The 54196-nt window shown below is 66.1% G+C and carries 61 protein-coding genes and 1 tRNA gene (1 of these 62 running past the window's edge); 33 read left to right on the top strand and 29 right to left on the bottom strand.

What is annotated here, in order from left to right:
• Nucleotides 1-349 precede the first annotated feature (349 nt).
• Both AB0I14_RS18855 and AB0I14_RS18850 read left to right on the top strand, forming a co-directional pair.
• Nucleotides 350-865 (top strand): sensor domain-containing protein, encoded by a 516-nt coding sequence (locus AB0I14_RS18855; RefSeq protein WP_358024673.1) that lies wholly within the window; start codon nt 350-352, stop codon nt 863-865.
• A 14-nt stretch (nt 866-879) separates the two neighbouring features.
• A complete protein-coding gene (locus AB0I14_RS18850) occupies nt 880-1425 on the top strand; it encodes a hypothetical protein (RefSeq protein ID WP_358024670.1) in 546 nt (181 codons plus the stop codon).
• Here AB0I14_RS18850 and AB0I14_RS18845 read toward each other — a convergent pair.
• Genes AB0I14_RS18845 through AB0I14_RS18825 form a run of 5 tightly spaced genes read right to left on the bottom strand, consistent with a single transcriptional unit; the run spans nt 1364 to nt 6134 of the window.
• Complete coding sequence (locus AB0I14_RS18845) at nt 1364-2590, bottom strand: hypothetical protein (RefSeq protein ID WP_358024668.1); 1227 nt, start codon at nt 2588-2590, stop codon at nt 1364-1366. The two genes, AB0I14_RS18850 and AB0I14_RS18845, sit on opposite strands and share 62 nt — an antisense overlap.
• The gene (locus AB0I14_RS18840; protein ID WP_358024665.1) at nt 2580-3023 is read right to left on the bottom strand and encodes a carboxymuconolactone decarboxylase family protein; all 444 of its coding nucleotides are present in this window, start codon (nt 3021-3023) and stop codon (nt 2580-2582) included. The genes AB0I14_RS18845 and AB0I14_RS18840 overlap by 11 nt, the downstream gene beginning before the upstream one ends.
• 10 nt (nt 3024-3033) lie before the next feature.
• Nucleotides 3034-3882 carry an NAD(P)-dependent oxidoreductase gene (locus tag AB0I14_RS18835; RefSeq protein WP_358024661.1) on the bottom strand — a complete coding sequence of 283 codons (849 nt, stop codon included), beginning with the start codon at nt 3880-3882 and terminating at the stop codon, nt 3034-3036.
• Nucleotides 3879-4643 (bottom strand): SDR family oxidoreductase, encoded by a 765-nt coding sequence (locus tag AB0I14_RS18830; protein WP_358024658.1) that lies wholly within the window; start codon nt 4641-4643, stop codon nt 3879-3881. Before AB0I14_RS18830 ends, AB0I14_RS18835 begins: the two co-directional genes overlap by 4 nt.
• A 21-nt stretch (nt 4644-4664) precedes the next feature.
• Nucleotides 4665-6134 carry an aldehyde dehydrogenase gene (locus tag AB0I14_RS18825; RefSeq protein WP_358024655.1) on the bottom strand — a complete coding sequence of 490 codons (1470 nt, stop codon included), beginning with the start codon at nt 6132-6134 and terminating at the stop codon, nt 4665-4667.
• Between the two features lie 188 nt (nt 6135-6322).
• Between AB0I14_RS18825 and AB0I14_RS18820 the strand changes: the two genes are divergently transcribed.
• The 9 genes from AB0I14_RS18820 to AB0I14_RS18780 all read left to right on the top strand — a co-directional run bounded on the left by AB0I14_RS18820 (nt 6323) and on the right by AB0I14_RS18780 (nt 13748).
• Nucleotides 6323-6934, top strand: coding sequence for a TetR family transcriptional regulator (locus tag AB0I14_RS18820; RefSeq protein ID WP_358024652.1), 612 nt, complete (start codon nt 6323-6325; stop codon nt 6932-6934).
• Entirely contained in the window at nt 6931-8133 is a 1203-nt protein-coding gene (locus tag AB0I14_RS18815; protein WP_358024649.1) for a cytochrome P450, read from the top strand. Before AB0I14_RS18820 ends, AB0I14_RS18815 begins: the two co-directional genes overlap by 4 nt.
• 26 nt (nt 8134-8159) lie before the next feature.
• The gene (locus AB0I14_RS18810) at nt 8160-9026 is read left to right on the top strand and encodes an SDR family oxidoreductase (protein WP_358024646.1); all 867 of its coding nucleotides are present in this window, start codon (nt 8160-8162) and stop codon (nt 9024-9026) included.
• Nucleotides 9023-10378 (top strand): cytochrome P450, encoded by a 1356-nt coding sequence (locus AB0I14_RS18805; protein WP_358024643.1) that lies wholly within the window; start codon nt 9023-9025, stop codon nt 10376-10378. The genes AB0I14_RS18810 and AB0I14_RS18805 overlap by 4 nt, the downstream gene beginning before the upstream one ends.
• Nucleotides 10379-10388: 10 nt before the next feature.
• Complete coding sequence (locus tag AB0I14_RS18800; RefSeq protein WP_311606315.1) at nt 10389-10595, top strand: ferredoxin; 207 nt, start codon at nt 10389-10391, stop codon at nt 10593-10595.
• Between the two features lie 2 nt (nt 10596-10597).
• A complete protein-coding gene (locus tag AB0I14_RS18795; RefSeq protein ID WP_358024640.1) occupies nt 10598-11146 on the top strand; it encodes a nuclear transport factor 2 family protein in 549 nt (182 codons plus the stop codon).
• Nucleotides 11147-11238: 92 nt separating this feature from the next.
• Nucleotides 11239-12372 (top strand): NDMA-dependent alcohol dehydrogenase, encoded by a 1134-nt coding sequence (locus tag AB0I14_RS18790; protein WP_358024637.1) that lies wholly within the window; start codon nt 11239-11241, stop codon nt 12370-12372.
• Nucleotides 12373-12462: 90 nt separating this feature from the next.
• Nucleotides 12463-12891 carry a nuclear transport factor 2 family protein gene (locus tag AB0I14_RS18785; protein ID WP_358024634.1) on the top strand — a complete coding sequence of 143 codons (429 nt, stop codon included), beginning with the start codon at nt 12463-12465 and terminating at the stop codon, nt 12889-12891.
• 29 nt (nt 12892-12920) lie between these two features.
• A complete protein-coding gene (locus tag AB0I14_RS18780) occupies nt 12921-13748 on the top strand; it encodes an SDR family oxidoreductase (protein ID WP_358025464.1) in 828 nt (275 codons plus the stop codon).
• Nucleotides 13749-13769: 21 nt separating this feature from the next.
• Here the strand turns inward: AB0I14_RS18780 and AB0I14_RS18775 are convergent, their stop codons facing one another.
• Nucleotides 13770-14738 (bottom strand): acyl-ACP desaturase, encoded by a 969-nt coding sequence (locus AB0I14_RS18775; RefSeq protein WP_358024631.1) that lies wholly within the window; start codon nt 14736-14738, stop codon nt 13770-13772.
• A 153-nt stretch (nt 14739-14891) separates the two neighbouring features.
• On the opposite strand from AB0I14_RS18775, the gene AB0I14_RS18770 reads away from it, so the two are divergent.
• Nucleotides 14892-15308 (top strand): HIT family protein, encoded by a 417-nt coding sequence (locus AB0I14_RS18770; RefSeq protein WP_358024628.1) that lies wholly within the window; start codon nt 14892-14894, stop codon nt 15306-15308.
• Here AB0I14_RS18770 and AB0I14_RS18765 read toward each other — a convergent pair.
• Together AB0I14_RS18765 and AB0I14_RS18760 are read right to left on the bottom strand one after the other, a co-directional pair.
• A complete protein-coding gene (locus tag AB0I14_RS18765; protein WP_358024625.1) occupies nt 15268-16701 on the bottom strand; it encodes a HAMP domain-containing sensor histidine kinase in 1434 nt (477 codons plus the stop codon). The genes AB0I14_RS18770 and AB0I14_RS18765 overlap by 41 nt on opposite strands.
• A 30-nt stretch (nt 16702-16731) precedes the next feature.
• On the bottom strand, nt 16732-17451 hold the full coding sequence (locus tag AB0I14_RS18760; RefSeq protein ID WP_064884923.1) for a response regulator transcription factor: 720 nt from the start codon (nt 17449-17451) through the stop codon (nt 16732-16734).
• A 96-nt stretch (nt 17452-17547) separates the two neighbouring features.
• Here AB0I14_RS18760 and AB0I14_RS18755 point away from each other — a divergent pair, with 96 nt between their 5' ends.
• The 3 genes from AB0I14_RS18755 (at nt 17548) to AB0I14_RS18745 (ending at nt 18906) form a co-directional block, all read left to right on the top strand.
• On the top strand, nt 17548-18363 hold the full coding sequence (locus AB0I14_RS18755) for a hypothetical protein (RefSeq protein ID WP_358024622.1): 816 nt from the start codon (nt 17548-17550) through the stop codon (nt 18361-18363).
• Between the two features lie 27 nt (nt 18364-18390).
• Nucleotides 18391-18465, top strand: a tRNA-Thr gene (locus AB0I14_RS18750).
• 42 nt (nt 18466-18507) lie between these two features.
• Entirely contained in the window at nt 18508-18906 is a 399-nt protein-coding gene (locus AB0I14_RS18745; protein ID WP_358024619.1) for an HNH endonuclease, read from the top strand.
• Nucleotides 18907-18910: 4 nt separating this feature from the next.
• Here AB0I14_RS18745 and AB0I14_RS18740 read toward each other — a convergent pair whose 3' ends face one another.
• The gene (locus tag AB0I14_RS18740; RefSeq protein ID WP_358024616.1) at nt 18911-19273 is read right to left on the bottom strand and encodes a DoxX family protein; all 363 of its coding nucleotides are present in this window, start codon (nt 19271-19273) and stop codon (nt 18911-18913) included.
• Between the two features lie 139 nt (nt 19274-19412).
• On the opposite strand from AB0I14_RS18740, the gene AB0I14_RS18735 reads away from it, so the two are divergent.
• Nucleotides 19413-20321, top strand: a complete 909-nt coding sequence (locus AB0I14_RS18735) for an RNA polymerase sigma-70 factor (RefSeq protein ID WP_358024614.1) — start codon at nt 19413-19415, stop codon at nt 20319-20321.
• Nucleotides 20318-21109, top strand: coding sequence for an enoyl-CoA hydratase/isomerase family protein (locus AB0I14_RS18730; protein WP_358024611.1), 792 nt, complete (start codon nt 20318-20320; stop codon nt 21107-21109). Before AB0I14_RS18735 ends, AB0I14_RS18730 begins: the two co-directional genes overlap by 4 nt.
• On the opposite strand, the gene AB0I14_RS18725 is transcribed toward AB0I14_RS18730, so the two are convergent.
• The 3 genes from AB0I14_RS18725 to AB0I14_RS18715 all read right to left on the bottom strand — a co-directional run bounded on the left by AB0I14_RS18725 (nt 21093) and on the right by AB0I14_RS18715 (nt 23775).
• Nucleotides 21093-22238 (bottom strand): 1,4-beta-xylanase, encoded by a 1146-nt coding sequence (locus AB0I14_RS18725; protein ID WP_358024608.1) that lies wholly within the window; start codon nt 22236-22238, stop codon nt 21093-21095. The genes AB0I14_RS18730 and AB0I14_RS18725 overlap by 17 nt on opposite strands.
• 84 nt (nt 22239-22322) lie before the next feature.
• Nucleotides 22323-23024, bottom strand: a complete 702-nt coding sequence (locus AB0I14_RS18720) for a cutinase family protein (RefSeq protein WP_358024605.1) — start codon at nt 23022-23024, stop codon at nt 22323-22325.
• Between the two features lie 85 nt (nt 23025-23109).
• Nucleotides 23110-23775: a M15 family metallopeptidase gene (locus tag AB0I14_RS18715; RefSeq protein WP_358024602.1), complete on the bottom strand. Its 666-nt coding sequence runs from the start codon at nt 23773-23775 to the stop codon at nt 23110-23112.
• A gap of 117 nt (nt 23776-23892) precedes the next feature.
• Between AB0I14_RS18715 and AB0I14_RS18710 the strand changes: the two genes are divergently transcribed.
• The 4 genes from AB0I14_RS18710 to AB0I14_RS18695 are packed head-to-tail and all read left to right on the top strand — an operon-like array spanning nt 23893 to nt 28382.
• A complete protein-coding gene (locus tag AB0I14_RS18710; RefSeq protein WP_358024598.1) occupies nt 23893-26292 on the top strand; it encodes a xanthine dehydrogenase family protein molybdopterin-binding subunit in 2400 nt (799 codons plus the stop codon).
• Nucleotides 26293-26294: 2 nt separating this feature from the next.
• Nucleotides 26295-26999, top strand: a complete 705-nt coding sequence (locus tag AB0I14_RS18705; protein ID WP_358024595.1) for an SRPBCC family protein — start codon at nt 26295-26297, stop codon at nt 26997-26999.
• A complete protein-coding gene (locus tag AB0I14_RS18700; protein WP_358024592.1) occupies nt 26996-27883 on the top strand; it encodes an FAD binding domain-containing protein in 888 nt (295 codons plus the stop codon). The genes AB0I14_RS18705 and AB0I14_RS18700 overlap by 4 nt, the downstream gene beginning before the upstream one ends.
• A complete protein-coding gene (locus AB0I14_RS18695) occupies nt 27876-28382 on the top strand; it encodes a (2Fe-2S)-binding protein (RefSeq protein ID WP_358024590.1) in 507 nt (168 codons plus the stop codon). Before AB0I14_RS18700 ends, AB0I14_RS18695 begins: the two co-directional genes overlap by 8 nt.
• Here AB0I14_RS18695 and AB0I14_RS18690 read toward each other — a convergent pair.
• Entirely contained in the window at nt 28360-28794 is a 435-nt protein-coding gene (locus AB0I14_RS18690; RefSeq protein ID WP_358024587.1) for a YdeI/OmpD-associated family protein, read from the bottom strand. The two genes, AB0I14_RS18695 and AB0I14_RS18690, sit on opposite strands and share 23 nt — an antisense overlap.
• Nucleotides 28795-28835: 41 nt before the next feature.
• Here AB0I14_RS18690 and AB0I14_RS18685 point away from each other — a divergent pair, with 41 nt between their 5' ends.
• Nucleotides 28836-29723 carry an NAD(P)-dependent oxidoreductase gene (locus tag AB0I14_RS18685; protein WP_358024584.1) on the top strand — a complete coding sequence of 296 codons (888 nt, stop codon included), beginning with the start codon at nt 28836-28838 and terminating at the stop codon, nt 29721-29723.
• A 4-nt stretch (nt 29724-29727) separates the two neighbouring features.
• On the opposite strand, the gene AB0I14_RS18680 is transcribed toward AB0I14_RS18685, so the two are convergent.
• Together AB0I14_RS18680 and AB0I14_RS18675 are read right to left on the bottom strand one after the other, a co-directional pair.
• Entirely contained in the window at nt 29728-30573 is an 846-nt protein-coding gene (locus AB0I14_RS18680) for an SDR family oxidoreductase (RefSeq protein WP_358024581.1), read from the bottom strand.
• 11 nt (nt 30574-30584) lie between these two features.
• Complete coding sequence (locus AB0I14_RS18675; RefSeq protein ID WP_358024578.1) at nt 30585-31493, bottom strand: enoyl-CoA hydratase; 909 nt, start codon at nt 31491-31493, stop codon at nt 30585-30587.
• A 268-nt stretch (nt 31494-31761) separates the two neighbouring features.
• Between AB0I14_RS18675 and AB0I14_RS18670 the strand changes: the two genes are divergently transcribed.
• The 5 genes from AB0I14_RS18670 to AB0I14_RS18650 all read left to right on the top strand — a co-directional run bounded on the left by AB0I14_RS18670 (nt 31762) and on the right by AB0I14_RS18650 (nt 34694).
• Nucleotides 31762-32145 (top strand): intersectin-EH binding protein Ibp1, encoded by a 384-nt coding sequence (locus AB0I14_RS18670; protein ID WP_358024575.1) that lies wholly within the window; start codon nt 31762-31764, stop codon nt 32143-32145.
• A gap of 104 nt (nt 32146-32249) precedes the next feature.
• Nucleotides 32250-32534: a hypothetical protein gene (locus AB0I14_RS18665; protein ID WP_358025462.1), complete on the top strand. Its 285-nt coding sequence runs from the start codon at nt 32250-32252 to the stop codon at nt 32532-32534.
• Between the two features lie 108 nt (nt 32535-32642).
• On the top strand, nt 32643-33032 hold the full coding sequence (locus AB0I14_RS18660) for an intersectin-EH binding protein Ibp1 (protein ID WP_358025460.1): 390 nt from the start codon (nt 32643-32645) through the stop codon (nt 33030-33032).
• A 45-nt stretch (nt 33033-33077) separates the two neighbouring features.
• Nucleotides 33078-33242: a hypothetical protein gene (locus AB0I14_RS18655; protein ID WP_358024572.1), complete on the top strand. Its 165-nt coding sequence runs from the start codon at nt 33078-33080 to the stop codon at nt 33240-33242.
• Nucleotides 33243-34694: a trehalose-6-phosphate synthase gene (locus tag AB0I14_RS18650; protein ID WP_358024570.1), complete on the top strand. Its 1452-nt coding sequence runs from the start codon at nt 33243-33245 to the stop codon at nt 34692-34694.
• A 6-nt stretch (nt 34695-34700) separates the two neighbouring features.
• On the opposite strand, the gene AB0I14_RS18645 is transcribed toward AB0I14_RS18650, so the two are convergent.
• From AB0I14_RS18645 to AB0I14_RS18590, 12 genes are all read right to left on the bottom strand, one after another.
• On the bottom strand, nt 34701-35186 hold the full coding sequence (locus tag AB0I14_RS18645; RefSeq protein WP_358024567.1) for a mammalian cell entry protein: 486 nt from the start codon (nt 35184-35186) through the stop codon (nt 34701-34703).
• Nucleotides 35186-35884: a mammalian cell entry protein gene (locus AB0I14_RS18640; protein WP_358024564.1), complete on the bottom strand. Its 699-nt coding sequence runs from the start codon at nt 35882-35884 to the stop codon at nt 35186-35188. Before AB0I14_RS18640 ends, AB0I14_RS18645 begins: the two co-directional genes overlap by 1 nt.
• Nucleotides 35884-37572, bottom strand: coding sequence for an MCE family protein (locus AB0I14_RS18635; protein ID WP_358024562.1), 1689 nt, complete (start codon nt 37570-37572; stop codon nt 35884-35886). The genes AB0I14_RS18640 and AB0I14_RS18635 overlap by 1 nt, the downstream gene beginning before the upstream one ends.
• Nucleotides 37572-38768 (bottom strand): MCE family protein, encoded by a 1197-nt coding sequence (locus AB0I14_RS18630; RefSeq protein WP_358024559.1) that lies wholly within the window; start codon nt 38766-38768, stop codon nt 37572-37574. The genes AB0I14_RS18635 and AB0I14_RS18630 overlap by 1 nt, the downstream gene beginning before the upstream one ends.
• Nucleotides 38765-40171, bottom strand: a complete 1407-nt coding sequence (locus tag AB0I14_RS18625; RefSeq protein WP_358024556.1) for an MCE family protein — start codon at nt 40169-40171, stop codon at nt 38765-38767. Before AB0I14_RS18625 ends, AB0I14_RS18630 begins: the two co-directional genes overlap by 4 nt.
• Complete coding sequence (locus tag AB0I14_RS18620) at nt 40168-41226, bottom strand: virulence factor Mce family protein (RefSeq protein WP_358024553.1); 1059 nt, start codon at nt 41224-41226, stop codon at nt 40168-40170. Before AB0I14_RS18620 ends, AB0I14_RS18625 begins: the two co-directional genes overlap by 4 nt.
• A complete protein-coding gene (locus AB0I14_RS18615) occupies nt 41219-42265 on the bottom strand; it encodes an MCE family protein (RefSeq protein ID WP_358024550.1) in 1047 nt (348 codons plus the stop codon). Before AB0I14_RS18615 ends, AB0I14_RS18620 begins: the two co-directional genes overlap by 8 nt.
• Complete coding sequence (locus AB0I14_RS18610) at nt 42265-43470, bottom strand: MCE family protein (protein ID WP_358024548.1); 1206 nt, start codon at nt 43468-43470, stop codon at nt 42265-42267. The genes AB0I14_RS18615 and AB0I14_RS18610 overlap by 1 nt, the downstream gene beginning before the upstream one ends.
• 15 nt (nt 43471-43485) lie before the next feature.
• Nucleotides 43486-44328, bottom strand: coding sequence for an ABC transporter permease (locus tag AB0I14_RS18605; RefSeq protein ID WP_358024545.1), 843 nt, complete (start codon nt 44326-44328; stop codon nt 43486-43488).
• Complete coding sequence (locus AB0I14_RS18600; protein WP_358024542.1) at nt 44325-45089, bottom strand: ABC transporter permease; 765 nt, start codon at nt 45087-45089, stop codon at nt 44325-44327. Before AB0I14_RS18600 ends, AB0I14_RS18605 begins: the two co-directional genes overlap by 4 nt.
• Before the next feature lie 271 nt (nt 45090-45360).
• Nucleotides 45361-46278, bottom strand: a complete 918-nt coding sequence (locus AB0I14_RS18595) for a 3-oxoacyl-ACP reductase (protein WP_358024539.1) — start codon at nt 46276-46278, stop codon at nt 45361-45363.
• A 12-nt stretch (nt 46279-46290) separates the two neighbouring features.
• Entirely contained in the window at nt 46291-46482 is a 192-nt protein-coding gene (locus AB0I14_RS18590) for a ferredoxin (protein ID WP_036391771.1), read from the bottom strand.
• A gap of 165 nt (nt 46483-46647) precedes the next feature.
• Here AB0I14_RS18590 and AB0I14_RS18585 point away from each other — a divergent pair, with 165 nt between their 5' ends.
• From AB0I14_RS18585 to AB0I14_RS18570, 4 genes are all read left to right on the top strand, one after another.
• Nucleotides 46648-47829 (top strand): acyl-CoA dehydrogenase family protein, encoded by a 1182-nt coding sequence (locus AB0I14_RS18585; RefSeq protein ID WP_358024536.1) that lies wholly within the window; start codon nt 46648-46650, stop codon nt 47827-47829.
• A gap of 13 nt (nt 47830-47842) precedes the next feature.
• Nucleotides 47843-48940 (top strand): acyl-CoA dehydrogenase family protein, encoded by a 1098-nt coding sequence (locus AB0I14_RS18580; RefSeq protein WP_358024533.1) that lies wholly within the window; start codon nt 47843-47845, stop codon nt 48938-48940.
• Nucleotides 48941-48942: 2 nt separating this feature from the next.
• Nucleotides 48943-50454 (top strand): long-chain-fatty-acid--CoA ligase FadD17, encoded by a 1512-nt coding sequence (gene fadD17, locus AB0I14_RS18575; protein ID WP_358024530.1) that lies wholly within the window; start codon nt 48943-48945, stop codon nt 50452-50454.
• Between the two features lie 69 nt (nt 50455-50523).
• Nucleotides 50524-51498 (top strand): NAD-dependent epimerase/dehydratase family protein, encoded by a 975-nt coding sequence (locus AB0I14_RS18570; RefSeq protein WP_358024527.1) that lies wholly within the window; start codon nt 50524-50526, stop codon nt 51496-51498.
• Here the strand turns inward: AB0I14_RS18570 and AB0I14_RS18565 are convergent.
• Nucleotides 51484-52038, bottom strand: a complete 555-nt coding sequence (locus tag AB0I14_RS18565; RefSeq protein WP_358024524.1) for a TetR family transcriptional regulator — start codon at nt 52036-52038, stop codon at nt 51484-51486. The genes AB0I14_RS18570 and AB0I14_RS18565 overlap by 15 nt on opposite strands.
• A 42-nt stretch (nt 52039-52080) precedes the next feature.
• Here AB0I14_RS18565 and AB0I14_RS18560 point away from each other — a divergent pair, with 42 nt between their 5' ends.
• Nucleotides 52081-52806: a helix-turn-helix domain-containing protein gene (locus tag AB0I14_RS18560; protein ID WP_358024521.1), complete on the top strand. Its 726-nt coding sequence runs from the start codon at nt 52081-52083 to the stop codon at nt 52804-52806.
• On the opposite strand, the gene AB0I14_RS18555 is transcribed toward AB0I14_RS18560, so the two are convergent.
• The gene (locus tag AB0I14_RS18555) at nt 52743-53138 is read right to left on the bottom strand and encodes a VOC family protein (RefSeq protein ID WP_358024519.1); all 396 of its coding nucleotides are present in this window, start codon (nt 53136-53138) and stop codon (nt 52743-52745) included. The genes AB0I14_RS18560 and AB0I14_RS18555 overlap by 64 nt on opposite strands.
• Nucleotides 53139-53268: 130 nt before the next feature.
• Here AB0I14_RS18555 and AB0I14_RS18550 point away from each other — a divergent pair, with 130 nt between their 5' ends.
• Nucleotides 53269-54196, top strand: the 5' portion of a protein-coding gene (locus AB0I14_RS18550; protein WP_358024517.1) for a succinic semialdehyde dehydrogenase. Its footprint extends 626 nt past the window's final position; the window shows 928 of its 1554 coding nt (coding positions 1-928); it begins with the start codon at nt 53269-53271; its stop codon lies beyond the right edge, outside the window.

Here is a 54196-nt window from a genome sequence, read left to right as displayed (position 1 = left end):
TCTCCAGGAGCCGAGTGCGCCGAGAACCGCTACCCCCCTGGGGATATCGATGACCACATGCCAACGAAGCGCTGGTTGGGTGGCGAGTGTAGTTCCACGGTGATTTGGCCTGCGGCACCACAGTTTCGAATGCCCGAATGTCGCCAAAACTGCTGCACTCGCGGACTTCTGTTCACACTTAGACTGAGCCCAGCAGTCCGCGAGCAGAAGGGGCGAGCAGATGTCGGCGACAGATGCCGGGGCCCGCGCCTTGGCGGCAGCCACCTGCTGTTTCGGGTTGGTGGCGTCGTCCTGCGCCACGAACTCACCGACTTCTGCAACGCGGTCCCCGAACCCGAAAACTGCTGAGGTGAATGTGCTTTCCGTCGACGAAGTCCGAAGCATCTCCGGGGTTGCCGGATTCCACGAAGTCCCGGAACTGGACGCCACCACACCTTCGACGGTCCCGGACACACCGGCGGCATGTCGCGCGGTGTTCGACCCGCCCACGGTGTACGGCACCGACTGGACGCAGTTCCGCACCGTCGGTTACAGCGCAGACCTGGACACACCGGTGCTCCCGATCATGGCCGACGTGCGCCAAGCGGTTGCCGCTTACCCCGACTCGGCGGCAGCGCAGGCAGCGTTCGACCGGCTCACCGCGGCGGTGCCCGGCTGCACGTCGACGGGAACCGCCTATTACCGCCGCTCAGCGGAGGCTCCCGACCCAAACACCTTGCTGCTCAACAGCGAAGACGCAGCCGGGGCCCACAACGGATACCGGCTCACGGGTACCAAATTGATCAACTCGAGCGCGCTCGGCCTACCCGACAGCGAGCGGGTCGGGCTGGAGGTACTCGACGCTCTCGAAGATGCGCAGCGGTAGCGGGTGCCGGCGGAATGACCATTGTCAGAGCGGTGCGAGCCGTACTCATCTCGTTGTTTCTGTGCCTCTCCATGACCAGCTGCGACGTCGTCACGCAGGCGATCAGGCCGTCGATGGATATCGACTACAACGATCAACAGCTCAACGATGGCCTGGCAGGTCTATTGCATGAGAAGAGGTCGGCCAGACTCAGCGAGTTCACCAGCTGGGAATGGGACGAGGTGCATCTCTTCCACGAATACACCAGTCGCGAGTCCATCGAAGAGGCCGTGGGCGCTCCGGTCATCAAGAGCAGCTCCTACGACTCGCAAGCCAGCCTGCTGGTTTTCGAGAACAACGGCAAGCCGGTCAAAGCCGCCGGGGTCCCTGGAGACTACCTACGGAGCGACGGGCACCGAGTGAGTTTCCCGGGTGACGTGATTGTCGAGCCTGGGGGCAACGGGTATCTGATGCTGACTGCACCTGCCGGCTCGATACCCGTTGCCGGGCACGTACGCATCACACCACAGTCAGCGGCAAGGACTTCCGTGGCTCGAACACGAACTCTGCCCCGCCGCTGAATTTCACCACCGCGACCTCACCGAATTCCTTTGCCGCGGTCTCGGTTTCGATCACCCGGGCGGTCCACTCCGCATCCGATCCGAGAACCTCGACGGAAAGGTGCGGGTCGACGGCGGCGACGATGGCCTGCAGGGGCCGGGTCTCGGTTGGTGAGACCAGCGCCACCCAGGAGCCGTCCTCGTGCGCCGGTGAGCGACGCACGGACACCGTGTCGGGACCGAACTCGGCGGCGACGTAGGCGGCCGGGTTGAGCAACGGATGCAGTTCCAGCACGCGCACCGCACCTTCGATGCCGCCGGGCAGGCCCAGCGCCCGGTGGATACGTTCGGCGCCGACCCCCGCCACACCGATCAGCTGCTTGGTGCAGATATCGGTGGCGAGCGCGGTATCGGTGCCGGCCCGCTTACCCACCGCGAGAATGAACGACAGGTTCAGCAGGTGCATCTGCAGGCACACCTCGTCGGCCATCCGGACCAGCGCCGAATGCGAGAACGCCGCGAAGTCGAAGTCCGACAGGAGCGGCCCCGAGTAGTCGGACGCTCCCTCACCGGAGGGGTCGATCGGGTCCAAAACCGTCTGAGCGGCCCGGGTCCGGCCGATCACATCGAGTGCCGGGATGTCGTCGACCTCCGGATATGACTCGTCGATGATGACCGTCCAGGCACAGTGCGGCTGCCGGTCCGCCGGCGTACGGGGCGGCCGATGAATCGGACGCACCTGGCACTTGCGGTTGGTGGCGAGTGCGGTGGCGTCGAAGGTCGGGTCCTCGATGTCGTGGCACATGCCGCGCACGTATTCCTCGCCCATCGGCTCGACGTCGAGCAGCGCGCCGCAGTGATCGAGGTGGAACTCACCGTGCCAGCGATCATGAACGGTGTAGCGGAAATCCATGAACTGTGGCGGAGCGCCGATGTCGAGTTGCAACCCCTTGAAGATGGTGATGATGTCGACGCCCTCGTACTTGAGCGCCTTCTGCATCCGCCGGGTGTAGATCGGGCTGGACCCGGCCCACTCCTCGATCGCGATCTGCAGCATCTCTTCGCGGCCGAAATTGCTAATGCACCAGGCCATCCCGGAGCGGTCGATCATCTGCCCCATGAGCAGCAGCTCGGGTACCAGCTTGACCAGCTCATCGTGGGTCAGCGAGCCATATCTACTTGTCATCGAGCTCGCTCCCGGTGTTCATCTTGACGGCGGCGTTCACGTTGGCGCGCCGGTCCTCGTCAAGCCCCTTCTCGGCGGCCTTGCGCCGCTTGGCCACCACCTTGGACACCGCGCCGTTGAGCCCCGACCCGAGCGGGAAGCCGAGGTACTGGGTGAGGAAGATGGCCACGTCCTTGAGCTCTTCCTCGGTGAACTCACCGTTGAGCAGCGCGGCATTGACCTGGATCTCAGCGAGGTCCTGCGAACCAACCGCCGTAACCGCCGACAATGTCATCAACCGCTTCTCGCGCATCGACAGTCCGGGCTTGCTCCAGATGGTGCCGAACAGGTGGTCGACGGTGAGATCGAAGTACGGATCCCCTTCGATGTTCGGCATCTCCCAGCCGTAGACCTCGTTCATCTTGGCCAGGCCCTTGGCCCGCAACTCGTCCATCGAAGTGCTCCTAATCGTTCTTGTGTGGTACGCCGAGGCCGTCTGCCAACCTCTGCAGGGCCACCTGCGCCAACGGAAGATCAACGCCCACAGCCTCACCCAAGCCGAGGGCCAGGCTGAGATCCTTCTCGCCCAACCCGCGGGTGTGGGTGAACGCGTCATAGAGCCAGTGGTCCGGGGCCAGCTCGGACATGTTCTCGCGCACGATGATCGCACCCGGCCCACTGGTCAGCGCATCGGTGTGACGCACCACGCGACCCAGCGCGCCCAGGTCCAGCCCGGCCGCCTCGGCCAGCTTCATCGCCTCACACGCCGCGGCGTAGGAGGTGAAGGTCAGCATGTTGCGGGCCAGCTTCATCCGGGTACCGGCACCGGGCTCGCCGGCATGGATCACCATCGAGCCGAACTGCTTGAGCGCCGGCTTGATCCGCTCGTAGACGGGCCGATCGGCGCCGACCATGATGGCCAGCTCGCCCTTCTCGGCGGCCGCGCCGCCGCCGCTGACCGGGGCGTCCACGATGTGGATGCCTTGAGGCTTGTACTGCTCGGCGAGCTCCGCGGCGGTGGTGTCGCTGATCGTCGAGTGGATGACGATCACCGTCTCCGGCTTGGCCTTTGAGGCCAGCTCGGCAACGACCGACCGCACCTGCTCGTCGTTGAGCACCGTGATGCTGATGATGTCGGCATCAGCGACGTCGGCCACACTGTCTGCCAGCGTCCCTCCGAGTTCCCCGAAAGGCGCCATCGCGTCGGCCCGCACGTCGTACACGATGAAGCCGCCGGGCCACTCGGCCAGCCGCTTGGCCATCGGGGCACCCATGTTGCCCAGGCCGATGTAGCCGTATCGCTGCTGAGTCATGACCGGATGATCTGTCCGCCGTCGACGTTGAAGATCTGGCCGGTGATCCACTTGGCCTGATCACTCAGCAGGAACAGGCACATGCCGACCAGATCCTCGGGCTGTCCCATGCGCGACAACGGGATTCCCTTGACGATGTCGTCCACCATCTCTTTGGGCGTGGTGGTGCGGTTGGCCTCGGTGTCGATCGGGCCGGGCGCGATGGCGTTGATGCGGATGTTCTGCCCGCCGAGCTCACGCGACAGCTGCTGGGTGAGGCCGTTGATGCCGACCTTGGCCAGACCGTAGTAGTTGGCGTACAGCCAGGCCGCGGTCGAGGACTGGTTGACGATCGAGCCGCCGCCACGCTTGGCCATCTTGCGGTACACCGCGCGGGTGCACACCAGGGCGCCGTCGAGGTTCACGCTCATGAACTTCTTGTAGTAGTCCCAGTCGACGGTGAGCAGGAAGTCGAGCTTCATGCCGCCGAAGATCGCGGCGTTGTTGACCAGGTAGTCGATGCCACCGAACTCCGAAAGCGTCTGCGCCGCCATGTCCTTGGCCGAGTCGATGTCGGAGACGTCCACGCGCACCGCCAGGGCGTTGCCGCCCTCACCCTTGATACCGTCGGCGACCTTCTGCGCGCCTTCGGTGTTGATGTCGGCGACCACGACCGCCGCACCCTCACGTGCCAGTGCCTCGGCGTAGGCCTGGCCGATTCCGCCACCGGCGCCGGTGACGATGGCCACCTTTTCCCTGAAATCCGAGTCGAACTTCGTCATAAATCCCTCTCCTCAGTCGTCTTAGTTGGCGAGCGTCGCGACGCACTTGATTTCGGTGTACTCCTCGAAGCCGGCCAGGCCCATCTCGCGGCCGACTCCGGATTGCTTGTAACCGCCGAACGGTGCATCTGCCGAGTACCAGATGCCGCCGTTGACGTTGACGGTGCCGACCCGCATGCGTGCGGCCACGGCCTGGGCGCGTTCGTCGTCACCGGAGAACACCGTGCCGGACAGCCCGTACGGCGAGTCGTTGGCGATGCGCACCGCGTCGTCGTCGCCGTCGTGGGCGATCACGGTCAGTACGGGACCGAAGATCTCCTCACGGGCCACCCGGGCATCGTTGTCCAGGCCGGCGATCACCGTGGGCTCGATGTAGAACCCGGTGTCCAGGCCAGCGGGACGTCCACCGCCGCAGGCGAATCGGCCGCCTTCCTGCAGAGCGAGATCCAGGTAGGACTGCACCCGGTCACGCTGGCGTGCCGAGATCAGCGGCCCGCAGACGGTGCGCTTGCTGTTGGGATCGCCCGGCTTGATCCCGCCCAGGGTCGCCGCGGCGATCTCCACTGCCTCGTCGTAACGGGCCCGCGGCACCACCAGGCGGGTGGTGATCGCGCAACCCTGACCGGCGTGCATGGCCACGGTGAAGGCCGACATCGAGCACGCCCCGGCCAGGTCGGCGTCATCGAGCACCAGGAACGCCGACTTGCCGCCGAGCTCCAGGAACACCTTCTTGATGGTCAGCGCGGCGTCGGTCATCACTGCGCGTCCGGTCGCGGTCGAGCCGGTGAACGAAACCATGTCCACCCGGGGATCTTTGGACAGCAGCGCACCCACCGAGTGATCGCTGGAGGTAACGATGTTGATCACGCCGGCCGGGAAATCGGTCTGCTCAGCGATGATCTGGCCGATGGCCGCAGCCGCCCACGGAGTATCCGGGGCCGGCTTGAGAATCAAGGTGTTACCCGCGGCCAGGGCCGGACCGACCTTGGCCAGGTTGATCTGGTGCGGGAAGTTCCACGGGGTAATAGCCCCAACAACACCGACTCCTTCCCGCGCGATCTTGCGGTTGGTCGGAATGCCCTGAGGCGTGGCGTAGCCGAGATCGGTTGTCCACTCGTAGTTCTCGGCGGCATCGGCCGAAAAGGCCAGATCGTCGATCGGGCCTTCCAGGTGCGCTCCGGCGGTGAGCATGCGCGGGGCACCCACCTCGGCGATGGTCAGTTCCCGCAGTTCCTCGACATTTTCGCGCAACGCGTCGCGCAGCTGACGCAGGCAGCGCACCCGCAGCGCGTGGTTCGTCGACCAATCGGTGTCGTCGAACGCGCGGCGGGCCGCTTCGATGGCATTGCCCATGTCTTCGGCGTTGGCGTCGGCGGCGACACCGAGCACCTCCTCGGTGGCGGGGTTGACGGTCTCGAATGCGCCGCCACCCCCGGCGACGAGCTTGCCGTCGATAAGCAGTTGACTCTGGCGATCGGCCAGTACCGGCATTGGTGAACTCCACTTCACGAATTCTGGACAACTGTCCGGCTGTCTCGTCTCGAACGATAGCCGCAGACATTGTCGAGCCGCAAGGGCGACTCCCGCCCCTGCCCACCCAGTATCAAAATAGCCAGTTCATCGTGGTCTTTCTCGATCCGCACTTGCCCAACCTCGACATCGTCGGATAACTTGGACATGTGTCCAGCGATGCCGTGTCCGCAGTCACAGAACCCACTCCGGAGCCAGAGAAGGAATCGCCGCGCAACCGCCGGCAGGAAGAAACCTTCCGCAAGGTCCTGGCCGCGGGTACCGAGATGTTGCGCGAATCGTCCTATGCCGATCTGACGGTGCGCGCGGTCGCCGCACGCGCCGGGGTCGCACCGGCCACGGCCTACACATACTTCTCGTCGAAGAATCACCTGATCGCCGAGATGTACCTGGACCTGGTCAGCCAGGTTCCGTTCTTCACCGACGTGAACGACTCGATGACCACCCGCGTCGATGCGGCGCTGCGTGCGTTGACCCTGGTCGTCGCCGACGAGCCCGAGGTCGCGGCCGCCTGCACCACCGCCCTGCTGGGTGGTGGCAGCGACCCCGCCGTGCGCACCGTCCGCGACCGCATCGGCGCCGCGATCCACAAGCGCATCCGTTCCGCGGTCGGACCGGACGCCGATTCCCGTGTTGTCTCCGCCCTGGAGATGACGTTTTTCGGAGCGCTTGTCAACGCGGGCTCCGGCGCGTTCACGTACCACCAAATTGCCGACAGACTCACCTACTCGGTGGGTCTCATCCTCGGAGAGAGCCGATGAGCTTGCACACCGCAGCGCCGATACTCGACCCCTACGACTACGACTTCCACGAGGACCCATATCCGTATTACAAGCGGCTGCGCGACGAAGCCCCGCTCTACCGCAACGACGAACGCAAGTTCTGGGCCCTGTCCCGGCACAAGGACGTGGTGGCCGGCTTCCGCAACAGCGTCGCACTGTCCAACAAGCACGGTGTCGCGCTGGACCCGATCTCACGCAATGACGAGGCCCACCGGGTGATGTCGTTCCTGGCCCTCGACGATCCGGCCCACCTGCGGCTGCGCACCCTGGTCTCGAAGGGCTTCACCCCGCGGCGCATCCGTGAGCTGGAGGGCCGGGTCACCGAGATCGCGGTGCAGCACCTGGACGAGGCGTTGCAGAACAGCAGTTTCGACTACGTCGACGACTTCGCGGGCAAGCTGCCGATGGACGTCATCTCCGAGTTGATGGGTGTGCCCGAGGAGGATCGGGTGCGCATCCGCGCGCTGGCCGACGGCGTCATGCATCGCGAGGACGGCGTCGCCGACGTTCCCGAGTCCGCCATCGCAGCCTCAGGCGAGCTGCTGGTCTACTACGCCGACATGGTCAAGCAGCGGCGCAAGGCTGTCTCCGACGATCTGACCTCCGCGCTGGTCGAGGCCGAGATCGACGGCGACAAGCTCACCGACGACGAGATCATGGCCTTCCTGTTCCTGATGGTGGTGGCAGGTAACGAGACCACCACGAAACTGCTTGCCAATGCGGCCTATTGGGGCTTCAAGAACCCCGATCAGCTGGCTCCGGTGTTCGACGACCACGATCTGATATCACCGTGGATCGAGGAGACGTTGCGCTACGACACCTCGAGCCAGATCCTGGCCCGCGCGGTTGTCGAGGACATGACGTTCTACGACACCACGGTCCCGGCCGGCGACGTGCTGGTGCTGCTGGCCGGTTCGGCCAACCGCGACGAGCGCGTCTTCGAGAACCCAGACAAGTACCAGATCGGCCGCGACATCGGTTCGAAGCTGGTGAGTTTCGGCAGCGGCGCCCACTTCTGCCTGGGCGCGCACCTGGCCCGGATGGAGGCCCGGGTGGCGCTGACCGAGTTGTTCAAGCGAATCCGCGGATACGAGGTCGACGAGGCCAACGCCGTCCGCGTCCACTCCAGCAGTGTCCGCGGATTCGCGCACCTGCCCATTGCGGTGTCCCACCGCTGAAACCCATCACAGTAAAGGCACGCTAAATGGCCCGTTTCGAACCCCATCCCGACCGCCGACCGGCCATCGTCGCCGGCGCGTCGTCCGGCATCGGCGCCGCCACGGCGACCGAACTGGCCGCGCACGGCTTCCCGGTCGCCCTCGGCGCACGCCGCGTCGAGAAATGCCAAGAGTTGGTCGAGCAGATCAAAGCCGGTGGCGGCGAGGCGATTGCGTTGCCGCTCGACGTCACCGACGCCGATTCGGTCAAGTCGTTCGTGCACGGTGCCACCGAGGCGCTCGGAGACATCGAGCTGCTGGTGGCCGGTGCCGGCGACACCAACTTCGGCAAGTTGCACGAGATGAGCACCGACGAATTCGCCGACCAGCTGCAGATCCATCTGATCGGTGCGAACCGGATGGCGACCGCGGTGCTGCCCGGCATGGTCGAGCGCCGCCGCGGCGACGTCATCTTCGTCGGCTCCGATGTGGCGCTGCGCCAGCGTCCGCACATGGGCGCCTACGGGGCCGCCAAGGCCGGTCTGGTCGCCATGGTGACCAACCTGCAGATGGAGCTGGAGGGCACCGGCGTGCGCGCCTCGATCGTGCATCCGGGCCCGACCCGCACGTCGATGGGCTGGAGCCTGTCCGCCGAGAAGATCGGCCCGGCCCTTGAGGATTGGGCCAAGTGGGGCCAGGCGCGCCACGACTACTTCCTGCGCGCGGCCGATCTGGCCCGTGCCATCACGTTCGTCGCCGAGACCCCCCGGGGCGGGTTCATCGCGAACCTGGAGATTCAGCCCGAAGCTCCGCTCGCCGATATCAAAGACCGCCAGAAGCTCGCGCTCGGCGAGGAAGGGATGCCGGGACATTCGGCGGGTGGGAGCGAAGCGACTGGGGAAGGCAGCAAGTGACTGATCTCAAGGAAGTTGAACGCGTTTCAGGCGGCGAAGAGGAGGAGCACGGCCACCTCGAGGAGTTCCGCACCGACCCGATCGGGCTGATGCAGCGCATCCGTGACGAGTGCGGGGACGTCGGCTGGTTCCAGCTCGCCGACAAGCAGGTGGTGCTGCTGTCCGGCGCCGAGGCCAACGAGTTCTTCTTCCGTTCCAGCGACAGCGAACTCAACCAGGCCGAGGCCTACCCGTTCATGACGCCGATTTTCGGTGAGGGAGTCGTGTTCGACGCCGACCCCGAGCGTCGAGCCGAGATGCTGCACAACACCGCGCTGCGTGGTGAGCAGATGAAAGGCCACGCGGCCACCATCGAGAACGAGGTCAAGAAGATCATCGCCGACTGGGGCGACGAGGGCGAGATCGAACTGCTCGACTTCTTCTCCGAGCTGACGATCTACACCTCGACGGCGTGCCTGATCGGGCTGAAGTTCCGCGAGCAGCTGGATCGCCGGTTTGCCGAGTACTACCACCAGTTGGAGCGGGGCACCGACCCGCTCTGCTACGTCGACCCCTACCTGGACATCGAGAGCTTCCGGATCCGCGACGAGTCGCGCGTGAAACTCGTTGCGCTGGTCCAGGAGATCATGGACGGCCGGATCGCCAATCCGCCGAAGGGCAAGGAGGATCGCGACCTGCTCGACGTGCTGGTCTCGATCAAGGACGAGGAAGGCAATCACCGGTTCTCGGCCAACGAGGTCACCGGGATGTTCATCTCGCTGATGTTCGCGGGCCACCACACCAGCTCGGGCACCTCGTCGTGGACGCTCATCGAACTGCTGCGCAACCCCGAGGTGTACACCCAGGTGCAGCAGGAACTCGACGAGCTCTACGCCGACGGTCAGGAGGTGAGTTTCCATGCGCTGCGCCAGATTCCGAAGCTCGACAACTCGCTCAAGGAGACGCTGCGCCTGCATCCGCCGCTGATCATCCTGATGCGCGTCGCACAGGACGAGTTCGAGGTGGCGGGCCATCCGATCCACAAGGGCCAGATGGTGGCGGCCTCCCCGGCGATCTCCAACCGGATCCCGGAGGACTTCCCCGAGCCGGATGCCTTCGATCCCGCCCGCTATGAGAAGCCGCGCCAGGAAGATCTGATCAACCGGTGGACCTGGATCCCCTTCGGCGCCGGCAAGCACCGCTGCGTGGGTGCGGCGTTTGCACAGATGCAGATCAAGGCGATCTTCTCGGTTCTGCTGCGCGAGTACGAGTTCGAGATGTCGCAGCCGTCGGAGAGCTACCAGAACGACCACTCCAAGATGGTCGTGCAGCTGGCCCAGCCGGCCAAGGTTCGTTACCGGAAGCGGGTTTAGGAGCGCACCCATGGGTTGCTACCGCGTTGAGGTCGACGAGGATCTGTGCCAGGGCCACGCCATGTGTGAGCTCGAAGCTCCGGACGTGTTCCGGGTTCCCAAACGCGGCGTCGTCGAGATCCTCGATCATGAACCACCCGACGAGCTCCGCGATGCCGTCGAGATGGCCGTCGAGATGTGTCCTACCCAAGCACTATCCATCACAGAGAAGGAATGACAATGACTTCATCCTCCAAACGCGAAGAATTGGAAGCGTGGTCCGACCGCTGGCTCAAGGCCAACCAGGATGCCGAGAAGGCCGGTGACTGGAAGCCGCTGGCCGACTTCTACACCGAGGATGCCACCTACGGCTGGAACATCGGGCCCAAGGAAGACGTGATGTGCGTCGGCCGCGACGAGATCCGCGACGTGGCACTGGGTCTGGAGATGGAAGGCCTGGAGAACTGGGTCTACGAGTACCAGCGGGTGCTGATCGACGAGAAGCAGAATGAGATCGTCGGCTTCTGGAAGCAGATCGCCAACAAGAGCGACGGCAGCAGCGACGAGATCTACGGCATCGGCGGCAGCTGGTTCCGGCTCAACGATCAGCTGCTCATCGAGTGGCAGCGGGACTTCTTCGACTTCGGCCATGTTGCGAAGGGTTACGCAAAGCTCATCGAGTCCGGCGACCTCACCCCCACGATGCAGAAGCGCATCGAGCGCTCGCTGTCCGGGGAGAAGTTGCCCGGCTACTACCCACTCGGCAAGGCTCCGGTCAAGATCTGGTAGTTCCTTGCCAAGCAGTTGCTTGGGGGTGGGTGTGACCCACGCAACTAATGGCTCTAGTCTGTGGTCAACGGCTCTAGTGGAAGGCACACGCGATGAAGACCAAAGGCGCTCTCATCTGGGAGTTCAACCAACCGTGGACGATCGAGGAGATCGAGATCGGTGACCCCGTCAAGGACGAGGTCAAGATTCAGATGGAAGCCTCGGGCATGTGCCATTCCGACCACCACCTGGTGACCGGTGACATCCCGATGGCAGGTTTCCCGGTGCTCGGCGGCCACGAAGGCGCCGGCATCGTGACCGAGGTCGGCCCGGGCGTCGATCACATCCAGCCCGGCGACCACGTCGTGCTGTCGTTCATTCCGTCGTGTGGTGAGTGTCCGGCTTGCCAGGAAGGTCTGCGCAACCTGTGCGACCTCGGCGCGGGCCTGCTGGCCGGCACCGCAGTGTCCGACGGCACGTACCGCATCCACTCGGTCAAGAACGGTCAGCCCGTCATCCCGATGACCCTGCTGGGCACGTTCAGCCCGTACATGGTGGTGCACAAGAGCTCGGTGGTGAAGATCGATCCGTCCATCCCGTTCGAGGTGGCCTGCCTGGTGGGCTGCGGCGTCACGACGGGCTACGGCTCGGCCGTGCGCAGCGGTGACGTCCGCCCGGGTGACGACGTCGTCATCGTCGGAGTCGGCGGTGTCGGCACCGGCGCGCTGCAGGGCGCGTTGGCGGCCGGCGCACGCAACGTCTTCGCGGTCGACCCGGTCGAGTTCAAGCGCGACAACGCGCTGAAGTTCGGTGCCACCCACGCCTACCCGGACATCTTCTCCGCGATGGCCGGGGTCGCCGAGGTCACCCAGGGCCGGATGGCGCACAAGACGATCGTCACCGTCGGTGAGCTCAAGGGCGAGGACATCGACCACTACATGAACATCACCGCCAAGGGCGGAACGGTCGTGGCCACCGCAGTCGCCAACATGGCCGAGAATGATGTCAAGCTCAACCTGTCGATGCTGACCCTGCTGCAGAAGCGCCTGCAGGGCACCATCTTCGGTGGAGGCAACCCGCACCACGACATCCCGCAGCTGCTGAGCATGTACAAGGCCGGCCGGTTGAACCTCGATGACATGGTCACGCGGCAGTACAAGCTCGAGCAGATCAACGACGGCTACGCCGACATGCTCGAGGGCCGCAACATCCGCGGCGTCATCCGCTACACCGACGCAGACCGCTAAATCCCCATCTCGCGCGAAACGGCATTCCAGCAGGAAAAGGTCGAGTGACCACCTGCTGGAATGCCATTTCGGCATCTACGGAGGAATTTCGTGACCGAAACACAAACCGAGACACCCGTCGTCGTCGCCTCGCGGTCGTCGTGGAAATGCGTGCAAGCCGGTGACCGAGAGGGCTGGCTGGCGCTAATGGCCGATGACGTCGTGGTCGAGGACCCGATCGGTGAGGCCGTCACCAACCCCGACGGCACCGGGGTACGCGGTAGGGAAGCCCTCGGCGCTTTCTATGACACCAACATCGGGCCCAACGAGCTGACCGTCACCTGCGAGGAGACGTTCCCGTCCAGCTCGCCGAGCGAGATCGCCTACATCCTGGTGCTGCGCACCAAGTTTCCCAACGGGTTCACCGCCACCGTGCGCGGCGTCTTCACCTACAAGGTGAACGACGAAGGGCTGATCACCAACCTGCGCGGCTACTGGAACATCGGCGCCATGGTGTTCGCGCAGGAGGACGAGAGCTGACCGGCGGAGTGCTCGCCGGCCGCGGCGCGATCGTGGTCGGTGGCACCCGCGGCATCGGCCTGGCGGTCGCCGAACTGCTGGCCGCCCAGGGTGCGGGCGTCGTGGTCAACGGCCGCGATGCCGAAGCGGCACGTGCTGCTGCACAAAAGATTTCCGGTGTCGCCCATGCCGGTTCACCCGCCGACCCGGAGGTGGCCGACGCGCTGGTCGACACCTGTGCGTCCGAGTTCGGTCGCGTCGACATCCTGGTCAACTGTGCCGGCACCGCCGAACCAGCGGGGTCCTCGATCTTGAACGTGACCAGTGCCGAGTTCCGGAACCTGCTCGACGCGCACCTGGGCACCGTGTTCGAAACCTGCCGCGCGGTGGCGCCGAAAATGGTGGCTCAAGGGGGCGGCGCCATCGTCAACACCAGTTCCTTTGCGTTCCTGGGCGATTACGGCGGCAGCGGCTATCCGGCGGGCAAGGGCGCGGTCAACGCGCTGACCCTGTCGATTGCCGCCGAACTCAAGGAACACGGCGTGCGGGCCAACGTGGTGTGCCCGGGCGCCCGCACCCGGCTGTCCACCGGCTCGGACTACGAGCAGCACATCGCCGATCTCAACCGACGGGGCCTGCTCGACGACGTCAGCATGCAGGGCGCGCTGGACGCCGCGCCACCGGAATACGTCGCACCGACCTACGCCTACCTGGTCAGCGATGCCGCACGGGACGTAACGGGCCGCACCTTCATCGCCGCAGGCGGGTTCATCGGCGAATTCGTCCGTCCCGCACCGGGTTTCATCGGGTACCGGGACCACCACAGTGCGCCGCCGTGGACCGTCGAGGAACTGCACGAGTCCATCTCCGGGACGTAGCCCGCGCCGGCACGGCGGGGTTCAGGACGCTGCGCGCTCGAGCTTGGCGGCCTCGCGGGCCAGCAGGCGGTCACGCTGCTCCTCGAACTTGACCACCTTGGTCTCCAGGTCCTCGAGGAAAGCCGCCAACTGATCGCGACGAGCCTCGCCTGCGGCACTGAAATCGTTGCGCTCGAAGATCCGCCACTTGCGCAGGTTCGGCATGACCACTTCTTCGAGGTGCTGGCGCAGATCGTAGATCCCGTGCTTGGCCATCAGCACACCGTTGCGGCGGAAGTCCGGCATCCCCTGTCCCGGCATCCGGAAGTTCTCGACGACTGCGCCGACGGCATCCAGGGCCTGGTCGGGCGAGAGTTCCAGGGCGGCCTCGCACATATTCCGATAGAAGATCATGTGCAGGTTCTCGTCCGCGGCGATGCGCTGCAGGAGCCGGTCGGCGATCGGATCGTTGCAGACCTTGCCGGTGTTGCGGTGGCTGACCCGGGTGGCCAACTCCTGGAAGGTCACGTAGGCCATCGACATCAGGAATTCGGAATCGTGCATGGCCCGCTCTTCGTCGGTCGACGTGAAGCCGTTGGTCACGTGCTCCATGCGGGCCTGCTCCAGCGCGACGAGATCGACGCCGCGGGTGACAACCAGATAGTCCCGAATCGCGATGCCGTGCCGGTTCTCCTCGGCGGTCCAGCGATTCACCCAGGCGCCCCATGGCCCGTCCTGGGAGAAACTCCCGGCGGCCTCGCGGTGGTACGACGGCAGGTTGTCCTCGGTGAGCAGGTTGGTGATCATCGCCGCCCGGGCCACATCGCTGAGCTGCGAATGCTCGAGGTCCCAGTCCTGGCCCCCGCTCGCGCCGAAGTTGCGGCCCGAGTCCCACGGGATGTAGTCGTGCGGATACCAGTCCTTGGTCGTGGCCAGGTGCCGGTTGAGGTTTTCCTCGGCTATCTGCTCGAGTTCAGCCTGCAAAACGGTATCTGTGAGCTCCTTTTGCATGAATCCCCTCAAAATCATGTGCGGCCACATCGGACCAGCTAAAATTCCCCACCCGCTCAGCAAAGATAGAGCACGATCGGCCGGAACGGCGATTCCGCGGGCAGCGCCAAACTCTTCGCCGGCGCAACTCGGGCGCTCACTATGCTTCTCACCATGGCGTCCGTCTTCACGAAGATCATCAACGGAGAACTGCCCGGGCGGTTCGTCTACCAGGACGATGACATCGTCGCGTTCCTGACCATCGCGCCGATGACGCAAGGGCACACGCTGGTGGTTCCCCGGGCTGAGATCGACAACTGGCAGGACGTCGAGCCCGCGGTGTTCGGCCGGGTGATGGAAGTCTCACAGCTGATCGGCAAGGCCGTGTGCCAGGCGTTCGGTGCGCAACGCGCCGGGGTGATCATCGCTGGTCTTGAGGTGCCGCACCTGCATGTGCACGTGTTCCCGGCCTACAACCTGGCCGACTTCGGCTTCGCCCACGTCGACAACAATCCGTCGGCCGAATCCCTCGATGCGGCGCAGACCAAGATCAAAGCCGCGCTGGCAGATCTGCAATCCTCGGCAAGCTGACGGTGAACCGGCAGCCCTGACCGGGCGCGGTGGTGACCTTGACCGTGCCGCCGTGGGCCAGCACCAGGGAATGCACGATCGACAGGCCAAGCCCGGTGCCGCCGCTCGCGCGGGTGCGTGAAGTATCAGCGCGGTAGAAGCGTTCGAACACGCGTCGCGCATCGTCGGTACTCATGCCGGGACCTTCGTCACACACCTCGATGACGGCGTCGTCGCCGTCGGTGCCGACGCGCACCGTGATCCCGGCGGTTTCCGGGGTGTGCTGCACTGCGTTGGCGACGAGGTTGCTCAGCACCTGCCGCAACCGGGCCTCGTCACCCAGCACCTCCGGGGTTCCCGGGCCGTCGAACACCTCCATGCGCACCCGGCGGTTCGGGGCGATCGACTGCGTGTCGTGCACGGCATCGGTGGCCAGGGTCAACAGGTCTACCCGATGCCGGTCGAGTGGCCGCTGCGCATCCAGCCGAGCCAGTAGCAGCAGGTCCTCGACCAGCAGGCCCATCCGCCGGGATTCGCTCTCGATCCGGCCCATGATCATCTCGACATCGCGCGCGGCGCCCTGGCGGTACAACTCGGCGAATCCTCGGATCGTCGTCAGCGGGGTCCGCAACTCGTGGCTGGCATCGGTGATGAAGCGGCGCATCCGTTCCTCGGAGGTCCGCGCCTGCTCGGCCGAGGCGTCCGAAGACGCCACCGCCCGCTGGATCTGCGCGAGCATGCCGTTGAGCGCCAAGGACAACCGTCCCACCTCGGTCCGCGCATCACGTTCGGGGACACGGCGATCCAACTGTCCGGCCGCGATGGCTGCGGCAGTGCGTTCCACCTCGACGAGCGGACGCAGGCTGCGGTGCACGACGGCGTAGCCGACGACACCGAGAACCACCAGCACGACCGTGCCGATACCCACCTGCGACCAGATCAACGCACGTACCGACGACTGGACGTCAGACAGGTCGATCGCGACGGTGGTGAGCTCGCCGTTCGGACCCTGCACAGTCATGGCCCGCCACTGCACGTCGGAAGACCCGACGGACTCGACGGTCACCGGCGCCGGACCGACGTTGTTGTCATCCGGCAGCTCGGGTTCCGCCTCGCGGTCGTTGACCGCGATCCAGGTCCTACCGTCCTGGTCGACACCGCGGACATAGAAGTTCGACGGCGGGCGGGCCGGATTCGGCCCTTCCAGTGGGGTCGACGGCAGTTGACGCGGCTCCTGGGCCCAGCTTCCCGCCGCATCGAGCAGCGTCTGATCGATGCGGCTGACCTCGGTGTGCCGCATGATCGAGGTCACCGCGACGCCGGACGCAAGCAGGCCGCAGGCCACGAGAACCAGCGCGACTGCCACCAACCCGACGCGCAGCGGCACACCGTGCCGCTCTACCCGGTCAAACACCCCAAAAGTATGCCGCCGACGGACTCACCGTCAGCGTGGCTCGCGCAAAACGTAACCGACGCCGCGCAGGGTGTGCAGCAGACGCTTGTCACCCGTATCGATCTTGCGGCGGAGGTAGGACACGTAGGACTCGACGACGTTGACGTCACCACCGAAGTCGTAGCGCCACACGTGGTCGAGGATCTTGGGCTTCGACAACACCGTGCCCGCATTGATGATGAAGTAACGCAGCAGGGTGAACTCGGTGGGCGACAGCGAAACCGGCTCGCCGGCCTTCCAGACCTCGTGCGTGTCCTCGTCGAGTTCGATGTCGGCGAAGGACAGCTTGGCGCTGCGGGGTTCCTCGACGCCCCGGCCGGACCGGCGCAGGATCACCCGCAGCCTGGCCACCACCTCTTCGAGGCTGAACGGCTTGGTGACGTAGTCGTCGCCGCCCAGCGTCAGGCCGGCGATCTTGTCCTGCAGGCTGTCGCGCGCAGTCAGGAACAGCGCAGGCGCGTCGATACCGTCGGCACGCAGCCGGCGCAGCAGCCCGAAGCCGTCCATGCCGGGCATCATCACGTCCAGGATCACGGCGTCGGGCCGAACTTCCCTGGCCTTGTCCAGCGCGGCGGCGCCGTTGGACGCGGTGTAGACCTCGAAACCCTGGAACTTCAGGCTGACGGACAGCAGCTCCACGATGTTGGCCTCGTCGTCGACGACGAGGACCCGGGCCTCCGGGACGCTCTCAGGTAATGCAGGCATGGCCATTCCCTGATGTTGGTAGTACCTGTTGAACTCAACCTGCATGCACGCTGTGCACTTCCTGTGAGTTTAACTGTGATCGGGGTAACTACACTGACGCCCATGAACCTTGGCAAGACGCTGGTCCAGGTTGCTACTGCGCCCGTGCGAATCGGGCTGGCAGTGGCCGATGCCGGTCTCGGCATCGCCAACGAGACCCTCAACGCGGTGCAGCGCGGCATCGGCGACGCGAACCCGCTCAACGGCAGGTCATCGATGGCCTCGCTGTTCGGCATCGATGATGCGGTGGAGCGGGCGAACCGCCTGGCGCGACTGCTGGACGACGACGCGCCGCTCGGTCGGGCGCTGGCGCCCGAAGGCCCGATCAACCGTTTGCTGCGACCGGGCGGGATCATCGACCAGCTGACTGCCGAGGGCGGCCTGATGGACCGGTTGACCGCAGACAACGGCGCCGTGGCCCGGGCGGTGGCCCCCGGCGGTCTGGTGGATCAGGTCACCACGGAGGGTGGCCTGCTGGACCGGTTGACCACCGCCGATGGCGCCGTGTCCCGGGTGATTGCCCCAGGCGGGCTGGCCGATCAACTGCTGGCCAATGACGGCCTGTTCGAGCGGGTGTTGCGTGAAGACGGCGTGGCAGATCGCCTGCTGGCCGAGGGCGGCCTGCTGGATACCCTGACCGATCCCGACGGCCCACTGCTCAAGCTCGCCGACGTGGCCGACACCCTCAACCGATTGGCGCCCGGGCTCGAAGCACTCGCACCCACGATCGACGCGCTGCACGAAGCGGTCATCACCTTGAGCCAGGTGGTCAACCCACTGAGCAACATCGCCGACCGCATCCCACTGCCCCGTCGCTCCTCCCGGCGGACCGCCCCGAAGCCGGTCAGCTCGCAGCGAGTTATCGACGCCGAGAACTGACCCGTTAAGCTAGGGCGCGTTCCACCCGCCTCCTTAGCTCAGTGGTAGAGCGTTCGCCTTGTAAGCGGAATGTCATCGGTTCAATCCCGATAGGGGGCTCCACGCGCACCGATTGTTGTCGGTGTAGGTCAGTAACTTCCTCACATGAGGCTCTGTCGCAGCTGTGGTGCACCACTGGAGAAGCGCAGTCAGAAGGTCTACTGCAGTAACGCGTGTCAGGGATCAGCCCGTCGAAAAGCCAGCACGGAACGCTGGCTCGAATCTGGCGAGGCGTCCATCACCTCTCTCCACAGGCATTACATCCGGCTCTACCTGACCCAAGCTCAGTCGAGCTGTTGTGCTATCTGCGGTGCCGCCAGCGTGTGGCAGAACCTCCCGCTGACGTTGGTCATGGACCACATCGACGGGAACCCGACGAACAATCGGCGCGAGAATCTGAGGCTCGTCTGCCCGAACTGCGACTCCCAACTGCCCAAGAGCCGGAACCGCGGCAATGGCCGCCATTTCCGCCGACAGCGCTACGCCGACGGGCAGTCGTATTAAGGATTCAGACCAACCGGCCGATCATGACGAACGCCGCCAACGCGAACAGGACGGTGTTGACCAGCACGCTCCGCGGTTCGTGTAACCGGCTGTGCGCCCAAGCCGCACCAATCATCACCATGCACAATCCGGCGGCCGCCAACGGTGTCAGCACCTCACCGATTCCGGTGATCCCCGGGGCGATCAGTCCGATCACCGCGAGCAGTTCCATGGCCGCAGTGAAGCGGACGACCGGCATGGGAAACATCGCCACCCCGGTCTGGCCGGTATCCAGCAGCCGCTGCCGTGCCATCGTGAGTTTGGCGGTGCCGGAGACGGCGAATAGTGCGGCCAAGGTCAATTGAGCAGCCCATAGTGCGATGTTCATGGTCATATCCCTTCGTTTTGCGTGTGTAGACCTCAAGACGAACGACCGGCTTCGGTTGTGACACCTCGCCCGATGTCACAAATGTCCGCGCCCGATCGTCTGAGGGAGTGACAGGCAAACCACCTTCCAGGGAGGTGCCATGGAAGACCCCGATGAGGCCGTTGACCTACGCCCACTGCTGTTCTCGATCGCCTACCGGATGCTGGGCAGTGTCACCGATGCCGAAGACGTCGTGCAGGCGGCGTATCTGCGGTATTTCGACTATCTGGCGCGAGGCCACGAGGCGGAGTCCCCGCGTTCGTTGTTGACGACGATCACCACTCGGCTGGCCATCGACCACCTGCGTTCGGCCCGGGTGCAACGCGAAAGCTATTTCGGCCCTTGGCTTCCGGAACCGCTCCTGACATCCGAGGAGCCAGACGGTGCGGAGCTGGCCGTGATGTCGGATTCGTTGTCGATGGCGTTTCTGGTGTTGTTGGAGAAACTTTCACCGGTGGAGCGGGCAGTGTTCCTGCTGCGCGAGGTTTTCGCGTACGAATACGACGACATCGCACGGATTGTCGACAAGGAGCCTGCCAACTGCCGTCAGTTGCTCAACCGGGCGCGGCGGCATCTCGACGCCGGGCGGCGCCGATTCGAGGCTGACACGACCCACCAGGCCGAGTTGGCCGACCGGTTCTTCGAGGCGGCCGAGCACGGCGATCTCGTGAACCTCGAACAGCTACTGGCAGCCGATGTGGCCTTCTATGGCGACGGCGGCGGAACGGGAAGGGGCCTGGCACGACCGGTATTCGGACGCGACCGGGTGCATCGGGTACTCGCAGGCATCATCGACGCCTATCGCCGCATCGGTGCCCGGTTCCGGCGCTCACAGGTCAACGGCCAACCCGGGCTGATGACTTTCGACCCAGACGGCGGGCTGATCAACGTTCTCACCGTCGACGTCGAAGGTGGATGCGTATGCACCGTGCGTTCGGTGATCAACCCCGACAAGCTGCATCACCTCGGGTATCCGCTGTCCCCACTGGCCCGCCGGAGCCTCAGATGAGCACTGTGTACGAGACGATCCGTTACGACCGCCGAGCACACGTCGGCACCCTCACGCTGAATCGTCCCGCCAAGCTCAACGCACTGAATCCCCAAATGCGAACCGAACTCGGCCATCTCGGCGCGCAATTGGCCGATGACGACACGCTCCGCTGCCTGGTGGTGGCCGGTACGGGCCGGTCGTTCTCGGCGGGGCTCGATCTGGCGGAGGCGATGACGGGCACGCTGGCCCGGTTCGTCGACCGAAACCCCGAAGACGACGCGACCATCGAATTGGGCCTCGACGTGGCGGGTGTCTTCGAGTTCATCCCGAAACTGCCGTGCCCCAGCGTCGCCGCCGTCCACGGTCACGCCTACGGTGCGGGCCTCCAACTCGCCCTGGCCTGCGACTTCCGGGTTTTCGCCGAGGATGCACGCGTCGGCCTCACCGAGACCCGTTACGGCCTGCTGCCGGACATGGGTGCCACCTTCCGGCTGCCGCGTCTCATCGGTGAAGGCCGAGCACGGGAATTGATCCTCCTCGGCCAGATCATCGACGCCGCCGAGGCATTGCGCATCGGACTGGCCAACCGCGTCGTGCCTGATGACCAACTCGGTTCTGCAGTAGCCGAATTCGCCGGGCAATTGGCCGCCCAACCGCCGGCGGCCGTCCGCGGCGCGCGGGCCGCCATCGATGCCGGTTGGCGGCTGGGCCCCGCCGCTGGCTTGCGAATGGCTGTCGCTGCGCAGGCTCGATGCCTCGCCTCGGACGAGTTCAAGAATGCGTTGCCGGTCAGACCCGGGTCGTGAGCTTCCGAAACGCCTGGTACTCGCTGTCTTTGTAGGGCCGTCCGTCGGGCTGCAGCAGATCGCTGAACCACACGTTCGGCACCTTCGTGTAGGGCTTGTCCCACGAATCCCACGGAAAGTACGTCTGAGTTTTGCCGGCCACCAGGCCCCAGCTGTAGGCACCGACGTTGTGCCGCTTGGCAACCGGAAGCACACCTTCGACGGTGCTGCCCTGGTCTCGGGCCAGGTACTCGGTGCACAGGATCGGTCGGCCCAGCGGAGCGAGTTCGGCGATGCGAGCCTCGAATTCGGCAGGGCCGGCGTACGAATGGAAGGAGATGACGTCGGAGTTGTCGAGTTGGAAGCTGTCCATGTCGCTGCGGCTTCCGCGGTCCCAGCTGCCCTGCCACACGCCACTGGTCAACGGCTGCACGGCATCGACCGAACGCGCCCAGGCGAAAACCTGGGGCAGCAGTCCCCCGACCGCGTCGATCTTGTCCTTACGTTCCACCTTGCGGTATTGCTTGGCCGGGTTGTCCGGCTCGTTCCACAGGTCCCAGCCCAGGACTCGGTTGTCGTTGCGGAACTGGCTCATCACCCCGACCACATAGTCGCGCAGCACGGGGCGGTAGCGAGGGTCGTCGATGCGTTGCGCCCCGGGGCTCTGCACCCAGCCCGAGTTGTGCACACCGGGCGTCGGTGCCCGCTGCGCACCGACCTGGGGGTGCGGATCCCAACAGGAGTCGAAGAACACGAACAACGGCTTGATGCCTTGGCGCGCCGCGATCCCGACGAATTGTGCCAGCCTGCTTTGGAATCCGGCGCGGTCCTGCGCCCACAGCAGATCGTGCAGGAACACCCGCACGGTGTTGAACCCGAGTAGGCGGCACGCTCCCAATTCACTGTCGACGCGCCGCGCGTCGTAGGTGCCGGGGGCAAACATCTCGATCTGGTTGATCGCGTTCGAGGTGATGAAGTTGGTGCCGACCAACCAGCCCTGCGCCTGATACCACGCGTTGGCTCTCTCAACCGGCCATTGGCCTGGTGCGGCGGTCGCCCGCGGGATCACAGACAGAGGGGCCAATGCCTGAGGAAGAGCGGCCGCTGCTGCCATTACCAGCGGGATCTTGAGGGCCGTTCGACGGTGCACCTAGTGAACATAGTGGTGCTCAGCAAATACTCCGGCCTCACGTATCACATTGCAACCATTGAGGTTTCATATTGTTATCAACGGTCAGAGCCGGCCCACCGTGAAATCCGCGGCCTGCCCGGGCATCCCGTTGAGCAGGTAGGCACTGTGCGCGAAGTTGGGGACCCCGGCCGCTGTTCCATCGCAGATGGTGTCACCCGGCTCGCACAACTCGATGGTCTTGTCCTTGTACCGCTGGCCGATCACCATCGCCGGCGCGCCGATATCGCGCATGAACTCGTCGGACGGCGTGCCCAGCAGCACCACCGAGGCCACATGGTCGGACACGGCGGGAGGCATGGGTTGGGGGATCAACTGCTTGTATTCGGGCGGGATACCGTCGGGAATGGTGGCCGCAGTGGTGTAGCCGGCTACCACGGCGCCCTGGGAATATCCGCCCAGAACGACCTTGGTGTTGGGGCAGTCCCTGGCCGTGGCCTGGATGTGGTCGGTCGCATCCCGGATTCCGTCGACGACCGTCCTGGCGAATTCGATCCGGTCACCGAAGTTCCCGCTGGCTTGGTAGTTCACCGGATACACCTCGACCGAGCGTTGCCCGGCACGCGCACGCAGCGCATCGACGAACGTCTGCCCCGGGCCGCCGACGCCCGGCGGCTCGTAGGTGCCGCGGGCGAACACCACCTCGACATCGGGGCACGGCTGCGCCGACGCTGCGGGCATGGGTGCGATCGGGACGGCGCAGGCGGCGATCAGCGCCGCGCCTTGAATCAATTTGAATACGTTCATTTCGACTCCACGCCTGCCGGATCGTGACGAACGTTACGGTTCCCCATGCTGGCACATTCCAAACCCGGAGAACAGGGTCCTGGACCTATCCCAGCGGTACGTCCAGGTAGGGCCGTGGGTCGGCTGCGCCCGGACCGTCGAAATGCCACCACTCCCCCGAGTACACGGTCAGCCCGCCGGCTTTCATGGCCGCGCGCAGCCTCGCCCGGTTGGCCTGGGCCGCGGGACTCACCCCGTCGGTGGCGTAAGCCAGGCTGCGCGGCGTGAAGTCGTCGAAGCCGGTGCCCATGTCGACCAGCGATCCCCCGCTGGCGATGGTCACGTCGACCGAGCGGCCGGCCTCGTGACTGCGGGCGTAGGCGCTCGGCCGGGCCACCCAGTTGGGATTCGACACCACCTCGAACATCCTGACCTGCACCTCATGTGGCCGATAGCAGTCCCAGAAGACCAGTTTGTCGGGGCGCAGGGCGGCCGCCGCGGCCGCCAGCCCGGGGGCCATCGACTCGTGCACCAGGCAGGGAGCGCCGGCCGGGTAGAGCTGCTGACCGACGAAGTTGTCGGTGGTCGCATATCGAAGGTCGATCACCGCGTCGGGCACCACCGAGCGCACGTCGACCAGCCCGGCCTCGGCAGCCGGCCTGGCTGACGCCACCGGCGCCCCGGCCAGCGGAACCACGCAGCCGGCGGCCGCCAGCGCCGTGGCCAGCAGTCGACGGATTCCTGCGGAAATGACACTCTCTTCTTCAGGCATGTTGCTTTCCGATGTACGATAATCACACTCTTGATGCGGACGTCGGAACCCCGACGGCCGCTGGGTTATGCGCATAAGTTCTGCGCACAAGCTAACCGACGGAATTGGAGCGATCCTATGGCGTCAGCCGTACCGGAGACCGTCGCAACCCGCTATGCCGGCAGACGAGTCGAACGGGTCGAGGACACCCGCCTGCTCACCGGACGCGGTACGTACGTCGACGACATCACGCGGCCCGGCATGCTGCACGCCTGCTTCGTCCGCAGTCCATTCGCGCACGCGAAGTTCAGCGCCATCGACGCTGCCGCGGCCCTGGCGCTGCCCGGCGTGCATGCAGTGCTGACCGCCGCCGATCTCAACCCCGAGGTCAAAGAGGCCTGGCATGCCGTCGCCGGCAAGGACATCCCGGACACTCCACGGCCACCGCTGGCCGAGGGCGAGGTGAAGTTCGTCGGCGATCCGGTGGCCCTGGTCATCGCCGAGAGCCGCTACATCGCCGAGGACGCCGTGGATCTGGTCGACGTCGACTACGAACCGCTGCCCGCGATCGCCGACTTCCGCCAGGCACTGACCTCCGAGGTGACCGTCCACGAAGCCTTCCCGGACAACAATGCCGGGGGTATGGCCGGCATGCCGCCCGACGAGGAGGTCTTCGGCTCCGCCGCGCACGTGGCCAAGGCGCACATCTACCAGCAGATGCACGTGCCCGTGCCCATCGAGACCCGCGGCATGGTCACCGAATGGTCGGCCACCTCCGGGGAGCTGACCATCTGGGCCTCCAGCCAGACCCCGCACGAGCTGCGGGCGTTCGCGGCCCGTCTGCTCGGCATCCCGGCTCAGCACGTGCGGGTCATCATGCGCGACACCGGCGGCGGGTTCGGCCAGAAGGTCGTCCCGATGCGCGAGGACATGTGCATCATGCTGGCCGCCCGCAAGGTTGCTGCCACCGCGACGTCGAACGCGCGATCAGGCACAGCGCTGAAGTGGATCGAGGACCGTCGCGAGAACCTGATGTCGGCCGGTCAGTCCCGCCACGTCGACGGCGACGTGCGGATGGCGTTCGACGACGACGGCAGCATCCTGGCCGCCGACATCGACTTCGTCCAGGACGTCGGCTCCTACCCCACCCCTTACCCAGTGCTCACCACCGCGGCCATCGGCATGTTCTTCCCCGGTCCGTACCGGGTGCCCAAGGCCAGCTTCAGCTACAAGACGGTGTTCTCCAACACCGCGGGCCTGCACGCCTACCGCGGGCCATGGCAGTACGAAACCCTCACCCGCGAAATACTTCTCGACATCGCCGCGCGCAAGATGGGGTTGGATCCGGTAGACCTGCGCCGCAAGAACCTGCTCCGTCGCGACGAGATGCCCTATTTCAACCCCAATGGCATGCCCTATGACCACGTCGCCCCGATCGAGACCTTCGAGCAGGCGGTGAAGATCCTCGACCACGAGGGCTTCCGCAAGGAGCAGGCCGAGGCGCTGGCCCAGGGCCGCTACCTCGGGCTGGGCTTCTCGGCCTACATCGAGCCGACCGGCGCGGCCACCGGGCACCTGGCCAGCGAGGGCTGCACCATCCGGATGGAGCCGACCGGCAAGATCAACGTCTACGTCAACGGCGGGTCCACCGGTAACAGCTTGGAAACCACCGTCGTTCAGCTCACCGCCGACGCACTGGGCGCCGATATCGATGATGTCGCTTCCATCCAGGGTGACACCGCGGTGACGCCCTACGGCGCGGGGACCCAGGGCAGCCGCAGCGCCCCGATGACCGCCGGCGCGGTCAACGAGGCCGGCACCATCCTGCGCAACCAGCTGGTCGCGATGGCTGCCGCACGGCTGGAGGTCGAGGAGTCGGAGATAGAGCTCGGCGGATCGAAGGCTGTCGCGCGCAACGATCCCGAAAAGAGCGTGAGCTTCGCCGATCTAGCCTACCGCGCGCACTACGAGCCGCAGATGCTGCCGCCGGGCATGTCGGCGAATCTGGAGGCCACCGCGCGCTACACCGCGCCGCCGACCGCCCCGATCCACTGGGCGAACGCGACCCACGCCTGCACCTGCGAGGTAGATGTCGTCACCGGGCACGTCACCCTCACCCGCTACATCGTCAGCGAGGACGTCGGCCCGATGATCAACCCCAACGTGGTCGAGGGGCAGATCGCCGGCGGCACCGTCCAAGGTATCGGCGGGGCGCTGTTGGAGAAGTTGTCCTATGACGACGCCGGAAACCCGTTGTCCTCAACGTTTGTCGACTACCTGCTGCCCACTGCCACCGAGGTCCCGGTGATCGAGTACGGCCACGTCGAGATCCCTGGTCCCGGCGTCGGCGGCTACAAGGGCGCGGGCGAGGGTGGCGCCATCGGTTCGACGCCCGCGGTGATCAACGCCGTCAACGACGCCCTGGCCCCACTCGGGGTCACCCTGACCACATTGCCCGCCACCCCGGCAGCCATCGTCGAAGCCATCGAACAGGCGCAGGAACCCCGCTCGCAGGAAAAACAAGGAAGGGACCACTGATCGTGGAGCTCAACAACGAATTCCGGGTCGCGGTACCTGCGGCGAAAACCTGGGAGGTACTCACCGACGTCGAACGAGTCGCCCCCTGTCTGCCCGGGGCCACCCTGCTGAGCGTGGACGGTGACGACTTCACCGGTGCGGTCAAGGTCAAGGTCGGCCCGATCACGGTGTCCTACAAGGGCGATGCCACATTCCAGGAGAAGGACGCCACGGCGCAGCGGGTCGTGCTCAAGGCCAACGGCAAGGAGACCCGCGGCAACGGCACGGCCTCGGCCATCGTGACGGCCCAGCTCAAGGACGAAGGTGATGCCACCTTGGTCGTGGTCACCACCGATCTGGCCATCTCCGGCAAGGCCGCCCAATTCGGCCGCGGCGTGCTTGCCGACGTCTCGGGCAGCCTGATCGACCAGTTCGCCAAGAGCCTGGAGGCCGAGCTACTCGGTGGGGCTTCAGCGTCGGCTACCGAAACCGGCTCCGCCGGAGCCACATCCGCGCAGGCGCCGCAAGAGGCCGCCCCGATCAACGCGCTGGCCCTGGCCAAGATGATGGCGGTGCCGATGGCCAAACGCTTCGCCCCGGCCATCGGGGCCGTCGCGGCCGCGGGTGTGCTCGGGTTCCTCATCGGCCGGGCCGGGGGCAAGAAGCGTACGAGCAGCGGTCTTACCACCGAGGATCTGCACGCCGCGCTGCTCCGGTTGGTGTCATGAAACCCGCCCCCTTCGCGTATCACCGGCCCGCCACGGTCACCGAGGCGGTGTCCATGCTCGGAGAGTTCGGCGAGGACGCCAAGATCCTGGCCGGCGGGCAGAGCCTGGTGCCGATGCTGGCCATGCGCCTGACGCACTTCGAGAACCTGATCGACATCTCCCGACTGTCTGAACTCAACGACATCGCATTGCAGGGCAACGAGGTTCGGATCGGTGCCGCCACCCCGCACGCGATGGTCGGCCTGGACGACGAGATCGCCGATTCGGTCCCGCTGCTGACCATGGCCACGCCGCACATCGGCCACTTTCAGATCCGCAGCCGCGGCACCCTGGGCGGTGCGATCGCACATGCCGATCCCGCGGCCGAGTACGCGGCTGTCGCACTGGCGCTCGACGCGACCATCGAGGCCACGTCGTCGCGCGGCACCCGCCAGATCCCGGCCACGGAGTTCTTCACCGGCCTGTGGGAAACCTCGCTGGCCTCCGACGAGATCCTGACCGCCGTGCGCTTCCCGGTGGCATCGGGACGCAGCGGGTTCGGGATCGCCGAATTTGCCCGGCGCCACGGCGATTTCGCGATTGCCGGCGCCGTCATCGGATTCGAACTCGACGAGGACGACCGGATCACCCACTGCGGCATCGGCCTGCTCGGGCTCGGCTCCACGCCGCTGCGCGCCACCGCGGCCGAGTCTGCGGTGCTCGGCACCCCGATCGGCGGCGTCACCGCCGAGGAGATCGGCCGGCTGGCAATGTCCGAACTCACCGACATTCCTTCCGACCTGCAGGGTTCAGCGTCCTACCGGGCGCGGGTCGGCGCCGCCATGGTGTCCCGAGCCTGGACCCAGGCAATCACGCACGCCACCGAGGAGGCCCTCAATGCATGAACTGCCGGTTGCGCTCTCAGTCAACGGGCGTGACTACCAGGACGTGGTCGAACCGCGGGTGACGCTGGCCGATTTCCTGCGGGACAACTGCGGCCTGACCGGTACCCACCTCGGCTGTGAGCACGGGGCCTGCGGCGCCTGCACGGTCCTGCTGGACGGGCAGGCGGTCCGATCGTGCCTGGTGTTCGCGGTTCAGACCGACGGCCAGGAGGTGACGACGGTCGAGGGCATCGCCGGCCCGGACGGCGAGCTGTCCCCGGTGCAGTCCGCCCTCAAGGAATGCCACGGCCTGCAGTGCGGCTTCTGCACCCCGGGATTCGTCACCTCGATCACCGCGTTGCTGCGCGACAACCCGGACCCCACCGATGAGGAGATCCGGGAGGGGCTCTCGGGCAACTTCTGCAGGTGCACCGGCTACCAGGGCATCGTCAACGCCGTGCACCGGGCCTGCGATCACGCCGAGAATGCCGCCGAGCTCAAACCTCTAGCTCAGCAATGACTTTCGCGATGCGTCGGGATCGGGTCTCAGCGGCCTTGGCTCCCTGAACCGCCGTGACGTGTGCTTTCTGCTTGCTGTAGGACAGGCGCTCCCACTTGGCGGCGGTATCCGCTGATCCCGCCAGGGCGGCCCGCAGGTCATCGGGTACCTCCACGGTGCGCGGCTCCGTGTCGACCGTCAGTTCCACATCGACGGCATCGCCACCACCGATACCGGACTCGTTGCGGCGCTCGGCACTGAACGGAATCAGGAACTTGCCGCCCATCGGCGCGATCGTCGAGCGGTACCGGTAGCCGTTCACGTCGACCACGACTGCTGGGCGCTTTCCTGCCCCCAGCGCCTCCACCACGTGAGCGGGCACCTCGATCCCGGTGTTGTTACCCATCAGGAGCATTTCCGTCGAGAACTTCATGATCCCTCCCGCCACCCAACCTAACCGGTACAAGTGGAGGGATGAAGATCGGTTTCGTCGGACTGGGCAACATGGGCGCGGCCATGGCCGCCAACCTGATCAGGGCCGGACACGAGGTCACGGTGTACAACAGATCGCCCGACAAGGTGACCGCGCTGGTCACCGAGGGTGCGCACCCGGCAGCGGAGGTGGCCGACGCGTGCCGCGGCGACGCGGTGATCACGATGCTGGCCGACGACACCGCGGTGGAGGCAGTCACGTTCGGGGACAACGGCATCCTTGCGGAGCTGGCTGCCGGCGCCGTGCACGTGTCGTCGTCGACCATCAGCGTCGCCCTCGCCCAGCGGCTCACCGATGAACATGGCGGAGCCGGCCAAGGCTTCGTGGCCGCCCCGGTGTTCGGACGCCCCGAGGCGGCAGCGGCGGCCAAACTGTTCGTCGTGGCGGCCGGCGCCCCTGCGGCCGTGACGACGGTGTGGCCGATTTTTGATGCGATCGGGCAGCGCACCTTCGTACTCGGCGAGGACCCTCAGGCCGCGAACCTCGTCAAGATCAGCGGCAACTTCCTGATCGCCTCGGTGATCGAATCCCTCGGTGAGGCAATGGCACTCGTGGGCAAGGCCGGGGTGGACAAACAGCAGTACCTGGAGTTGTTGACCTCGACGCTGTTCGACGCGCCGGTGTACCGCACCTACGGCGGGTTGCTGGCCCGCGAGGAGTTCAGCCCGGCGGGTTTCGCCGCCCCACTCGGTCTCAAGGACGTCAAGCTGGCGCTGAGTGCCGGTGAGGAGCTACAGGTGCCCCTGCCCGTTGCGAGCCTGCTGCGCGATCGCTTCCTGACCCTGCTGGCCACCGGCGGCGGCCGGCTGGACTGGTCGGCAGTGGGCGCGCTGAGCGCGTGGGAGGCCGGAGGAAAACCTCCGGCCTAGCTCCCTACTCTGCGGCGACGACGCCACGCAGGCCGTCGGCGCCGTACAGCGGTTCCAGCATTCCCGAGATGTCGGGGCCGCGGCGCAGGCTGTGCCCACCGTCGACACCGATGGACTGACCGGTGATCCAGCCCGCGGCGTCGCTCAGCAGGAATACCGCCAGGTTGGCGATGTCCTCGACCTCACCGAACCGCGGCATCGGCGTGCAGGCTTCGTAGTCGTCGCGGGCTGCCGGGAGTTCGAAGACAGGGCCGACCATCTCGGTCCGGGTCAAGCCGGGACGGATGCTGTTGAACCGCACCGAGGACGGCCCGAGCTCGTCGGCGGCCAGCTTGAGCAGATGATCGAACGCCGCTTTGCTCACGCCGTACGCGCCGAACCACCGGTGGGTGTTTGTCGACGCGATCGATGAGATGCCGACGAACGAGCCGCCACCTCCACGGACCATCTCCCGGCCCGCGTGCTTGATCAGGTACATCGTGCCGTTGACGTTCAGGTCGACCGTCTGGCGCCACAGTTCGGAGTCGATCTGGGTGATCGGCCCGATGGTGAGCGACCCACCGGCACTGTGAACCACACCATGCAGCTGGCCATGCCAGGCAGTGGCCGCATCGACCGCGCGGCGAACCTCGTCCTCGTTGGTGACATCGGCAGGTTCGTAACGCACCGATCCGCCACCGGTACCCAGCCCTGCGTTCAACTCGTCAACAGCCGCACTCAGCTTGTCGGCATTGCGCCCGACCAACAATGCGTTACCGCCGGCGGCGACGATGGCAGCCGCGGCACCCTTGCCGATGCCGCTACCGCCACCGGTGACCAGGTAGGTGCGATCCTTCAACGACAGTTCCATTTCACTCATCCTTATGGTGTATCGCGTCGGGCCGGTTTCGGGGCCCCCAACGTCCGCCAGTCGGGAACATCGGGCGGCATACCGACCGGCCAGCGGTTCTCATTGACCGACGCCCAGTGCGCGTGCCCGAGTTCGTGAATGTGGAATGCATGGCGCAGCGCTTCGGTGAAGCCCATCGCGTCGCTGGCCGCGTTGACAGAATCCTTGACCAGCAAGGCCGCCATCGTCGGTCGCTCGGCGATGCGCCGTGCGAATTCCAGTGTCTTGTCTTCGAGTTCGTCGCGGGCGAAGACCTTGGACACCATGCCCAACCGGTACGCCTCATCGGCGTCGATCGAATCGCCGGTCAGCAGTAGCTCTTTGGCCTTGCGGGCGCCGAATTCCCACGGGTGGGCGTAGTACTCGACGCCCGGCATCCCCATCCTTACGCCGACGACATCGCTGAACTTCGCGTCATCGGCGGCCACGATCAGGTCGCAGGCCCAGATCAGCATCAGGGCTGCGGAGATCGCGTTGCCCTGCACCTGGGCGATGGTGATCTTGCGCAGATCACGCCAACGCCGGGTGTTCTCGAAGTAGAAGTGCCATTCCTGCAAGTAGGTTCGCTCAGCGACGCCGGCGGCGGTGGCGCCGTGGGAGCGGAACGTCGGATGCTGGGTGGGGCCCGGCTGACGCTCGGCCAACGCTTCTTCGGAACCGAGGTCATGGCCGGCCGAGAAGTTCTTGCCGCGCGCAGCCAGGATCACCACCCGGACCGCGTCATCGGCCTCGGCCCGGCCGAACGCCTCGTCGAGTTGCACCAGCAGGGTCCGCGACTGGGCGTTCTGCGCATGCGGACGGTTCAGCCAGATCCTGGCGATGCGGCCGTCATCGAGTGTCTCGTATTCGACCTGACGGGCTGCGTCATCGGGACCGGCCATATCGGACCACCTCTTAGTCAGGGTAAGTAAGTTACGAACTGCACATTACGTGTATCACGTAACCCGGCTCACACCGGTATCACAGCTACTATGCAGCGGCTTCACAGCACACCGGCCGACATGGCCGTACCTGAATCCTCCTCACAGCGATTTCCCCTTGTGGGGCGTAAAATACCGAAGGTAAGACGACGTCACGGACAACCGTGATCGGACCGCCGGGGCCGGGTAATCAGCAAACCTTTTCAGGCCCTCAAGAGAAAGCACGATAATGCCTGTCTCCCCGTCCAGAACCCGGCGCTTCGCCGTCGCGGCAGGCATCGCCGCAGCCATCGCAGCGGCCCCCACCCTGGCCGTCCTGTCGACACCGTCGCAGTCACTGGCCTCGTGCCCCAACGGGGAAACCGAGGACACGTTCACGAACGTGTGCGTCCCCGACATCGTGCCGAACTCCCCCGGCAACTTCAGCAGCGTCGCGGGCAACCCCGACCTGCCCGCCGTCAAAGCGCCCGACGGTGGCGGCTCCATCCCCTGCACCGGCGCCAACTCCGGCGAGTGCATCGGCCTGGCCGAAGAGCAGCAGGCCGAGGGACCGGAGCCGGTTCCGCAGTCGACGGTCGGCAGCAGCCCGACCGTGCACGGTTCCATCGGCTGACACAGCGCGACCGCAGACACCGCACAGTAAACCCTCAGCAGTCCTAGACTGCTGAGGTGAAATCGGTCGTGGTATCCGCCGCGCTTTCCGGCGTCGGCTGCGCGCTGTTCCTCCTGCTCGGTGCGCCCGTCGCTCAGGCAACCTGCACCTCAGGTGAGGAAGAGGACGTCTACACGACCACCTGCACCCCGTTCCTGGTGCCGAATTCACCGTCTCCGTTCAGCGGCATCCCCGGAAATCCGGACATCCCGGCGGTAAACCTGCCCGGCGGCGGCGGAGCCATCCCGTGCACCGGCCACAATGCCGGGGAATGCATCGGACTGGCCGAGGAAGACGAGTCCGAAGGGCCACAACCCATTCCGCGCTCAACCATCAGCGCCAGCCCCTAGCACTTCTGGAGCAGTTCCCCAGCTACCTCGTAGAAGCAATGCAGAACCTTCCCAGCTTCCATAGAATCCCTGCAACGAAACAATCGAATAACTAGAGAAAGCGTGACGATGGCGACCTTCCCGATCTCGATGCGACGACTGATCTTTGCCGGCGGATTTGCAGTCGCTGTGGCCGCCGCCCCAGCGATCGCCGCATTCTCCGTACCCGCGTCTGCCGGCCCGGCGATCGCCTGCCCGACGGGCGAAGAAGAAGACCTCTACACGGGCGTCTGTGTGCCGCACACCGTGCCGAACTCCCCCGGTAATTTCAGCAGCATCGCAGGCAACCCCGACCTGCCCGCCGTGAACGAGCCCGGTGGCGGCGGCTCCATCCCCTGCACCGGCGCGAACACCGGCCAGTGCATCGGCCTGGCCGAGGAACAGCAGGCCGAGGGACCTCAGCCGGTGCCCGAGTCGACCGTCGACAGCAGCCCGACCGTGCACGGTTCCATCGGCTGACAGCGTGGGGCGACCGGGGTACTCCCGGTCGCCTACAGTTGTGTCATGCCTGCGAAAACTGAAACCGCCGAGATCGAGGACGTCGAGCCGCTGGCCGACAGCACCGCCAGCCAGGCTCGCCGCGTCGTGGCGACCTACGCCACCGACGCCGACGAGTGCCGGATGTTCCTGTCGATGCTCGGTATTGGGCCCTCGAAAACCGAGGCGTAAATGAGTCCGGAGGGCGGCCCCGAAGCCGCCTCCGGTAACTCCGACTTCGTCGTGGTGGCCAACCGGCTGCCCATCGACATGGAGCGGTTGCCGGATGGCACCACGACCTGGAAGCGCAGCCCCGGCGGTCTGGTAACCGCACTGGAACCGCTGCTGCGCAAACGCCGCGGCGCGTGGATCGGCTGGGCCGGGGTTCCCGACAGCGGCGAAGAGCCCATCGTCGAGGAAGACCTGACGCTCTACCCCGTCGAGTTGTCCGCGCAAGATGTCGCGGATTACTACGAGGGGTTCTCGAACGCCACCCTGTGGCCGCTCTACCACGACCTGATCGTCAAACCCGTGTACCACCGCGCGTGGTGGGACAGCTACGTCGAGGTGAACCGGCGTTTCGCCGAGGCCACGGCCCGGGCCGCCGCACCCGGTGCCACGGTCTGGATCCAGGACTATCAGCTGCAGCTCGTCCCCAAGATGCTGCGCATGCTGCGTCCCGACGTCACCATCGGCTTCTTCCTGCACATCCCCTTCCCGCCGGTCGAACTGTTCATGCAGATGCCGTGGCGCACCGAGATCGTCGAGGGCCTGCTCGGAGCCGATCTGGTCGGCTTCCACCTCGCCGGTGGTGCCCAGAACTTCTTGGTGCTGGCCCGGCGGCTGATCGGGGCCAACACGACGCGCGCATCGATCGGTGTGCGGTCGCGCTTCGGCGAGATCTCCTACGGCTTCCGCACCGTCAAGGTCGGGGCCTTCCCCATCTCGATCGACTCCGCCGACCTCGACAGCAAGGCCCGCAACCGAGCCATCAGGCAGCGGGCCCGGCAGATCCGCGCCGAACTCGGCAACCCGCGCAAGATCCTGCTCGGCGTCGACCGGCTCGACTACACCAAAGGCATCGACGTGCGGCTCCGCGCGTTCTCCGAACTGCTCGAGGAGCACCGGGTCAAACGCGATGACACCGTTCTGGTGCAGCTCGCGACGCCAAGCCGCGAACGCGTCGAGAGCTACAAGGCGATGCGTGAGGACATCGAGCGCCAGGTCGGCCACATCAACGGCGAATACGGCGAGGTCGGGCACCCGGTCGTGCACTACCTGCACCGGCCCGTGCCGCGTGACGAGCTCATCGCGTTCTTCGTCGCGGCCGACGTCATGCTGGTCACCCCGCTACGCGACGGGATGAACCTGGTGGCCAAGGAATACGTGGCCTGCCGCAGCGACCTCGGCGGCGCCCTGGTCCTGTCCGAGTTCACCGGTGCGGCGGCCGAGCTGCGTCAGGCCTACCTGACGAACCCGCACCATCTCGAGGGCGTCAAGGATGCGATCGAGGCGGCGCTGGAGCAGAGCCCCGAGGAGGGCAGGCGTCGGATGAGGGCACTGCGCCGCCAGGTGCTGGCCCATGATGTCGACCGTTGGGCCCGCGCCTTCCTCGACGCACTCGCGGAGACCAAAGCGGGCTGAACCAGGCTAGACCGGGTTGATCGCGTTGATCAGCCAGTCCCCGCCGATCTTGCGGTAGTCGACCTTCAGCCGGCTGCCGTCGTACAACGGTTGGCGGGACTGGTCGGTCACCGTGCGGTTCATGTACACCAGCACCGATCCCGATTCGCGCTCTGCCGTCATCACACCGACACCGACGATGCTGATCTGAACCACGAGCTGGCGCTTTCGCGCCTCGGGGATCACCTTGGCGGTGGCGTCCTGCTCGAACTTCTCCCGGAAGTCCGGGGCGAGCAGCGGATAGGTTTCTATCAGGCTGCGCTCGACGGTCTGAAAATCGTAGCCGAACACCTTCGGGATCTGCGCGGCTGCCACCGCCGGCAACTCCGCCCTGGTGGCCTCCTGGCCGCGCTGCATCACACGGTTCCAGTAGAGCGAGCCACCGATACCGGCGAAGGCGACGAAAGCCACCGTCAGCAGGCCGATCAGCAGGGCAACGAACTTCGAGCGCATCAGTTTCCACCGTCTGGGTACTTGAGGTCGTATCCGGTCATGTGCCCGTTGTCGTCCTCGTGCACGATCACCCGCAACCGGTACGGACGGGTCGGAGAATTGACCCCGTCCAGGTTGGCGACCGTGACGCGCACCGCCACGAGCACCGACGCGTTCCCGGCGATGTCGTCCACCTTCTCCAGCGCCGCTCCGTTGACCACGGCTTCCGAGCTGGCCTGAGTATCACGGAACAGTGCCTTGAGGTTGTCAGCGTTGTTGCCCTGGCTCATCATGTCGCGCAGCGGGCCACTGGTGCCGTCGATGAAGCGGTTCACGCTCTCGTCGATGGTGTCCTGGGTGTAGCTGAACATGTTGATCGCGGTTTGCTTGCCGGTGTCGACGAAGCGTTCGTTGCGGGCCTGTAGGGCATCCACACCCTGCTGCTGATCGCGCATGACGTAAGCCAGCGCGCCCAGCGCCGCAGTCGCCACGCCCAGCACCAGGACCGTCACCAGCGCCACCAGGCCGCGATGGGCACGCCGCGGGGGCGGCGCCTTCAGCGGTGCCGGTTTCGACGCCCTGGGCGCCGTGCCGATCGATGAATCGACCAGCACGGTCGTTGTGTTCACCTCGTCGGCGGTCCCGGCCCCGGTCGGGCCGGCCGCCCTGGACGCGCGCCTACGCACCGGCCTCTGGTTCGAGGCCGTTTCTTCAGTCATTAAGCCTGCCTTGGATCCAGCATCAGATCTACCCAGGTCTCCGCAGGTGCCAGATTCTCGGCGCCGGCTGCATACACACCGGTGCCGCCATCGGCGTCAGCGAAAACCCCACTGTGCTGATCGTAGGTGCCCGTCGTCGGTGCGCTGGCCAGAGGTGGTGCCTCGGCCGGTAACGGCGCATCCGGAGCCGGAGCAGGAGCGGGTGCTTCCGCCCCGGGCGGGGCGGTCCGACCGTACGGCGGCACGATCTGGTCCGGCGGCGCGAAGTACGGCCACGGTGGCGGGGGCGTTCCCGGCGTGTTCGGCGGCACCGGCAGCGGGAACGGTGCGTGTGGGGCCGGTCCCGGGCCCGGTTCCACACCCGGCGGCAGCTGCACCACCGGCGGGCCCGGGTCCGGATCGACCTGCGGCGGGATGTTCGGGAACTTGTTGGGCGGCAGGATGTTGCGCCCGTCCTCGATCGGCGTTCCATAAGGCACTGGCGGGCCGCGCCACGGGTTCGTACCCACCGGAATGTAGCCCTTGGGGTCGCGGCACAACTGGATCGTGGGTGCCCGCTTGCCCGGGAACTCCTGGCACGGGTAGTTGCGCGCGCCACGCACCACGGACGGATCGTTCTGCGCGGTCTTGCAGTACATGTCGGTCGGCAGATCCCGCAGGGTCAGGTCCGCAGGGGACCGGGTCTGCGTCGGCGGCAGGAAGCCCGTCAGACACGGCGGCGCATCGCCGAGGTCGACCTTGAAGTCGAGCTTGCCGCCCTCGTCCGAGGGAACTCCGCCGGCCACCGTGTTCAGCGCGGCCATGAGGGCCGGGAAGATCACCAGCGCCTGCTCGAGCGACTTGCTGTAGATCACGCCGATCCGGCCGAAGTTGGCCAGGTTGGCCGCCAGCACCGGGAACGTCGGCCGGATACCACTGAACGCGGTATTGGCTGCCTCGGTGGCGCCAGGCACGGTCTTGAGGGTGGTGCGCAGCTGCGGGTCGGCCTTGTTCACCTCGCCGGTGAACCGGGCCAGCCCGTCGGCCAGTGAGCGGATGTTGTCACCGCTGCGCATCTGCGCTTCCAGGAACGGTCCGGCCTGGTCGATCAGCTGGGTCGTCTCCCCGGCGTTGGCGTTGGCCTCGTCGATGAGCAGGCGTGAGGACTGGATGAGCCGCGCGAGCTCCGGCCCGGATCCGTTGAACGCCTTGAAGCTCTCGCGCAGCAGATCCTGCAGCCGGCTGTTTCCGATGCTGCTGACCAGTGTGTCGGCCTCGTGCAGCATGCCGGCGATGTCCTGGCCGACCCGGGTGTTCCGCTGATCGATGGTCGCGCCGTTGCGCAACTTGTCGGTCGACGGTGAGTCCGACGGAATCAGATCGATGTACTGCTCACCGACCGCCGAGACGCTCTTGACGGTCGCGGTGACGTCACTCGGGATCGCCGTGCTGCTGTTGAGCTGCATCCTGGCGACCACACCGTCGGGAGCCAGGCCCACCGAGTCCACGCGGCCCACGGTCACCCCGCGGTAGGTGACGTTGGCGTTCTCGTAAATCCCGCCGCCGGCAACGAAATTGGCGTTGACGTGATACGTGCCGATCCCGACGGCAGCAGGCAGATGCAGATAGAACAGCGAAATCGCACCGACGGTCAGGACGGTGACGACCCCGAAGATCATCAACTGCATACGGGTAAGCCGGTCGATCATTACGGCTTCTCCTCATGCTGGGTGGCAGTTCCGACAGGAATCTTGAACGGGTCGGCGGCCTGTCCGGAGAGGTTGGCCATCTCACCGAGCAGCCAGTCCGGCGGGTTGATCACCTCGTTGAGGTGCTTCATGTTCGGGTCGAATCCGCCGGTGGTGAAGACCGACTCACCGAACCGGCGCAGCGTCAGATCGAAGGTGACGAACACGTTGAGGTAGTCGCCGCGGACCGCGTTGCGCAGGTACTTGTAGTGGAACGGGAAGGTCGGCAGGAACTCCAGGTCCTTAATCAAATCGTCGGCGTTGTCGTTGAACGCCTTGATCACCGGATAGAGATCCTTGATATCGGCAGCGAAATCGTCCTTGGTCTGAGACAGGATCCGCGAACCCACCTCGGCGAAGCCGCGCAACGCGGTGAACGCCTCGACGATGTTCGAGCGATTGTCGTTGAGCACCTTCAGCGCCCCGGGCAACGTGTCGAGCGTGCGGCCCAGGTTGTCCTTGCTGCGAGCCAGAATCGAGGAGAAGCGGTTGAGCCCTTCGGCCGCGGCGATGATGTCGTTGGTCTGCTGGTCCAGCGATGAGGTCAGCTCGGCCAGGCGTGGGATCAGCTCGGCGAAGCTTCCGGCCCGTCCTGCGACAGCGGCGTAGGCCTCATCGGTGATGTCCTGCAGCGCACCGAGATTACCCTTGTTGACCACCATGCCGAGCGAAGACAGCACTTCCTCGGTGGTCGGGTAGCGGCCCTTCTGCGCCAACGAGATGTTGGAGCCCTGCCGCAACTGTCCCTGCGGGGGCTCGTCGACCGGTTCAGAGAGCTGCACGTGCTGCGAACCCAGCAGCGAGGTCTGGGCAACGCGCGCCACGGCATTCGCCGGCAGCTTCACATCACCGTCCAGCGACAGCTGCACGGCCGCATAGAAGGTTCCGTCCGGGCGCTGCACGGCGTCCAGACCGGACACGCTGCCCACGGTGACGTCGTCGACCATCACCGGCGAGTTCTGCGGCAGGGTCGCCACATCCGGCAACTGCACGGTGACGGTGTAGGACCCCTTACCGTGCCCGGCGGTGCCCGGCATGTTCAGCGAGTTGAGCCCGCCGAACTGGCAGCCGGCCAGCAGCATCGCGCCGCTGCCGATCGCCAGCGTGCGGCCGCCGAACCGGGATGCCTTACCCCTCAATGCTTTACCCCTCATCATCCGCCGGCACCAGCCTCGGCAGGTGCGGGAGCAGGCGCGGCCTCAGGCCCTGGCGCGGGCGCCGGCCCCGGCCCCGGCGCGGGACCAACCCCTGTTCCGGGCGCCGGTGCGGGTGCATCCGGCGGCAGGATCAGCGAACTCAGCGTTGCGTCGTGCGGGATCTGCGGCGGCGTCACGCCAGGGTTGTTCTGCCACTGCAGGTACGGCACCGGCGTCTCCGACTTCGCCTCGGTCTGCGGGGTGTCGTACTGGATCTGCCCCTTGTAGGCGGTGATGCTGTTGACCGGGTGGAACAGCACCGGCGGGTAGTTCATCGTGATGCGTCGCAGCACGGGCCCCATCCGCTGCCGGCAGATCTCGGCGCGCTTGTAGTTGTCCGGGTTGGCACCGATGTCGAACGTGCCACCGCAGATGAACTGCACCGGGTTGGCGAAGTTGGGCAGTGACAGCAGACCACCGACGGTGCCCTGGGCCGGGTTGTAGATGTTGTAGAAGTTGGCCAGGCCATTGGGTGTGACGTGCAGGATCTGCTCGATGTCGTCGCTGTGATCGGTGATGATCTGGGTGAAGTCGGCGAGCTTGCCCACCTGGGCGATCAGCGCATCGTTGTTCTGGTTGAGGAAACCACGGACATCGCCCAGCGCCTGGTTCAGGGTGGCCAGGGTCTGATCGAGACCGTTGGAGCTGTCGGCCAGTACCTGCGACACCGACGCCACATGATTGGTGAACTGCACAATCTGCTCGTTGCTGTTGGACAGCGCGTTGACGAGCACCTGCAGGTTCTTCACCGTGCCGAACAGATCGGTACGCGAATCACCCAACCGGCCCGCAGTCTGGGACAACTCACGCAGCGCATTGCGGAAGGAGTCACCGTTGCCGTCGAACGTGGTGGCCGCTTGATCGACGAACGCCGCGATCGGGCCCTGGACCGAGTTGGCCTGCGGTCCGAGTTGCGAACTGAGCTGGGTGAGCTGCTCCTTGACCTCGTCCCACTCGACCGGGACTCCGGTGCGGTCCAGTCCGATCGACGCGCCGTCGGCGATCACGTCGCCTTCGGTGTAGGCCGGCGTCAGCTGAATGAACCTGGCCGACACCAGGTTCGGCGAGAGAATCAGAGCCCTGGCATCGGCGGGAACCTTGATGCCCCGATCGAGCGTCATCTCGATCTTGACGTCCGAGGGCCGCGGCTCGATCGAGTCGATCGTGCCCACCGGCACGCCGACGATCCGCACCTCGTCGCCGGGGTACAGCCCGACTGCGTTGGTGAAGTACGCCGTGAGCTTGGGGCCGGTCCGCGACGGCCACACCTGGTACACGCCGACGGCGAGAACAGCCAGCAGCAGGACAGCCAGCCCAATCCGCAGCCACCGGTTGCGACCGGACACCGAATTCTCTTGTGTCATGGCGATTTCGGCCTAACGATCGTGCGTTCGGAGATATATCCGCGCAGCATGTCAGCGAGACTGTCGGGCAGCTTCCCTGGCTGGAAGTAGGTATCGAGCAGGACCTCGGACATCGACGCGGGGGGCAGGCCGTACAGGTTGATGTTGAAGCCCGGACCGTTGCCGACCACCTCGGCAAGCGTCGTCGCATACGGTGGCAGCCGCTTCAGCGCCTCGCCGATGTGCTCTTTGCGCTCCAACAGGTTGTCCATCACCAGGTTGAGCTTCTCGAGCGCCGGCTTGAATTCCTTGCGGTTGTCGGCGACGAATCCCGAAAGTTGTTTGGACACATCGTCGATGCCCGCGATCAGGTTGCTCAGCGCCTGTCTGCGCTCGTCGAGAGCGGCGAACAGCTGGTTGCCGTCGGTGACCAGCTGGTTGACCTGCCCGGCGCGTGAGGCCAGCAGATCCGACACCCGCTTGGCGTGCGCCAGCAATCCTTCGAGAGCCTCGTCACGCTTGTTGATGCTGCGCGACAAGTTGGCCACCCCGTCCAGCGCACCGCGCAGCTGCGGCGTGGCGTCGCGCAGTGTGTCGGTCAGTGTCGTGAGGGCCTGCTCGAACTTCGGCTTGTCCAGTTCGGAGACGTTCTGGCCGAGATCCTGCAAGGCGGTGTTGAGCGTGTACGGAGTCGTGGTGCGCCCCAACGGGATCACCGTCGAGGTCCCGCTGCCCTTCGGCGTCACCGAGAGCGACTTCTGCCCGAGAACGGTTTCGGTCTTGATCGCGACCAGCGATTGATCGCCGATCTTGATGTTGCGGTCCACCGTGAAACTGACCTTGGCGGTGTCGCCGGCCAGCGCGACTCCGGTGACCTTGCCGACGGCGATGCCGGAGACATTGACGTCGTTGCCCGGGTCGATCCCGCCGGCGTCGCTGAAGTACGCCTCGTACTTCTTGCCCTGTGGGAAGAACGGGAGCCCGGTGTAGCCGAAGGACACCAGCACCACGCACACCACCAGGGCGATCCCGAATATCCCGGTGCGCAGTGCCGTGTCGCCATCGCGCCTAGCCATTGTCCGAACACCTCCCCTTGGACGGATCCGGCGGACCGCCGAACGGAATCAGAAGGTCGCTGCCTGCTGGACCGTTGAGCTTCATCCGGATCGAGCAGTAATAGATGTTGAAGAACGAGCCGTAGGCGCCAAGTCCGTTCAGCCGCAGGTAATTCTCGGCGAGCGGCTCGATGACCTTGTTGACGTCGGCCTTGCGTTCGTCGAGGCGCTGCGCCAGCGGGCGCGCGTTCTCGATGACGGCCTGCAGCGGGCGACGCGACTTGTCGAGCATGTCGGTCAGGTCGTTCTCCGCCGAGGCCAGCGGCGCGATCGCACCGGCGATCGGGTCTCGCCCCTCGGACAAACCGGTTATCAGCTTCTGCAGTTCGTCCACACTGGTGTCGAACTGGGTGCCCTTCTCATCGACCGTCCCGAGCACCGTGTTCAGGTTGGTGATCACGTCGCCGATCAGCTGATCTCGAGCGGCCAGGTTCTGGGTGAAGGCACTCGTGCTGGTCAACATGTTGGCCAGCGCACCGCCCTGGCCCTGCAGCAATTCGATCACCGCGTTGGAGATCTCGTTGACCTTGTTGCCGTCGAGGCCCTTCATCACCGGGCGCAATCCACCCAGCAGCGCATCGAGATCGAGTGCCGGCTGGGTGTTCTGCTGCGGGAGGGTCGAGCCTGGCGGAAGCTTGCGCAATTCGCCGGGGCCCGAGGTGATCTCGAGATACCGGTCGCCGACCAGGTTCTCGTAGCGCACCTTGGCCTGGCTCGACGTGTAGAGCTGGTAGCGCTTGTTGACCAGGAACCTCACGTCGACGGTGTTGTCCGCGTTGAGCTTCACGTCCTTGACGGTGCCAACCGGCACACCCGCGATACGGACGTCCTGGCCTGCCTTCAACCGTGAGGCCTGGCTGAACGTGGCGTGGTAGCCATTCTCGGAAGCGAACCGGAATTCGCCGAACACCACGACCAGCATCGCCGCCACCAACAGCATGGCGATGGTGAAGATGCTGACCTTGAGCAAGGTCCGGTCAGAACGCGCGTTGGACGCCATCAGAAGCGATCCCTCTCCGCGAATGCGCCGTTGAACAGGAACTGCAGCGTCGCCGGGGCGTCGAACTGCACCTCTGTGTTCGGCTGGAACGGCACGTAGGCGTTGTCGGTCACCAGGAAGGGCGCGTGGTACCAGCTGCCACCGAATTGCTTCGACGGCATGTCCGGCAGGCCACGGCAGTTGGGGCCGCCCGACGCGTTCACGATCGGCAGGCTTTCCGGATAGGTGTACGCGGGGGCGCCGGGCAGGAAGTTCGACGACACGAACAGACCTGGCCGGATACCACCGATGATCGGCGCGAATCGATCGACACCGATCGACACACCCTTAAGCACGCAGCCGAACTCGGGTGAGTAGTCGCTGGCCACTTTCAACGGGGCCCGCAGCCGCTGAATGGCGGCGATGTAATCGTCAGCGGCCGGCTGCAGGGTCGCGGTGCCGTTGTTCGCCAACCCGGTCGCGGCCAGCAGCGTGGCGTTGAGGTTGGTCTTCTCGTCGACGATGGTTTTGTTGAGGGCAGGCACGTTGTCGACGATGCGGGCCAGGTCCGGTCCGGCGTCACCGTAGATGTTGGCCACCGCGGCTGCCTTGGCGAAGTCGTCCTGCAGCGTGGGTAACTTCGGATTGATCTGCTGCAGATAGCTGTTGAGCCCCGACATGGCCGTGCCCAGATCGTCGCCGTGCCCTCGCAGGCCCTCGCCCAGGGCGCTCAGCGTGGCGTTCAGGCTGACCGGGTCGATCTTGTTGAGCACATCGGACAGCGTCTGGAAGAGGGTGTTGACCTCCAGCTGCACGTCCTTGGCAGCGACAGTGCTGCCCGGCCGCAGCGACGTCGGCTGCGGCTGTGCCGGCGTCAGGAATTCCACCGACTTCGCGCCGAAGATCGTGTTACCCGCGATCCGCACCGTGGCGTTGGATGGGATGTACCGCATCTCGCCGCGGTTGATGGACAGCGTCAGCTTCGCCTCACCACCGGCATACGCGATGTCGGTGACCTTGCCGATCTGGATGCCCCGGTACTTGACCTTGGCGTCGCGGTCCATGACCAGGCCGGCCCGCGGCGCGGTCAGGCTGACGGTGTCGGTCGGCGTGAACGCTGCTGTGTAGGACAGGTAGGTGAAGACCACTGCGGCGGCCACGATCGCAGCGAGGATCGCGGCGGCGATCCTGACGTGACGACGGTGCTTGGAGGGTGCGTCTGTCATAGAAGTTCCTGCCACCTACCCGGAAAGGTTGAAGTTGCCGGACGCGCCGTAGACGGCCAGGGAGATGAACAGCGTGATGGTGACGACGACGATCAGCGAGGTGCGCACGGCCTGACCGACCGCGATGCCCACGCCGACGGGCCCACCGGAGGCGTTGTAGCCGTAGTAGGTGTGCACGAGCATCACCGCGATAGCCATCACGATCGCCTGGAGGAAAGACCACAACAGGTCACTGGGTATCAGGAAGGTATTGAAGTAGTGGTCATACAGACCGGCTGACTGGCCGTTGATGAACACCGTGGTGAACCTCGCGGCGAAGAACGCGGCCAGCACCGACAGGGAGTACAGCGGCACGATCGCGATCAGGCCGGCCAGCAGCCGGGTGGAGACCAGATACGACACCGCGTGGACGGCCATCGCTTCGACGGCGTCGATCTCCTCGGCCACCCGCATGGCGCCGAGCTGGGCGGTGGCGCCCGCGCCGATGGTGGCCGCCAAGGCGATACCGGCGATCACCGGTGCCACGATGCGCACGTTGAGGAATGCCGACAGGAAGCCGGTGAGGGCCTCGATACCGATGTTGCCCAGCGACGAATACCCCTGCACCGCAATCACACCGCCGGAAGCCAGGGTGAGGAAGGCCGCGACGCCGACGGTGCCGCCGATCATCACCAGGGCTCCCGCGCCCATGGTCATCTCGGCTACCAGCCGGATGGTCTCCTTGCGGTAGCGGTTGACCGCGTTGGGCAGGTACCGCATGGTCTCGCCGTAGAACAGCGCCTGTTCGCCGACGTTGTCGACGATCTTGGGCACGCCGCGGAACAGCCGGCGGAAGCGGAGCGTGGCGTCATAACTCATCGCACAAGCACCCGGACCCCGATGGCCGTCATGATCACGTTGATCACGAACAGGCAGATGAAGGCGTAGACCACCGTTTCGTTCACTGCGTTACCGACACCCTTCGGGCCTCCTTTTACGGTCAACCCGCGGTAGCACCCGACCAGCCCGGCCACCACGCCGAACAACAGCGCCTTGATCTCGGCGAGCACCAGCTCGCCGAGCCCGGTCAGCACGGTCAGGCCGTTGATGAAGGATCCCGGGTTCACGCCCTGCAGGAACACCGAGAAGACGTAGCCGCCGGCCAGACCGATCGCGCAGACCAGGCCGTTGAGCAGCAGGGCCACGAAGGTCGAGGCCAGCACGCGGGGTACGACGAGTCGTTGGATCGGATCGATGCCCAGCACCCGCATGGCGTCGATCTCTTCGCGGATGGTCCGGGCGCCCAGGTCGGCGCAGATCGCCGTGGCGCCTGCGCCGGCCACCACCAGCACGGTCACGACCGGGCCGAGCTGGGTGATGGTGCCGAAGGCGGTGCCTGCGCCGGACAGGTCGGCGGCACCGATCTCGCGAAGGAGGATGTTGAGCGTGAACGCGACCAGAACCGTGAACGGGATGGCGACCAGCAGGGTCGGCACGAGCGAGACCCGTGCGATCATCCAAGTTTGATCCAGGAACTCTTTGAACTGGAACGGTCGACGGAAAGTCTTGGCGAAGGTGTCCAAGGACATCTCGACGAAGCCGCCCACGGCCCGGGCCGGAACCGCAAGCTGTTCGATCAACCTGGGCTCCGTTCTCGGGGTACTTAGGGTAAGGAAATTTCGCGGAAACTCGAGTTAGCGAAAAATTGACGGCCACATGTCGTGGCTGCCCTCCCACCCCTTGGTCTTATTGCGCTCTTAGTGAGCCGGATCATATTAACTAGAACATGTTCGCACTGTCAAAGAATTCAAATTATCGGCTTCAACAGCGGTTTTCCCAGCTCAGGACAGGTGGGGTTGACCCTCGAATAGAACGCGTTCCAGTTACGTTGATTGGCCCTCAACGAGACTGTCAGTCTCGTGAAGCCATCAGCTCGGTAGCCGAGAATCCACGCTCCAGGTCACGGTCAGCAAAGTATTCGTGCAGTGCCCCGCTGAGGTCGGCCGGGTTCCAGGCAGCGGAGTCAGCAGTGAAATGCTTCTCCGCTGTGGGCGGCGCAACCAACGTGACAGTTGGACCATAGACGATGAACAGCTGGCCGTTGACCGCTTCGGACGCGGGCGCGGCGAGGAACCGTACAAGAGTGACGACATGGTCGGTCGACAGCGGATCGACCTGTCCGTCGGCCGTCTCGGGGGCGTCGCCGAAGACGCCTGCAGTCATGGCCGTGCGAGCCCGCGGCGCGATCGCGTTGGCCCGTACGCCGAAGCGCTCCAGGGCGCGGGCTGCCGACACCGTGAGCGCGGTGATGCCCGCCTTGGCGGCTCCGTAGTTGGGCTGTCCGACCGGACCCGACAGTCCGGCCTCCGACGAGGTGTTGATGATCCGGCCGTAAACCGTGCCATCCCCCGCCTTGGCCTTGTTGCGCCAGTAGACGGCGGCATTGCGGGTCAGCAGGAAGTGGCCGCGCAGGTGCACCGCGATGACCGCGTCCCACTCCTCGTCGCTCATGTTGAACAGGATCCGGTCGCGGGTGATACCCGCGTTGTTGACGACGATGCCCAGGCCGCCCAGACCGTCGGCGGTCGCGACCAGCTCGTCGGCGGTCGAGCGCGCGCTGATGTCGCCGGCAACCGCGACGCCCTTGGCGCCGGCGGCCGCGATCTCGTCGAGGACATCGGAGGCGTCCAGCGCGGCGGCCATGTCGTTGACCACCACGGTCGCCCCGGCCTTGGCCAGGCCGATGGCTTCAGCGCGGCCCAAGCCTGCGGCCGCGCCGGTGACCACGGCCACTTTTCCGGACAGATCGATCTGAGCGTCGTCGGTCATTTATGAATACCTCTAGTCTTTTCGGATCAGGGCTGCACGGGGGCATTCGGCGATGGACTGCTCGGCCAGATCCTCCTGGTCGGCAGGCACCGGATCGGACTTGACCACGGCATAGTCGTCGTCGTCAAGATCGAACAAATCAGGGGCAATACCCACGCAGACCGCATTGCCTTCGCAGCGATCACGGTCAACTTCTACTCGCATGGCGACCTCCTCACGACGTGTGCACACACGGGGCTGCGTGCGTGCAGCCACAGAATACGACCACACCTGACAGATACCAGTCAGACACCGGCCTGGATCCTAAGACTAGAACGTGTTACAACCAGGTGAGAACTCAGGTCTATCAAGCAGTAAGGATGCAGCGCAATGCGGATCGGTTACACCCCCGAGCAGGAGGAGCTGCGCCGCGAGTTGCGCGCGTACTTCTCCAAGTTGATGACGCCCGAACGGGTCGAAGCCCTCAGCTCGTCCGAGGGCGAGATGGGACGAGGCACCATCTACCGCGACACGGTCGCGCAGATGGGCAAAGACGGCTGGCTGACGCTGAACTGGCCCGAGGAGTACGGCGGACAGGCGCGTACCCCGATGGAGTCGCTGATCTTCACCGACGAGGCTGCGATCGCCGGCGCCCCGGTGCCGTTCCTGACGATCAACAGCGTCGCGCCGACGATCATGCACTTCGGCACCGACGAGCAGAAGAAGTTCTTCCTGCCCAAGATCGCTGCGGGCGAGCTGCACTTCTCGATCGGCTACTCCGAACCCGGCGCGGGCACCGACCTGGCCGCACTGCGGACCACCGCGGTCCGCGACGGCGATGACTATGTGGTCAACGGCCAGAAGATGTGGACGTCGCTCATCGCCTACGCCGACTACGTGTGGCTGGCCGTGCGCACCAACCCCGAGGCCAGGAAGCACCGCGGCATCTCGATGCTGATCATGCCGACCACGGCCGAGGGTTTCTCCTGGACGCCGGTGCACACCATGTCCGGCGTCGACACCAGCGCCACCTATTACCAGGACGTCCGCATCCCCGTCACCAACCTGGTCGGCGAGGAGAACGCCGGCTGGAAACTGGTGACCAACCAGCTCAACCACGAGCGCGTCGCGCTGGTGTCCTCGCAGCCGATCTACGTCGCGCTCGACGGGGTCCGCGAGTGGGCCCAGAACACCAAGGACGTGCACGGCAAGCGGGTCATCGACTCCGAGTGGGTGCAGCTCAACCTGGCCCGGGTGCACGCCAAGGCCGAGGTTCTCAAGCTGATCAACTGGGAGCTGGCCTCTGCCGAGGACGGCGCACCCTCACCAGCGGATGCGTCGGCGGCCAAGGTGTACGGCACCGAGTTGGCCACCGAGGCCTACCGCCTGCTGATGGAGGTGCTGGGCACCGCGGCGACGTTGCGCCCCGACAGCGCGGGTGCGCTGCTGCGTGGCCGCATCGAGCGGTTCCACCGTTCGGCGCTGATCCTGACCTTCGGCGGCGGCACCAACGAGATTCAGCGTGACATCATCGGCATGGTCGCGCTCGGCCTGCCCCGAGTGAACCGGTAAGGACGGCACACCAATGGATTTCAAGACGACCGAAGCGGCCGCCGACCTGGGTGGCCTGGTGCGCACGATCACCGAGTCGGTGTGCACGCCCGAACGTCAGCGTGAGCTCGACGGCCTGGATCAGCGTTTCGACGCCGACCTGTGGGCCAAGCTGGTCGAGGCCGACGTGCTCTCGGCCGCGGCGCCCGAGTCGGTGGGAGGCGGTGGTTTCGGCGTACTGGAGCAGGCCGCCGTGTTGACCGCGCTGGGCCGCCAGTTGGCCGCCGTGCCCTACCTGGATTCAGTGGTGTTGGGCGCCGGTGCGCTGGCCGCGTTCGGGTCCGAGGAGCTGCGCACCGAGTGGGCTCAGCCCGCGGTGGCCGGCGACAAGATCCTGGCAGTGGCCCTCGACGGCGAGATGGGCCAGGGCCCGGTGCAGGCTCAGGCCGACGGTCCTGGGTACAAGCTCACCGGCACCCGCACCCAGGTGAACTACGGGCCGATCGCCGACGCGTTCCTGGTTCCGGCCGAAACCGATTCCGGGGTCCGCGTTTTCCTGGTCTCCGGTGACGATCCCGGCGTGACGATCAGCGTGCTGAGCACCACAGGTAAGGGTAGTGTCGCCCACCTGGAGCTGCAGGCCGCCACGGTCGACGCCGCACGCGTCGTCGGTGGCGCGGAAGTGGCGGCGTGGCTGACCACGCACGCGGCCCTGGGCCACAGCGCCTTCCAGCTCGGTGTGCTGGAGCGGGCGCTGGAGCTGACATCCGAATATGCCCGCGAGCGGGAGCAATTCGACCGGCCGATCGGCAGCTTCCAGGCTGTCTCGGCGCGACTGGCCGACGGCTACATCGACGTGAAGGGCCTGCGTCTGACGCTGACCCAGGCGGCATGGCGGTTGTCCGAGGACCTGCCCGCCGACATCGATGTCGCCAGTGCCGCCTTCTGGGCGGCCGAGGCCGGCCATCGCGTCGCCCACACCGCGGTGCACGTGCACGGTGGCGTCGGCATCGACATGGATCACCCGGTCCACCGGTACTTCCTGGCCGCCAAGCAGACCGAGTTCGGGGTCGGTGGGGCCACCGGGCAGCTGCTGCGTATCGGCCGCGAACTCGCCGACACCCCGGTCTAGGGATGGGGGGTCCAACCGTCGGCCCGACGGTCACCGAGCTGCTGATCCCGCTGGCCGACATCACCGACCGTGGTGTCTACCAAGAGGATTCGTTCGTCAGCTGGGCCGACCACATCGCCGCCGGTGCGCAACTGGCCGCGGCGCTGCGGGCACGGTTGGACCCCACCGAACCCCCACATGTGGGGGCGCTGCTGGGCAACACCACGTTCTTCTCCAGCCTGTTGGTGGCCGCGGGACTGAACGGGCTGGTGCCCGTCGGGCTCAACCAGACCCGCCGCGGCGAGGCGCTGGCCCGTGACATCGCACAGGCCGACTGCCAGCTGGTTCTGACCGACAACCCTGACGCCGTCCCGCCCGGGGTGGATTTCATCGATGTCGAATCCGCCTACTGGGCAGCCGAACTCGCGTCGTACCGGGACACCCCGGTGACGTTCGCCGACCTGTCGGCCGATGACCTGTTCATGCTCATCTTCACCTCCGGAACCAGTGGCGACCCCAAGGCGGTGCGGGTCACCCACGACAAGGTGGCATTTCCGGGCCAGATGCTGGCCGACCGTTTCGGGCTGGGGCCGGGCGACACCGTCTACCTGTCGATGCCGCTGTTCCACTCCAACGCGATCATGGCCGGCTGGGCCGTCGCAGCCGCGGCCGGTGCGTCGATTGCGTTGCGGCGCAAGTTCTCCGCATCCGGATTCATCCCCGACATCCGGCGCTTCGGCGCCACCTATGCCAACTACGTCGGCAAGCCGCTGTCCTACATCCTGGCCACCGAGCCGGCGCCCGACGACGCCGACAACCCGTTGCGGATCCTCTACGGCAACGAGGGCTCACCGCGGGATCTGAGCCGGTTCGCCGAGAGGTTCGGCGTGACCGTGGTCGACGGATTCGGTTCCAGCGAGGGCGGTGTGGCCATCGCCCGCACCCCCGACACTCCCGAAGGCGCCCTCGGCCCGCTCACCGATCAGGTGACGATCGTCGACGTGGACACCGGTGAACCGTGCCCGCCCGGCGTGGTCGGCGAGTTGGTGAACCCGACGGGCGCCGGCTGGTTCCGCGGCTACTACAACGATCCCGACGCCGAGGCGGCCCGGATGGCCGGCGGCATCTACCACACCGGCGATCTGGCCTATCTCGACGAGGACGGCTACGCACACTTCGCCGGGCGGCTCGGCGACTGGATGCGGGTGGACGGCGAGAACCTGGGAACCGCACCGATCGAGCGAATCCTGTTGCGCTACCCCGACGTCGGCGAGGTCGCGGTGTACCCGATCCCCGACCCCAATGTCGGTGATCAGGTGATGGCCGCGCTGGTCCTGGCCGCAGGCACGCCGTTCGACATCGACAAGTTCCGGACCTTCCTGGCCGAACAGCCGGATCTGGGCCCCAAGCAGTGGCCGTCGTACGTGCGGATCGGCACCGCCCTGCCGCGTACCGAGACGTTCAAGGTGATCAAGCGGCAGTTGTCGGCCGAGGGTACCGACTGCGCCGACCCGGTCTGGCCGATCTCCCGCTAGCCAGATACCTGGGCGGGCGCACCGCCACCCCTTTCGATACCATCGGCATCGAAACATGGGAGGCGCAGCATGCACATCGCAGTGACCGGAGGCACCGGCTACCTCGGGGCCCACACCGTGCGGGGCCTGCTGGCCGCGGGACACCGCATCCGCCTGCTGGTCGCACCGGGTTGTGGCGGCGACGAAGTGATCGGACACCTCGCCGCTTTGGGCGAGATGTCCGTGCTGGAAGGCGACATCCGCGACAGCGACACCGTCGGAGACCTGCTCGCGGGCTGCGACGCCCTGATCCACGCCGCGGGCATCGTCGGCACCGATCGCCGCCGTGAACAACTGATGTGGGAGATCAACGCGCACGCCGCCGAGGCCGTGCTGAACCGCGCCGTCGAGGCCGGTCTCGATCCCATCGTCTCGGTCAGCAGCTACAGCTCAATGTTCCCGCCGCCCAACGGGGTGATCTCCGCCGACACCCCACCGGCGCCGGGCCGCAGCCCCTACGCCCAGACCAAGGCGTATGCCGACCGGGTGGCCCGGCGGTTGCAGGACGCCGGCGCCCCGGTTGTGGTGACCTATCCGTCGAGCGTGGTGGGCCCGGCGTACTTCACCGCCGCCGGGGTCACCGAGCGCGGTTGGGCACCGATCGCCAAGGCCGGTCTGGCACCGCGGATGACCGGTGGCATGCAGATGATCGACGTGCGCGACGTCGCGCTGGTACACGAACGGCTGATGGCACCCGGACGCGGGCCCAGACGCTATGTCTGCGGCGGCGTGATGGTGTCGTTCAACGAGATGATCGATGTGCTGGAGCAGGGTGGCGGGCGCCGGATCCGACGAATCCCCGTGTCGGCCGGCCTTTTCCGCGGCATCGGCTGGTGCTCGGATCTGCTCGGCGGGGTGCTGCCGCTCGGTGACGGGATCAGCTACGAGGCGGCGATGCTGCTGACCGCCGCCACCCCCACCGACGACAAGAGCACGCTCACCGATCTGGGCATCGGGGCCTGGCGCTCGCCGCAGGCCGCCATGCTGGCCTCATTCGGCCGGTGACACGCCCAGCGCCCTGCCCAGCAGTGCCACCACGCGCTGCTGCAGTTCGGGCGAATCGTCGTCGGTCGCCACCGTCGTCGTGAACAGCGCCGCCCCGGCCGCCATGGACAGGGCGGCCCTGGCATCGGACTCCGACCCGTATCCCCTGGCGGCGAACATCTCGATCGCCGGCCCGCTGAACCCGTCCCACAAGGCCTTGCGCAACTCGGCGTTCTCGCGCAGCGCCAGCAGCAGCCCGGGCACGGCCTCGCTCACGTCCGGGCGGCTGAACAGCTGATGGCTGCCGCGCACCACCCAATCGATCCACCCCGCCAGGTCGGTCCCGGAAAACGGTGACATGTCGGGTGATTCGCCGAGGATCGCGTGCAGCACCAGTTCGGCCTTCGACGACCAGCGCCGGTTCAGGCTGGACCTGCCCACTCCGGACCGCACCGCGACCAACCGCACGCTCAGGTCGTCCCAGCCCACCTCGACCAGCAACTCACGGGTGACCTCGAGCACGCGCTCGTCGATCGACGTGTCGCGTGGTCGCCCGGTCATTCCCCGATTCAACCGCATCGTGACGCGGGTAGCGTCGGTGACGTGGGCTACCGCGAACACGATCCGCCGCCCCGGCTGCGCAGCCTCGTGGAGTGCCAGTGGATCCGCACCGGCGCGGCAGAACCCGGCCGGATTCTGCCGGACGGCTGCATGGATCTGATCTCGCTGGACGGCAAGATCGTCGTCGCCGGCCCCGACACCACGGCGTTCGTCGCCGCCGCAAGCCGGGATCCCCTGCAGGGTTTACGGTTTCGCCCCGGCGTCCTGCCCCGCTTACTCGGTGTTCCGGCCTCCGAACTGCGCAACACCCGGGTCGACCTTCGCGAGTTGTGCGTGATCGACGAGGGCGGCTCGCTCGATGAGCTCGCCGTGACACTGGCAGCCCGGGCGCCTCGTACCGAGACCGCTCCTTGGGCGCTGCCGGCGCTGCACGACGTCACACGCCGGCTGGCGGCCGGCGAGTCGGTCAGTGCCACGGCCCGCCACGTCGGCTGGTCGACCCGAACAATGCAACGGCAGTGCACCGCGGTGTACGGGTACGGGCCGGCGACACTGCGTCGCATCCTCCGGTTCCGTCGCGCGGTGGCACTGATCGGCACCGGTGCGAGCGCCAGCGTGGTTGCGGCACAGGCCGGCTACGCCGATCAGCCGCACCTGCACCGTGAGGTCCGTGCCCTGGCCGGGGTGGGAATTCCGCAGCTGCGTCAGGTTTCCAGTGCTGCGAACAGATCCACCGACGTTCCGTCGGGATCTTCGACAGTCGCATAGCGCTGCCCCCACGGCGCGTCGAACGGCTTGAGCGTTCCCTGGTACCCGGCGCCGGTGAGCCGTTCATAGAGTTCGTCGACGTCGCCGGGCGAATCGACCCCGAAGGCCAGCGCCACCCACCCCGGCCCGGCCGGCGGCGTCCACCCGGGATGCATGCCGGCGATCACCTCCTCGGTGTCGAACGCGAGCCGGTTTCCGCCCGGCAACGCCACCTCGACGTGCGGCCCGTCCGGCTGGGGCACCGCGAGGCCGAGCAGCCGATAGAAGTCCAAGGATCGGGGCAGGTTCTCGGCGACGATCTCGATGACCGCCGAGTTCAGGTTCAAGGCCATATCCGCAGGTTAAGGCGCGATACCACCCGCCGTCGTGAACAGATCGGACAACCTGGCCCTTTGTCGGACCGTCGGTACCGAGTAGGTTGACCATGACTGTTTGTTACTTGCCAGTAGGGAGAGTCTTCCGATGCCCGCTCCGTCCGCCGCCGACTTCGCCCGCCTGCGCGCGCTCGTCGCCATCGACGATGTCGATGCCCGGCAGTCCAAGCCGATCGACGAGGTCTTCACCGGTAAGGAACTGACCACCATTCCGATCGGCACCGCCGACGACGTGGCCGCCGCGTTCGCCAAAGCCCGTGCCGCGCAGGCACAGTGGGCCAAGCGCCCGGTCAAGGAACGCGCCGCCATCGTCAAGCGCTTCGGCGCACTGCTGGCCAAGAATCGCGACTTCCTGATGGATGTGGCCCAGGCCGAGACCGGCAAGGCCCGCTCAGCCGCGCAAGAAGAGATCGTCGACATGATCTTGAACTCGAACTATTACGCGCGTGAGGCAGCCCGGCTGCTCTCGACGAAGCGGGTGCAGGGTCTGCTGCCGGGGTTCGTCAAGACCGTGGTCAACCACCACCCAAAGGGCGTCATCGGCGTCATCTCGCCGTGGAATTACCCCATGACCCTGTCGATCTCGGATTCCATCCCGGCCCTGTTGGCCGGCAATGCCGTGGTGGTCAAGCCGGACAGTCAGACGCCGTACTGCACGTTGGCCAACGCCGAGCTGCTGTATCAGGCCGGTCTGCCGCGCGATCTGTTCGCGGTGGTTCCCGGCCCGGGTTCGGTGGTCGGCACCGCGATCGTCGAGAACTGCGACTACATGATGTTCACCGGTTCGACGGCCACCGGGCGGGCCCTGGCCGAGCAGTGCGGGCGCCGGTTGATCGGTTTCTCCGCCGAACTCGGCGGCAAGAACCCGATGATCGTCACCAAGGGCGCCAACCTGAAGGTGGCCGCCAAGGCCGCCACCCGCGCCTGCTTCTCCAATGCCGGTCAGCTGTGCATCTCGATCGAGCGGATCTACGTCGAGCGGGAGATCGCCGACGAGTTCACCGCCAAGTTCGCCG

It is taken from the genome of Mycobacterium sp. NPDC050441, assembly GCF_040655355.1.
Lineage (GTDB): Bacteria > Actinomycetota > Actinomycetes > Mycobacteriales > Mycobacteriaceae > Mycobacterium.
The sequence above is the reverse complement of the archived record's forward strand: the minus strand, read 5'-3'. Positions and strand labels throughout refer to the sequence as shown.

Coding starts and splice junctions, on each gene's coding strand:
- AB0I14_RS18850 (WP_358024670.1), top strand. CDS start 880: ATGACCATTGTCAGAGCGGTGCGAGCCGTACTCATCTCGTTGTTTCTG.
- AB0I14_RS18845 (WP_358024668.1), bottom strand. CDS start 2,590: ATGACAAGTAGATATGGCTCGCTGACCCACGATGAGCTGGTCAAGCTG.
- AB0I14_RS18840 (WP_358024665.1), bottom strand. CDS start 3,023: ATGGACGAGTTGCGGGCCAAGGGCCTGGCCAAGATGAACGAGGTCTAC.
- AB0I14_RS18835 (WP_358024661.1), bottom strand. CDS start 3,882: ATGACTCAGCAGCGATACGGCTACATCGGCCTGGGCAACATGGGTGCC.
- AB0I14_RS18830 (WP_358024658.1), bottom strand. CDS start 4,643: ATGACGAAGTTCGACTCGGATTTCAGGGAAAAGGTGGCCATCGTCACC.
- AB0I14_RS18825 (WP_358024655.1), bottom strand. CDS start 6,134: ATGCCGGTACTGGCCGATCGCCAGAGTCAACTGCTTATCGACGGCAAG.
- AB0I14_RS18815 (WP_358024649.1), top strand. CDS start 6,931: ATGAGCTTGCACACCGCAGCGCCGATACTCGACCCCTACGACTACGAC.
- AB0I14_RS18810 (WP_358024646.1), top strand. CDS start 8,160: ATGGCCCGTTTCGAACCCCATCCCGACCGCCGACCGGCCATCGTCGCC.
- AB0I14_RS18800 (WP_311606315.1), top strand. CDS start 10,389: ATGGGTTGCTACCGCGTTGAGGTCGACGAGGATCTGTGCCAGGGCCAC.
- AB0I14_RS18795 (WP_358024640.1), top strand. CDS start 10,598: ATGACTTCATCCTCCAAACGCGAAGAATTGGAAGCGTGGTCCGACCGC.
- AB0I14_RS18790 (WP_358024637.1), top strand. CDS start 11,239: ATGAAGACCAAAGGCGCTCTCATCTGGGAGTTCAACCAACCGTGGACG.
- AB0I14_RS18775 (WP_358024631.1), bottom strand. CDS start 14,738: ATGCAAAAGGAGCTCACAGATACCGTTTTGCAGGCTGAACTCGAGCAG.
- AB0I14_RS18770 (WP_358024628.1), top strand. CDS start 14,892: ATGGCGTCCGTCTTCACGAAGATCATCAACGGAGAACTGCCCGGGCGG.
- AB0I14_RS18760 (WP_064884923.1), bottom strand. CDS start 17,451: ATGGCCATGCCTGCATTACCTGAGAGCGTCCCGGAGGCCCGGGTCCTC.
- AB0I14_RS18755 (WP_358024622.1), top strand. CDS start 17,548: ATGAACCTTGGCAAGACGCTGGTCCAGGTTGCTACTGCGCCCGTGCGA.
- AB0I14_RS18745 (WP_358024619.1), top strand. CDS start 18,508: ATGAGGCTCTGTCGCAGCTGTGGTGCACCACTGGAGAAGCGCAGTCAG.
- AB0I14_RS18740 (WP_358024616.1), bottom strand. CDS start 19,273: ATGAACATCGCACTATGGGCTGCTCAATTGACCTTGGCCGCACTATTC.
- AB0I14_RS18735 (WP_358024614.1), top strand. CDS start 19,413: ATGGAAGACCCCGATGAGGCCGTTGACCTACGCCCACTGCTGTTCTCG.
- AB0I14_RS18730 (WP_358024611.1), top strand. CDS start 20,318: ATGAGCACTGTGTACGAGACGATCCGTTACGACCGCCGAGCACACGTC.
- AB0I14_RS18720 (WP_358024605.1), bottom strand. CDS start 23,024: ATGAACGTATTCAAATTGATTCAAGGCGCGGCGCTGATCGCCGCCTGC.
- AB0I14_RS18715 (WP_358024602.1), bottom strand. CDS start 23,775: ATGCCTGAAGAAGAGAGTGTCATTTCCGCAGGAATCCGTCGACTGCTG.
- AB0I14_RS18710 (WP_358024598.1), top strand. CDS start 23,893: ATGGCGTCAGCCGTACCGGAGACCGTCGCAACCCGCTATGCCGGCAGA.
- AB0I14_RS18700 (WP_358024592.1), top strand. CDS start 26,996: ATGAAACCCGCCCCCTTCGCGTATCACCGGCCCGCCACGGTCACCGAG.
- AB0I14_RS18695 (WP_358024590.1), top strand. CDS start 27,876: ATGCATGAACTGCCGGTTGCGCTCTCAGTCAACGGGCGTGACTACCAG.
- AB0I14_RS18690 (WP_358024587.1), bottom strand. CDS start 28,794: ATGAAGTTCTCGACGGAAATGCTCCTGATGGGTAACAACACCGGGATC.
- AB0I14_RS18685 (WP_358024584.1), top strand. CDS start 28,836: ATGAAGATCGGTTTCGTCGGACTGGGCAACATGGGCGCGGCCATGGCC.
- AB0I14_RS18680 (WP_358024581.1), bottom strand. CDS start 30,573: ATGGAACTGTCGTTGAAGGATCGCACCTACCTGGTCACCGGTGGCGGT.
- AB0I14_RS18675 (WP_358024578.1), bottom strand. CDS start 31,493: ATGGCCGGTCCCGATGACGCAGCCCGTCAGGTCGAATACGAGACACTC.
- AB0I14_RS18670 (WP_358024575.1), top strand. CDS start 31,762: ATGCCTGTCTCCCCGTCCAGAACCCGGCGCTTCGCCGTCGCGGCAGGC.
- AB0I14_RS18660 (WP_358025460.1), top strand. CDS start 32,643: ATGGCGACCTTCCCGATCTCGATGCGACGACTGATCTTTGCCGGCGGA.
- AB0I14_RS18655 (WP_358024572.1), top strand. CDS start 33,078: ATGCCTGCGAAAACTGAAACCGCCGAGATCGAGGACGTCGAGCCGCTG.
- AB0I14_RS18650 (WP_358024570.1), top strand. CDS start 33,243: ATGAGTCCGGAGGGCGGCCCCGAAGCCGCCTCCGGTAACTCCGACTTC.
- AB0I14_RS18645 (WP_358024567.1), bottom strand. CDS start 35,186: ATGCGCTCGAAGTTCGTTGCCCTGCTGATCGGCCTGCTGACGGTGGCT.
- AB0I14_RS18640 (WP_358024564.1), bottom strand. CDS start 35,884: ATGACTGAAGAAACGGCCTCGAACCAGAGGCCGGTGCGTAGGCGCGCG.
- AB0I14_RS18635 (WP_358024562.1), bottom strand. CDS start 37,572: ATGATCGACCGGCTTACCCGTATGCAGTTGATGATCTTCGGGGTCGTC.
- AB0I14_RS18630 (WP_358024559.1), bottom strand. CDS start 38,768: ATGATGAGGGGTAAAGCATTGAGGGGTAAGGCATCCCGGTTCGGCGGC.
- AB0I14_RS18625 (WP_358024556.1), bottom strand. CDS start 40,171: ATGACACAAGAGAATTCGGTGTCCGGTCGCAACCGGTGGCTGCGGATT.
- AB0I14_RS18620 (WP_358024553.1), bottom strand. CDS start 41,226: ATGGCTAGGCGCGATGGCGACACGGCACTGCGCACCGGGATATTCGGG.
- AB0I14_RS18615 (WP_358024550.1), bottom strand. CDS start 42,265: ATGGCGTCCAACGCGCGTTCTGACCGGACCTTGCTCAAGGTCAGCATC.
- AB0I14_RS18610 (WP_358024548.1), bottom strand. CDS start 43,470: ATGACAGACGCACCCTCCAAGCACCGTCGTCACGTCAGGATCGCCGCC.
- AB0I14_RS18605 (WP_358024545.1), bottom strand. CDS start 44,328: ATGAGTTATGACGCCACGCTCCGCTTCCGCCGGCTGTTCCGCGGCGTG.
- AB0I14_RS18595 (WP_358024539.1), bottom strand. CDS start 46,278: ATGACCGACGACGCTCAGATCGATCTGTCCGGAAAAGTGGCCGTGGTC.
- AB0I14_RS18590 (WP_036391771.1), bottom strand. CDS start 46,482: ATGCGAGTAGAAGTTGACCGTGATCGCTGCGAAGGCAATGCGGTCTGC.
- AB0I14_RS18585 (WP_358024536.1), top strand. CDS start 46,648: ATGCGGATCGGTTACACCCCCGAGCAGGAGGAGCTGCGCCGCGAGTTG.
- AB0I14_RS18580 (WP_358024533.1), top strand. CDS start 47,843: ATGGATTTCAAGACGACCGAAGCGGCCGCCGACCTGGGTGGCCTGGTG.
- fadD17 (WP_358024530.1), top strand. CDS start 48,943: ATGGGGGGTCCAACCGTCGGCCCGACGGTCACCGAGCTGCTGATCCCG.
- AB0I14_RS18570 (WP_358024527.1), top strand. CDS start 50,524: ATGCACATCGCAGTGACCGGAGGCACCGGCTACCTCGGGGCCCACACC.
- AB0I14_RS18565 (WP_358024524.1), bottom strand. CDS start 52,038: ATGACCGGGCGACCACGCGACACGTCGATCGACGAGCGCGTGCTCGAG.
- AB0I14_RS18555 (WP_358024519.1), bottom strand. CDS start 53,138: ATGGCCTTGAACCTGAACTCGGCGGTCATCGAGATCGTCGCCGAGAAC.